Annotated in this window: 56 protein-coding genes (1 of these 56 running past the window's edge); 18 read left to right on the top strand and 38 right to left on the bottom strand. The window is 47.6% G+C overall.

Features of this window, described 5'->3' with window-relative positions:
* From AC27IB_RS19290 to rpmH, 23 genes are all read right to left on the bottom strand, one after another.
* Positions 1-179 carry the 5' portion of a GFA family protein gene (locus AC27IB_RS19290; RefSeq protein WP_487122965.1) on the bottom strand. 241 nt of this gene lie to the left of the window's left edge, so 179 of the gene's 420 nt are visible here — the first part of the coding sequence; its start codon is at positions 177-179; the stop codon falls past the left edge of the window.
* 212 nt (positions 180-391) lie between these two features.
* Positions 392-805 (bottom strand): F0F1 ATP synthase subunit epsilon, encoded by a 414-nt coding sequence (locus AC27IB_RS19285; protein WP_105935421.1) that lies wholly within the window; start codon positions 803-805, stop codon positions 392-394.
* Between the two features lie 74 nt (positions 806-879).
* A complete protein-coding gene (gene atpD / locus AC27IB_RS19280) occupies positions 880-2,262 on the bottom strand; it encodes a F0F1 ATP synthase subunit beta (RefSeq protein WP_296052719.1) in 1,383 nt (460 codons plus the stop codon).
* 33 nt (positions 2,263-2,295) lie between these two features.
* A complete protein-coding gene (gene atpG, locus AC27IB_RS19275) occupies positions 2,296-3,156 on the bottom strand; it encodes a F0F1 ATP synthase subunit gamma (protein WP_123324211.1) in 861 nt (286 codons plus the stop codon).
* A 56-nt stretch (positions 3,157-3,212) separates the two neighbouring features.
* Positions 3,213-4,754 carry a F0F1 ATP synthase subunit alpha gene (atpA, locus tag AC27IB_RS19270; RefSeq protein ID WP_296052723.1) on the bottom strand — a complete coding sequence of 514 codons (1,542 nt, stop codon included), beginning with the start codon at positions 4,752-4,754 and terminating at the stop codon, positions 3,213-3,215.
* A 13-nt stretch (positions 4,755-4,767) separates the two neighbouring features.
* Complete coding sequence (atpH, locus tag AC27IB_RS19265; RefSeq protein WP_296052724.1) at positions 4,768-5,301, bottom strand: F0F1 ATP synthase subunit delta; 534 nt, start codon at positions 5,299-5,301, stop codon at positions 4,768-4,770.
* 15 nt (positions 5,302-5,316) lie between these two features.
* The gene (atpF, locus tag AC27IB_RS19260) at positions 5,317-5,787 is read right to left on the bottom strand and encodes a F0F1 ATP synthase subunit B (RefSeq protein WP_296052727.1); all 471 of its coding nucleotides are present in this window, start codon (positions 5,785-5,787) and stop codon (positions 5,317-5,319) included.
* A 48-nt stretch (positions 5,788-5,835) separates the two neighbouring features.
* Positions 5,836-6,057 (bottom strand): F0F1 ATP synthase subunit C, encoded by a 222-nt coding sequence (gene atpE / locus AC27IB_RS19255; RefSeq protein WP_070177268.1) that lies wholly within the window; start codon positions 6,055-6,057, stop codon positions 5,836-5,838.
* Positions 6,058-6,167: 110 nt separating this feature from the next.
* Positions 6,168-7,001 carry a F0F1 ATP synthase subunit A gene (gene atpB, locus AC27IB_RS19250; protein WP_296052733.1) on the bottom strand — a complete coding sequence of 278 codons (834 nt, stop codon included), beginning with the start codon at positions 6,999-7,001 and terminating at the stop codon, positions 6,168-6,170.
* Between the two features lie 111 nt (positions 7,002-7,112).
* Positions 7,113-7,457, bottom strand: coding sequence for an ATP synthase subunit I (locus tag AC27IB_RS19245; protein WP_296050221.1), 345 nt, complete (start codon positions 7,455-7,457; stop codon positions 7,113-7,115).
* A gap of 193 nt (positions 7,458-7,650) precedes the next feature.
* The gene (locus AC27IB_RS19240; protein WP_296050224.1) at positions 7,651-8,526 is read right to left on the bottom strand and encodes a ParB/RepB/Spo0J family partition protein; all 876 of its coding nucleotides are present in this window, start codon (positions 8,524-8,526) and stop codon (positions 7,651-7,653) included.
* Positions 8,527-8,556: 30 nt separating this feature from the next.
* Complete coding sequence (locus tag AC27IB_RS19235; RefSeq protein ID WP_296050227.1) at positions 8,557-9,351, bottom strand: ParA family protein; 795 nt, start codon at positions 9,349-9,351, stop codon at positions 8,557-8,559.
* 12 nt (positions 9,352-9,363) lie between these two features.
* Positions 9,364-10,002, bottom strand: coding sequence for a 16S rRNA (guanine(527)-N(7))-methyltransferase RsmG (gene rsmG, locus AC27IB_RS19230; RefSeq protein WP_296050230.1), 639 nt, complete (start codon positions 10,000-10,002; stop codon positions 9,364-9,366).
* Positions 10,003-11,904: a tRNA uridine-5-carboxymethylaminomethyl(34) synthesis enzyme MnmG gene (gene mnmG, locus AC27IB_RS19225; protein ID WP_487122959.1), complete on the bottom strand. Its 1,902-nt coding sequence runs from the start codon at positions 11,902-11,904 to the stop codon at positions 10,003-10,005.
* Between the two features lie 696 nt (positions 11,905-12,600).
* The gene (locus AC27IB_RS19220) at positions 12,601-13,422 is read right to left on the bottom strand and encodes an ATP-binding protein (RefSeq protein ID WP_487122957.1); all 822 of its coding nucleotides are present in this window, start codon (positions 13,420-13,422) and stop codon (positions 12,601-12,603) included.
* A 2-nt stretch (positions 13,423-13,424) separates the two neighbouring features.
* The gene (locus AC27IB_RS19215; protein WP_296050241.1) at positions 13,425-14,084 is read right to left on the bottom strand and encodes a DnaT-like ssDNA-binding domain-containing protein; all 660 of its coding nucleotides are present in this window, start codon (positions 14,082-14,084) and stop codon (positions 13,425-13,427) included.
* The gene (gene mioC, locus AC27IB_RS19210) at positions 14,085-14,525 is read right to left on the bottom strand and encodes an FMN-binding protein MioC (protein WP_296050243.1); all 441 of its coding nucleotides are present in this window, start codon (positions 14,523-14,525) and stop codon (positions 14,085-14,087) included. It lies immediately after the preceding gene.
* Between the two features lie 104 nt (positions 14,526-14,629).
* Entirely contained in the window at positions 14,630-16,012 is a 1,383-nt protein-coding gene (gene mnmE / locus AC27IB_RS19205; RefSeq protein WP_487122955.1) for a tRNA uridine-5-carboxymethylaminomethyl(34) synthesis GTPase MnmE, read from the bottom strand.
* 16 nt (positions 16,013-16,028) lie between these two features.
* Positions 16,029-16,511, bottom strand: a complete 483-nt coding sequence (locus AC27IB_RS19200; RefSeq protein WP_296050247.1) for a YajQ family cyclic di-GMP-binding protein — start codon at positions 16,509-16,511, stop codon at positions 16,029-16,031.
* 70 nt (positions 16,512-16,581) lie between these two features.
* Positions 16,582-18,246, bottom strand: coding sequence for a membrane protein insertase YidC (gene yidC, locus AC27IB_RS19195; RefSeq protein ID WP_296050249.1), 1,665 nt, complete (start codon positions 18,244-18,246; stop codon positions 16,582-16,584).
* An 11-nt stretch (positions 18,247-18,257) separates the two neighbouring features.
* Entirely contained in the window at positions 18,258-18,530 is a 273-nt protein-coding gene (gene yidD, locus AC27IB_RS19190; RefSeq protein WP_170308518.1) for a membrane protein insertion efficiency factor YidD, read from the bottom strand.
* The gene (rnpA, locus tag AC27IB_RS19185; protein WP_487122952.1) at positions 18,494-18,853 is read right to left on the bottom strand and encodes a ribonuclease P protein component; all 360 of its coding nucleotides are present in this window, start codon (positions 18,851-18,853) and stop codon (positions 18,494-18,496) included. Before rnpA ends, yidD begins: the two co-directional genes overlap by 37 nt.
* Positions 18,854-18,868: 15 nt before the next feature.
* Entirely contained in the window at positions 18,869-19,003 is a 135-nt protein-coding gene (gene rpmH, locus AC27IB_RS19180; protein ID WP_014290886.1) for a 50S ribosomal protein L34, read from the bottom strand.
* A 570-nt stretch (positions 19,004-19,573) separates the two neighbouring features.
* On the opposite strand from rpmH, the gene dnaA reads away from it, so the two are divergent.
* The 5 genes from dnaA to AC27IB_RS19155 all read left to right on the top strand — a co-directional run bounded on the left by dnaA (position 19,574) and on the right by AC27IB_RS19155 (position 28,703).
* Complete coding sequence (dnaA, locus tag AC27IB_RS19175; protein ID WP_487122950.1) at positions 19,574-21,091, top strand: chromosomal replication initiator protein DnaA; 1,518 nt, start codon at positions 19,574-19,576, stop codon at positions 21,089-21,091.
* Positions 21,092-21,122: 31 nt separating this feature from the next.
* A complete protein-coding gene (gene dnaN / locus AC27IB_RS19170) occupies positions 21,123-22,226 on the top strand; it encodes a DNA polymerase III subunit beta (RefSeq protein WP_487122948.1) in 1,104 nt (367 codons plus the stop codon).
* A gap of 117 nt (positions 22,227-22,343) precedes the next feature.
* The gene (gene recF / locus AC27IB_RS19165) at positions 22,344-23,435 is read left to right on the top strand and encodes a DNA replication/repair protein RecF (protein ID WP_487122946.1); all 1,092 of its coding nucleotides are present in this window, start codon (positions 22,344-22,346) and stop codon (positions 23,433-23,435) included.
* Positions 23,436-23,441: 6 nt separating this feature from the next.
* Positions 23,442-25,862, top strand: a complete 2,421-nt coding sequence (gyrB, locus tag AC27IB_RS19160) for a DNA topoisomerase (ATP-hydrolyzing) subunit B (protein WP_487122944.1) — start codon at positions 23,442-23,444, stop codon at positions 25,860-25,862.
* A 162-nt stretch (positions 25,863-26,024) separates the two neighbouring features.
* On the top strand, positions 26,025-28,703 hold the full coding sequence (locus tag AC27IB_RS19155; protein WP_487122942.1) for a M14 family metallopeptidase: 2,679 nt from the start codon (positions 26,025-26,027) through the stop codon (positions 28,701-28,703).
* 84 nt (positions 28,704-28,787) lie between these two features.
* On the opposite strand, the gene AC27IB_RS19150 is transcribed toward AC27IB_RS19155, so the two are convergent.
* The 3 genes from AC27IB_RS19150 to glyQ all read right to left on the bottom strand — a co-directional run bounded on the left by AC27IB_RS19150 (position 28,788) and on the right by glyQ (position 32,267).
* Positions 28,788-29,225, bottom strand: a complete 438-nt coding sequence (locus tag AC27IB_RS19150) for an early set domain-containing protein (RefSeq protein ID WP_487122940.1) — start codon at positions 29,223-29,225, stop codon at positions 28,788-28,790.
* Between the two features lie 63 nt (positions 29,226-29,288).
* On the bottom strand, positions 29,289-31,358 hold the full coding sequence (gene glyS / locus AC27IB_RS19145; RefSeq protein ID WP_487122938.1) for a glycine--tRNA ligase subunit beta: 2,070 nt from the start codon (positions 31,356-31,358) through the stop codon (positions 29,289-29,291).
* A 3-nt stretch (positions 31,359-31,361) separates the two neighbouring features.
* Entirely contained in the window at positions 31,362-32,267 is a 906-nt protein-coding gene (gene glyQ, locus AC27IB_RS19140; protein ID WP_487122936.1) for a glycine--tRNA ligase subunit alpha, read from the bottom strand.
* A gap of 184 nt (positions 32,268-32,451) precedes the next feature.
* On the opposite strand from glyQ, the gene AC27IB_RS19135 reads away from it, so the two are divergent.
* Positions 32,452-33,033, top strand: coding sequence for a DNA-3-methyladenine glycosylase I (locus tag AC27IB_RS19135; RefSeq protein WP_296051923.1), 582 nt, complete (start codon positions 32,452-32,454; stop codon positions 33,031-33,033).
* On the opposite strand, the gene AC27IB_RS19130 is transcribed toward AC27IB_RS19135, so the two are convergent.
* The 4 genes from AC27IB_RS19130 to AC27IB_RS19115 form a co-directional block, all read right to left on the bottom strand.
* A complete protein-coding gene (locus AC27IB_RS19130) occupies positions 33,003-33,482 on the bottom strand; it encodes a DUF2489 domain-containing protein (protein WP_296051925.1) in 480 nt (159 codons plus the stop codon). The two genes, AC27IB_RS19135 and AC27IB_RS19130, sit on opposite strands and share 31 nt — an antisense overlap.
* A gap of 2 nt (positions 33,483-33,484) precedes the next feature.
* Entirely contained in the window at positions 33,485-33,973 is a 489-nt protein-coding gene (gene yihI, locus AC27IB_RS19125) for a Der GTPase-activating protein YihI (RefSeq protein ID WP_487122933.1), read from the bottom strand.
* A gap of 62 nt (positions 33,974-34,035) precedes the next feature.
* On the bottom strand, positions 34,036-34,578 hold the full coding sequence (locus AC27IB_RS19120; RefSeq protein WP_487122931.1) for a class I SAM-dependent methyltransferase: 543 nt from the start codon (positions 34,576-34,578) through the stop codon (positions 34,036-34,038).
* A gap of 429 nt (positions 34,579-35,007) precedes the next feature.
* Positions 35,008-35,631 carry a c-type cytochrome gene (locus tag AC27IB_RS19115; protein WP_487122929.1) on the bottom strand — a complete coding sequence of 208 codons (624 nt, stop codon included), beginning with the start codon at positions 35,629-35,631 and terminating at the stop codon, positions 35,008-35,010.
* A 171-nt stretch (positions 35,632-35,802) separates the two neighbouring features.
* Here AC27IB_RS19115 and yihA point away from each other — a divergent pair, with 171 nt between their 5' ends.
* Positions 35,803-36,435, top strand: coding sequence for a ribosome biogenesis GTP-binding protein YihA/YsxC (gene yihA, locus AC27IB_RS19110; RefSeq protein WP_487122927.1), 633 nt, complete (start codon positions 35,803-35,805; stop codon positions 36,433-36,435).
* Positions 36,436-36,886: 451 nt separating this feature from the next.
* On the opposite strand, the gene polA is transcribed toward yihA, so the two are convergent.
* Positions 36,887-39,655, bottom strand: coding sequence for a DNA polymerase I (gene polA, locus AC27IB_RS19105; RefSeq protein WP_487122925.1), 2,769 nt, complete (start codon positions 39,653-39,655; stop codon positions 36,887-36,889).
* 394 nt (positions 39,656-40,049) lie between these two features.
* Here polA and elbB point away from each other — a divergent pair, with 394 nt between their 5' ends.
* Together elbB and AC27IB_RS19095 are read left to right on the top strand one after the other, a co-directional pair.
* Positions 40,050-40,703, top strand: coding sequence for an isoprenoid biosynthesis glyoxalase ElbB (gene elbB, locus AC27IB_RS19100; RefSeq protein WP_296051940.1), 654 nt, complete (start codon positions 40,050-40,052; stop codon positions 40,701-40,703).
* Positions 40,704-40,795: 92 nt separating this feature from the next.
* Positions 40,796-42,247 carry a TrkH family potassium uptake protein gene (locus tag AC27IB_RS19095; protein ID WP_296051943.1) on the top strand — a complete coding sequence of 484 codons (1,452 nt, stop codon included), beginning with the start codon at positions 40,796-40,798 and terminating at the stop codon, positions 42,245-42,247.
* Here the strand turns inward: AC27IB_RS19095 and AC27IB_RS19090 are convergent.
* The 5 genes from AC27IB_RS19090 to def all read right to left on the bottom strand — a co-directional run bounded on the left by AC27IB_RS19090 (position 42,244) and on the right by def (position 48,029).
* A complete protein-coding gene (locus AC27IB_RS19090) occupies positions 42,244-43,599 on the bottom strand; it encodes a CsgG/HfaB family protein (RefSeq protein WP_487122922.1) in 1,356 nt (451 codons plus the stop codon). The two genes, AC27IB_RS19095 and AC27IB_RS19090, sit on opposite strands and share 4 nt — an antisense overlap.
* A gap of 230 nt (positions 43,600-43,829) precedes the next feature.
* Positions 43,830-45,209 (bottom strand): Trk system potassium transporter TrkA, encoded by a 1,380-nt coding sequence (gene trkA / locus AC27IB_RS19085; protein WP_487122920.1) that lies wholly within the window; start codon positions 45,207-45,209, stop codon positions 43,830-43,832.
* A gap of 31 nt (positions 45,210-45,240) precedes the next feature.
* Positions 45,241-46,545 carry a 16S rRNA (cytosine(967)-C(5))-methyltransferase RsmB gene (gene rsmB, locus AC27IB_RS19080; RefSeq protein WP_487122918.1) on the bottom strand — a complete coding sequence of 435 codons (1,305 nt, stop codon included), beginning with the start codon at positions 46,543-46,545 and terminating at the stop codon, positions 45,241-45,243.
* Positions 46,542-47,507, bottom strand: a complete 966-nt coding sequence (gene fmt, locus AC27IB_RS19075; protein WP_487122916.1) for a methionyl-tRNA formyltransferase — start codon at positions 47,505-47,507, stop codon at positions 46,542-46,544. The genes rsmB and fmt overlap by 4 nt, the downstream gene beginning before the upstream one ends.
* 12 nt (positions 47,508-47,519) lie before the next feature.
* On the bottom strand, positions 47,520-48,029 hold the full coding sequence (gene def, locus AC27IB_RS19070; protein WP_487122914.1) for a peptide deformylase: 510 nt from the start codon (positions 48,027-48,029) through the stop codon (positions 47,520-47,522).
* A 202-nt stretch (positions 48,030-48,231) separates the two neighbouring features.
* Between def and AC27IB_RS19065 the strand changes: the two genes are divergently transcribed.
* The 7 genes from AC27IB_RS19065 to AC27IB_RS19035 all read left to right on the top strand — a co-directional run bounded on the left by AC27IB_RS19065 (position 48,232) and on the right by AC27IB_RS19035 (position 54,122).
* Complete coding sequence (locus AC27IB_RS19065) at positions 48,232-49,308, top strand: LysM peptidoglycan-binding domain-containing protein (RefSeq protein WP_296052154.1); 1,077 nt, start codon at positions 48,232-48,234, stop codon at positions 49,306-49,308.
* A 44-nt stretch (positions 49,309-49,352) separates the two neighbouring features.
* Positions 49,353-50,444, top strand: coding sequence for a DNA-processing protein DprA (gene dprA / locus AC27IB_RS19060; protein ID WP_487122912.1), 1,092 nt, complete (start codon positions 49,353-49,355; stop codon positions 50,442-50,444).
* A gap of 276 nt (positions 50,445-50,720) precedes the next feature.
* Positions 50,721-51,197, top strand: a complete 477-nt coding sequence (locus AC27IB_RS19055; protein WP_105935458.1) for a DUF494 family protein — start codon at positions 50,721-50,723, stop codon at positions 51,195-51,197.
* 26 nt (positions 51,198-51,223) lie between these two features.
* Entirely contained in the window at positions 51,224-51,787 is a 564-nt protein-coding gene (locus AC27IB_RS19050; RefSeq protein ID WP_296052160.1) for a DNA topoisomerase family protein, read from the top strand.
* A gap of 10 nt (positions 51,788-51,797) precedes the next feature.
* Positions 51,798-52,361, top strand: a complete 564-nt coding sequence (gene tsaC, locus AC27IB_RS19045) for an L-threonylcarbamoyladenylate synthase type 1 TsaC (protein WP_487122909.1) — start codon at positions 51,798-51,800, stop codon at positions 52,359-52,361.
* Positions 52,362-52,363: 2 nt separating this feature from the next.
* A complete protein-coding gene (gene hemF, locus AC27IB_RS19040) occupies positions 52,364-53,287 on the top strand; it encodes an oxygen-dependent coproporphyrinogen oxidase (RefSeq protein ID WP_296052165.1) in 924 nt (307 codons plus the stop codon).
* Between the two features lie 151 nt (positions 53,288-53,438).
* Positions 53,439-54,122, top strand: a complete 684-nt coding sequence (locus AC27IB_RS19035; RefSeq protein ID WP_296052168.1) for an OmpW/AlkL family protein — start codon at positions 53,439-53,441, stop codon at positions 54,120-54,122.
* Positions 54,123-54,201: 79 nt separating this feature from the next.
* Here AC27IB_RS19035 and AC27IB_RS19030 read toward each other — a convergent pair whose 3' ends face one another.
* The gene (locus tag AC27IB_RS19030; RefSeq protein WP_296052171.1) at positions 54,202-54,648 is read right to left on the bottom strand and encodes a group II truncated hemoglobin; all 447 of its coding nucleotides are present in this window, start codon (positions 54,646-54,648) and stop codon (positions 54,202-54,204) included.
* On the opposite strand from AC27IB_RS19030, the gene aroE reads away from it, so the two are divergent.
* A complete protein-coding gene (aroE, locus tag AC27IB_RS19025; RefSeq protein ID WP_487122906.1) occupies positions 54,647-55,462 on the top strand; it encodes a shikimate dehydrogenase in 816 nt (271 codons plus the stop codon). The genes AC27IB_RS19030 and aroE overlap by 2 nt on opposite strands.
* A gap of 6 nt (positions 55,463-55,468) precedes the next feature.
* Here the strand turns inward: aroE and AC27IB_RS19020 are convergent, their stop codons facing one another.
* Positions 55,469-56,008, bottom strand: a complete 540-nt coding sequence (locus AC27IB_RS19020) for a gamma carbonic anhydrase family protein (protein ID WP_296052176.1) — start codon at positions 56,006-56,008, stop codon at positions 55,469-55,471.
* 184 nt (positions 56,009-56,192) lie between these two features.
* Between AC27IB_RS19020 and AC27IB_RS19015 the strand changes: the two genes are divergently transcribed.
* Positions 56,193-57,236: a UDP-N-acetylglucosamine 2-epimerase gene (locus tag AC27IB_RS19015; RefSeq protein ID WP_487122904.1), complete on the top strand. Its 1,044-nt coding sequence runs from the start codon at positions 56,193-56,195 to the stop codon at positions 57,234-57,236.
* Positions 57,237-57,671 lie beyond the last annotated feature (435 nt).

Genomic DNA, 57,671 nt, shown 5'->3' with positions numbered 1-57,671 from the left:
TGGCCAACATTGTTGCCAGTCAGGGTAACCTGATCAGACTCAATGGCCAAAAACGGGCCTCCCGACCACTTTCGACAAGTATTACAATGACAGGCGGCTATTTCCAGTGACTTAGGTACAACCGTTATGCGGGTGTCGCCACACAGGCAACGGGAGGTTAAAGGCGTGGGGTTACTCATCAAATCATCTCCTTGCTGAATGAGTTTAAAACTCGTGCATTATTCAACATCATGGAGAACACCAGGATGACAACGTTTGAATAATTTTAAATTAGCCTTACCGTAAACTGTATATCCATACAGTTATCATTTCAAGGCAGCAGGTGGGTTTTATTTCGGGCATAAAAAAACCCAGGGCAGTGCCTGGGTTTTCACATAATGCTTATAACGATTTACTTGCGCAGTTTCTGTATTAAACGTAACTGGGCAATTGCTTCGGCTAGCTCTAATGCAGCTTCGGCGTAATCAAAATCAGCACCCGGATTGGCGATGTGCTCTTCGGCACGTCGTTTAGCTTCTTCAGCAGCTTGTTCATCCAAGTCTTCTGCTCTTACAGCCGTATCGGCCAGAACAGTTACACTGCCAGGTTGTACTTCAAGTACCCCACCAGCAACATAAATAACTTCTTCTTCACCGTGCTGTTTAACCAAACGCACCATGCCAGGCTTAATTGCAGTGATCAGAGGCGCGTGGCCAGGGTAGATACCCAGTTCACCTTCGCTTCCTGTCACCTGCATTGTTTCAACGAGACCAGAAAAGATAGACTTCTCTGCGCTTACTACATCCAGATGAACTGTCATTGCCATAATAACCTCCTGATAGGTACGTAAAGCCTTTAGTCAGCCGCTAAGCGTTGAGCTAGCGGCCACTGTTACAAGGCTTATTTCTTGGCTTTTTCCAGCGCTTCGTCGATAGAACCAACCATGTAGAAGGCTTGTTCCGGCAGGTGGTCAAACTCACCTTCCAGGATGCCTTTAAAGCCACTGATGGTGTCTTTCAAAGAAACGTATTTACCTGGAGAACCAGTGAATACTTCTGCTACGAAGAAAGGCTGAGACAGGAAACGCTGAATTTTACGAGCGCGTGTTACAACCTGTTTATCTTCGTCAGACAGTTCGTCCATACCCAGAATCGCGATGATATCTTTCAGCTCTTTATAGCGCTGTAGTACCGTTTGAACGCCACGAGCAGTCTCGTAGTGTTCCTGACCGATTACCAGTGGATCCAGCTGACGTGAAGTTGAATCCAGAGGGTCTACCGCAGGGTAGATACCTAGAGACGCGATATCACGAGACAGTACTACCGTTGCATCTAAGTGAGCAAAGGTGGTAGCTGGTGACGGGTCAGTCAAGTCATCGGCTGGTACGTATACCGCCTGGATTGACGTGATTGAACCAGTTTTGGTAGAGGCGATACGCTCCTGCAGAACACCCATTTCTTCAGCCAGTGTAGGCTGATAACCTACTGCTGAAGGCATACGGCCTAACAGTGCTGATACCTCGGTACCGGCCAGAGTATAACGGTAGATGTTATCTACGAAGAACAGAACGTCACGACCTTCGTCACGGAATTTTTCTGCCATCGTCAGACCCGTCAGAGCAACACGTAAACGGTTACCCGGTGGTTCATTCATCTGACCATATACCAGTGATACTTTATCCAGAACGTTTGAATCGTTCATTTCGTGATAGAAGTCGTTACCCTCACGAGTACGCTCACCAACACCTGCGAATACTGAGTAGCCGCTGTGCTCGATAGCGATGTTACGGATAAGTTCCATCATGTTTACGGTTTTACCTACACCCGCACCACCGAACAGACCAACTTTACCACCCTTAGCGAATGGGCAAACCAGGTCGATTACCTTGATACCGGTTTCAAGCAGTTCTACCGCGCTTGATTGTTCTTCGTAGCTAGGCGCTGCACGGTGAATAGACATACGCTCTTCTTCACCAATCGGGCCCGCTTCGTCAATAGGGTTACCCAGAACGTCCATGATGCGACCCAGTGTTTTAACACCTACTGGTACATTGATTGGTGCACCAGAGTTTTCAACCACTAAACCACGACGCAGACCGTCAGTAGAACCCAGAGCGATACCACGAACGACACCGCCACCTAATTGTTGTTGCACTTCCAGGGTTAACCCAGACAAGTCACCTTCGGTAACTTTAAGCGCGTCATATACCTTTGGAACCGCATCCTGTGGAAACTCAATGTCCACAACGGCGCCAATGACTTGGACGACCTTACCTTGACTCATAATTTGTCCTCATTAACTTTTATAAACCTTTGCCTACACCGCTGCGGCACCGCCAACAATCTCACTGATTTCTTGTGTGATTGCGGCCTGACGCGCTTTGTTGTATACCAATTGAAGATCATCGATCAGGTTGCCTGCGTTATCGGTTGCGGCTTTCATTGCAACCATTCGGGCAGCTTGCTCCGACGCGGCATTTTCAACTACGCCCTGATATACCTGAGATTCAATGTAACGAACCATTAATGCTTCCAAAATAGGTTTTGGATCCGGCTCGTAAATGTAATCCCAGCGATGTTTTAACGTTTCGTCTTCTGACTTTGGCAAAGGCAGTAACTGATTACTCACAGGCTGTTGTGTCATCGTGTTCACGAAGTCGTTGTAAACCAGGAATACTTTATCCAGCTTACCTTCGTCGAATGCTTTAAGCATTACGCGAACAACCCCTACAATATCGCTTACCGACGGCGCATCCCCTAAACCAGATTCTGCAGCAAGCACGTTGCCACCGAAACGGTTGAAGAATGCACAGGCTTTGGAACCAAGCGCAGCAAAATCGACTTCTACGTCTTTGGCACGCCACTCTTTAACCTGTTGCGATACCAGTTTGAACTCGTTGGTGTTCAAGCCACCACACAAGCCACGATCCGTAGAAATAACGATATAACCAACACGCTTGACTTCACGCTCTTCCAGATAAGGATGGCGATATTCAAGGTTACCGTTAGCAATGTGACCAATCACTTTAAGCATGCTTTGTGCGTATGGACGTCCATGAGACATGCGTTCCTGCGCCTTTTTCATTTTAGACGCAGCAACCATTTCCATCGCACTGGTAATCTTCTGAGTATTTTTGATACTCCCAATCTTACCTTTTATCTCTTTACCGCTGGCCATGACTATCTCTCCGATTACTCAACGTAGTGCTGGTGGTTTGCACCACCAGCCATTGATTACCAAGTTTGTGTCGCTTTAAATTTCGTTAAAGCGTCATTCAACTGAGACTCAATGTCATCGTTGTAGTTACCTGTTTCATTGATAGTCTTCATCAGATCAGCGTATTCGCTGTTCATGAATGAATGTAAGGCCGCTTCGAAATCGAGGATCTTGTTCAGTTCCACGTCTTTCAGATAACCTTTTTCTACCGCAAACAGGGAAACACCAGTATCCGCTACTGAAAGTGGCGTGTACTGTTTCTGTTTCATTAGTTCGGTAACGCGCTCACCGTGCTCAAGCTGGGCACGAGTCGCTTCGTCAAGGTCAGATGCAAACTGCGAGAACGCCGCCAGTTCACGATACTGAGCCAGGGCTAAACGGATACCACCGCCCAGCTTCTTAACGATTTTAGTCTGCGCCGCACCACCAACACGAGATACCGAGATACCAGCGTTAACCGCCGGACGGATACCTGCGTTGAACAGGTCAGTTTCTAAGAAGATCTGACCGTCAGTAATCGAGATTACGTTAGTAGGTACGAATGCAGATACGTCACCCGCTTGCGTTTCGATAATTGGCAGAGCCGTTAATGAGCCAGTTTTGCCCTTAACTTCGCCGTTAGTGAAACGCTCAACATACTGCTCGTTAACACGTGCAGCACGCTCAAGTAAGCGTGAGTGAAGATAGAATACGTCACCTGGGTATGCTTCACGACCAGGAGGACGCTTCAGCAGCAGTGAGATTTGACGATAAGCAACAGCTTGCTTAGACAAATCATCATATACGATAAGGGCGTCTTCACCGCGGTCACGGAAGTATTCACCCATGGTACAACCAGAGTATGGTGCCAGGTATTGCAGGGCAGCAGACTCAGAAGCAGAAGCGGCAACAACAATGGTGTGAGCCAGTGCGCCGTGCTCTTCCAGCTTACGTACTACGTTTGCAATAGTAGAGGCTTTTTGACCAACCGCTACGTATACACATTTAACGCCAGTACCTTTCTGGTTGATGATGGCATCGATTGCCATCGCAGTTTTACCAGTCTGACGGTCACCGATGATAAGCTCACGCTGACCACGACCAACTGGAATCATTGCATCAACAGATTTATAACCAGTTTGTACTGGCTGATCAACTGACTGACGCTCGATTACACCCGGTGCGATTTTTTCAACTGGCTCGAAAGTATCAGTTTCGATAGCACCTTTACCATCAATCGCCTCACCCAGGGTGTTTACCACACGACCTAACAGTGAACGACCAACCGGTACTTCAAGGATACGACCAGTAGACTGGACTTTTTGTCCTTCTTGCAGGTCCGCGTAAGGACCCATAACAACTGCACCAACTGAATCTCGTTCAAGGTTTAGTGCAATCGCGTAACGACCACCAGGAAGCTCAATCATTTCACCCTGCATTACATCGGCCAGGCCGTGAATGCGGATGATACCGTCGGTTACTGCGACGATAGTACCTTCATTGCGTGCTTCACTGGTTACATCGAACTGAGCAATTCTTTTCTTGATCAGTTCGGCAATTTCAGTGGAATTAAGTTGCATGCTCTTATCCCCGTTATGCTTGCAACGCGTCTGCGAGACGGTTCAATTTAGATTTCACGGAACCATCGATGACTGTATCACCAGCTTTAATTACTAAGCCGGCTACCAGGGCAGGATCCACGTTACAAATAAGCTTCACTTTACGTGCCAAACGTTTTTCCAACGATGCGCTGAGTTCAGATTGTTGCGCTTCGGTTAGCGCAGCAGCAGAAGTCACAGAGACTTCAACTTCTTTTTCGTAATCTGCTTTGAGTAAATCAAATAAAGCAGAAATCTCAGGCAACGCGGTTAAACGTTTATTCTCAGCCAGTACTTTTACTAAGTTCTGACCATGTGTATCGAGCGAGTCGCCACAGACATTAATGTACAAGTCTGCCAGTTTGTCCGCCGCCATTGCACCAGTTGATAACTCGTGAATTGTTTCGTTTTTCGAAACTTCAGCGGCAAATCCTAACATTTCCTGCCATTTAGTAATGGCGCTATGCTCAACAGCAAAATCGAAAGCCGCTTTTGCATAGGGACGAGCTACGGTTGTCAATTCAGACATGGCTCATCTCCTATCTCAAAGTTCGGCGACAAGTTTTTCAACAATGTCGCTTTGCGCGCTGGCGTCGATTTCACGTTCAAGGATCTGCTGTGCGCCGGCAATAGCTAATGCTGCTACCTGCTTACGCAGTTCCTCTTTGGCACGATTGCGTTCAGCTTCAATTTCGGCATAACCTTGCGTGATGATTTTTTCACGTTCAGCATGGCCACGTTGCGTTTCTTCATCAACAAGTTGATTTCCACGCTTCTTAGCCTGCTCGATAATTTCAGCTGCTTGTGCTTTCGCTTCTTTAAGTTGCTCAGAGACTTTCGCCTGAGCAAGCTCGAGGTCTTTCTCAGCGCGTTCAGAAGCCGCTAGGCCATCGGCTATCTTCTTCTGACGCTCTTCAATCGCAGCCATTAATGGTGGCCATACATACGTTTTGCAGAACCACACAAAAACGATGAATGCGATTAATTGACCAATTAGAGTGGCGTTAATATTCACAACCGCTCCTCCTCATAATGTTCGCTAATAGACTTGAGTTAATAAAAATTAAGCACCAACAGCGAACAAGAGGTATAAAGCGATACCAACACCGATCATGGCGATCGCATCGATAAGGCCCGCTACAACAAACATCTTAACTTGCAGTTGAGGTGCCAGCTCTGGTTGGCGTGCAGCAGATTCAAGGAATTTACCACCCAGCAGACCAAAACCAATAGCAGTCCCAAGGGCACCCATACCGATCAGTAGTGCAACAGCGATGTATAACATGTACGTCTCCGATTATATTTAAAGTTAAAGTTAAAAGTTAAAGTTAAAACACGTTTCAATTTGGTTGCCGTGAACTTCCAGGTTACTCACGACAACCGCTTGTTCAGTTATTAGTGATCTTCGCTTGCCAGACTCAGGTAAACGATGGTCAACATCATGAAAATGAAGGCTTGCAGAGGCAGTACCAGAATGTGGAACACGGCCCAGGCAAAGTGCAACGGCAGCTGGAAGTAGCCAATGGTTGCGATCAGGATGAAGATAAGCTCACTGGCGTACAGGTTACCGAACAAACGTAGCGCAAGTGACAGAGGTCGCGCCAGCAGGGTAACGGTTTCCAGAATAAAGTTAACTGGAATAAACGCCGGATGATTAAACGGTTGCATGGTCAGTTCCTTAATGAAACCGCCTACACCTTTTATCTTAATGGAGTAGAAAATGATGAGTACAAACACACCCAGGGCTAACGCAAAGGTCAGGTTAAGGTCTGTTGTTGGTACTGCCTTGTTATAAACGTGATGGGCATCCACACCAAAGAAGGTTTCACCAATCAGGCCTGAAATCATTGGAATCACGTCTACCGGTACCAAATCCATCAGGTTCATCAGCAATACCCACACAAAGATGGTCAGGGCTAATGGTGCTATCAGGTCACTCTTACCGTGGAAAGTACTCTTTACGTTGTCATCAACGAATTCGATAACCATTTCCACAAATGCCTGCCATTTGGTTGGTACGCCGGTAGTTGCTTTCTTAGCCGCAGAGCGGAACAAAAACAAAAACAGTAAACCTAAACCAATAGACCAGCCTAATGTATCAATATGCCATGTCCAGAATCCGGCGTCGGCACACTGCGCGTTAAACGCGATGCCATTGTCGGTGCTGCACATAGAGGCATTGGTCAAGTGGTGCTTGATGTATTCTGAGGTAGTGTATTCAGATGCCATTGTTCAACCTAAAAAATTAAAGTTTAAAATGCTTTACGTGTTTCGTCTCTACGACCTTCGCCTTACTTTTATTACGACTAAGGACGATACGTTTATTTTTATTTGTTAGTACTATCGTTGACGAAACAAGGCCAGCCAGTAGCTGACCGTTGCTATTGCAAACCCGGCAAATACCGGCAGCGGTTCTAACTTTAAACCTGCAAAGGCAATAGCAAACAAAATTACTGTTGCAGCCAGTTTTAATTTCGAACCCTGGCTGAAACTTTTCGTGACCAGTCTTAACTGACTCGCCCCGGCATATCTGAACGCAAACAATGCGAAAATCTGATTGGGTAAGATACTGATGATAGTCCCCGCGGCAAAAGCTAAGGCTTTATCAACGGAACTCAACAACCCTGTTATGAGAATGAAAATCAGCGCACAAATACTCTGAAAAAGCGCCGCTTGATTGGCCACTGATTTTCCTTTGTCGGCCAAGTTTTTTGTCACATGTATTCTCTGGTTGTGAAACCCAACAAAAAGCGACAGAAGTATACTGTTTTAGCGGTAGAATTCAACCGTTATGGATTTTTTGTATGTTATTGTGAAAATTTTCTGAGTCTATAACAGAAGGTCAGACAAGTTAGCCGCCAAAATCACCTCAAAAAGGCTATTTTATCCGTGACAGAATGCCATCAAGCTGGTCAAGATCATTGAAGTTAATCACCAGTTTGCCTTTTCCTTTGGCATTGTGGTCAATCGACACCCTGGCACCCAGGTTATCCGACAACTTATTCACCAGACTCTTCACATCGGGATCAATTTCTTTTGGCGGTTTAGGTTCGGCAGGTTCCAGAATTTTGCGCACCAGTTTTTCGGTATCCCGAACCGTCAGAGCTTTACCAGACACAATTTGTGCCGCATCAGACTGAGATTCACCGGCCAGGGCTAATAGTGCCCGGGCATGGCCCATTTCAATATCACCATGTTCAACCAGTAACTTTACGTCGTCGTTCAGATTATTCAATCTGAGCAAATTGGTGATGGTGGTACGGGATTTACCTACGGCTTCAGCCACTTCCTGATGAGTCAGTTCAAATTCATTCATCAGGCGATCCAGTGCCTGGGCTTCTTCCATAGCGTTTAAATCTTCACGCTGAATGTTTTCTATCAGCGCAATGGCAACCGCGGCTTCGTCCGGGACATCCTTGATAAGACAAGGGACCACATCCAACTGGGCCAGTTGCGCAGCGCGCCAGCGTCGCTCACCCGCGATTATTTCATATTTGTCAGTACTTACTGATCGCACAACAATAGGCTGAATAACCCCTTGAGAGCGAATAGAAGAAGCCAGTTCTTCCAGCGCCTCCGGTGACATGTCTTTACGGGGTTGATACTTGCCAGGCTGCAAAAATTCGATGGGGATTTTTTTAAGTTCACTGGTTTGTGAAGTTACGGCTTCGCCATCTTCATTGCGTGAGGCTGACTGACTGGTTGCCAGCAATGCATCCAGTCCGCGTCCTAATCCTCTTCTTTTTGCTGACATAATATCCTCAATGCCTGAATGTTTTTTTTATTAACTAGCCTTGGCAGGCATTTCTGACGTTTTGTCCCGGCGTCGTAATATTTCTCCGGCCAGTGCCAGATAAGCTTTCGCGCCGGTCGATGATTTATCGTAATACATTGCCGGTGCACCAAAACTTGGCGCTTCGGCAAGACGCACGTTACGTGGGATTACGGTACGGTATACCTGTTCGCCAAAATGCCGTTTGAGTTGTTCAGACACATCATTGGCCAGGCGATTACGCGGATCATACATGGTCCGCAGCACACCTTCTATTTTTAATTCCGGATTCACTACCGAAGCCAGTTTCTGAATAGTGTCCATCAGGGCTGTTAATCCTTCCAGAGCATAATATTCACACTGCATAGGAACCAGAATCGAATCAGCTGCCGCCAGCGCATTAACCGTTAGCAGGTTAAGGGAAGGAGGGCAGTCGATAAAAATAAAATCGTAGTAGTCCCGGACCGACTGCAGCGCATTGCGCAAACGCACTTCACGGGCAAACTGCTCCATCAGTTTAATTTCGGCGGCAGTTACGTCACCGTTAGCTGCAATTAAATCGTACTTGCCTGAAGTATTTTTGACGATGACTTCGTCAACGGGCTTATCTTCAATCAACAACTCGTAACTGGTTGCATCGACTTCGTACTTATCTACGCCGCTACCCATAGTGGCGTTGCCCTGAGGATCCAGGTCAATCAGTAACACTTTGCGCTTAGTGGCAGCCATTGACGCGGCAACATTTACCGCCGTCGTGGTTTTACCCACACCGCCCTTTTGATTTGCGATTGCAATTACTTTAGCCACGTTTGATCCCAACTATGATTTTTGAACCGTCAGCAGATGACGCTCGCCTTCCAGCCCCGGTACCAGTAACTCTACAGATGATTCCAGAGTAAATGATTCAGGTATTGCTGCGATTTCGTCGGTCGGATACTGGCCTTTTAAGGCCAGAAACTTACCCTGAGTATCTACCAGATGCTCACACCAGTGCAACATATCTTTCAGCGAGGCGAAAGCTCTGCTGAGTACTGCATCATAGTACTGCGCGGGCACGTGTTCCTCAACCCGGCTTTGAATCGGGTTAATATTGGTGAGTTTCATTTCAAACGCACATTGCTTCATAAACCGAACCCGTTTACCCAGGCTATCGAGTAACGTGAAGTGTTTATCGGGGCACACAATCGCTAATGGAATACCGGGTAAGCCCGGGCCTGTGCCCACATCGATGTAGCGCTTATCAGTTAAAAATGGTGCAACGGCCAGTGAATCCAGAATGTGTTTCACCATCATCTGTTCAGGATCCCGAACCGATGTCAGGTTGAATGCTTTATTCCACTTATGGATCCGCTCAAGGTAATCCAGCAACAAATTTTGCTGTTCATCCGACAGTACCAAAGACATGGTTTGGATACCGTCGGACAGGATGGTGCTTAATTTTTGTCGGTCAAAACTCATTTAGGCAGACTGCTTCTCGTGTTTACGTAACATGCCGTGTTTTTTTAAATAAACCAGTAACAGCGAGATCGCTGCCGGCGTGATCCCGGAAATTCGGGCCGCTTTGCCAATGGTTTCAGGGCGGGCATCGGTTAATTTGGCCACTACCTCGTTGGAAAGCCCGGATATTTTACTGTAATCAAAGTCAGCCGGTAACAAAGTATTTTCATGGCGTTGGGTTTTCGCTATTTCATCCAGCTGACGGGCAATGTAACCGGCATATTTAATTTGGATCTCAACTTGCTCAGCAGCAATCGGATCGTCCAGACCCGGTCCCAGTGACGCAATGCTCATCAGTGAAGCATAGGTCATTTCCGGACGACGAATCAGTTCTTCCAGCGAATGCTCGCGACTCACCGGGTTTTTAAGCAAAGTATTGAGTTGTGGCACAGCCGCATGTTCCGGATGGATCCACTGGCCACGCAAACGCTGTTGTTCCAGCTCTACCGCTTCCACCTTGGCATTAAACGCCTGCCAGCGGGCATCATCCACCAGCCCGATTTCTCGACCTGCCGCAGTAAGACGCATGTCAGCGTTATCTTCGCGCAGCAATAACCGGTATTCCGCGCGGCTGGTAAACATTCGGTAAGGCTCTTTGGTGCCCATGGTTGCCAGATCGTCAATCAGTACGCCCATGTAAGCCTGATCGCGACGCAGGATCAGTGGATCTTTTTGTTGTACCTGCAAGGCGGCATTCGCACCAGCAATCAGGCCCTGGGCACCGGCTTCTTCATAGCCGGTAGTACCGTTAATCTGACCGGCAAAGAATAGTCCGTCGATGTACTTGGTTTCCAGGGTTTGCTTAAGATCGCGAGGATCGAAGAAATCATACTCAATGGCATAACCCGGGCGAATAATGTGTGCCTTTTCAAAGCCTTTGATGGAATGGATCAGCGCCTGCTGAATATCAAAGGGCAGGCTGGTCGAGATCCCGTTAGGATACACCTCAACGCTGTTTAGCCCTTCAGGTTCGACAAAGATCTGATGAGAATTCTTATCGGCAAAACGGGTGATCTTGTCTTCGATGCTGGGGCAATAACGCGGGCCAACGCCTTCAATAACGCCGGTAAACATCGGCGAGCGATCCAAACCACCACGGATAATTTCGTGAGTTTGCTCGTTGGTATGAGTGATATAGCACGGGATTTGCTGCGGGTGCATTTCGCGATTACCCATAAACGAGAAGACCGGTGCCGGTGTATCACCCGGTTGTGCCTGCATAACGTCGAAGTTAAGGCTGCGGATATCCAGTCTCGCCGGTGTACCGGTTTTCAGTCGATCGACCCGGAACGGTAGTGCACGCAAACGTTCTGCCAGGGCAATCGACGGTGGATCGCCTGCACGCCCGCCACGATAGTTTTCCAAACCAATGTGAATTGTGCCACCAAGAAAGGTCCCCACGGTTAATACCACGGTTTTGGCTCTGAATTTGAGGCCCATTTGGGTAACTACGCCACATACGCGATCGTTTTCGACGATTAGATCGTCACAGCTTTGCTGGAACAACGTAAGGTTTGGCTGGTTTTCAACAATGTTACGGATCGCCTGACGATACAAGCTGCGGTCAGCCTGAGCACGGGTTGCACGTACGGCCGGGCCTTTGCTTGAGTTAAGTGTTCTGAACTGGATCCCGCCCTGATCGATAGCCAGTGCCATCGCACCGCCTAAGGCATCGATTTCTTTAACGAGGTGACCTTTGCCAATACCTCCGATCGCCGGGTTACAGGACATCTGGCCAATCGTTTCGACATTATGGGTAAGCAATAGGGTACGCACGCCCATGCGTGCAGCAGCAAGTGCAGCTTCGGTACCGGCATGTCCGCCGCCTACTACAATGACATCGTAATCCTGCTGATAAAACATAGTTACCTCACTAAAACGAATTCGTTTAGCCAGTGGAGAAAAAAGGGCGCGTATTTTAGCTGAGATCTTAGCTAATGGAAATGGTTAAATTTTCTACATTTTGCCTGTTTCGCAGAAAAGTGGATCGCGTTATTAATATATAGGATCTAGATAGATCTTTTATTTTTATATTTATTAGGGATCGCCGGATCTGTGAGTAAGTGTCTTTTCCTTATTTAAAACATAATATTACGCGATCAATAAGATCTGGAAGACCCCGATCACAACCTATCTGAGATCCTGTGTATAAGGCATGCTTTTATCCACATGCAGTGGTGGACCAGATCTTATCAAAATTCAGATCAAAGCTTTTACACAGCTACTTCTCAGAGGTTATGCACAGCAGTGATCTAGCTCTGATCTAACTGGGGATAAGTTGTTTAATAGATCCAGGATCCGATCAGGGATTAACCCGGTTTATCTGGCTTATAGCGGGGTTTTACTGTGGAAAAGAGTTATTCAGATCTTCACCCCAATGGATCCGCGGATCGGTAATTCGATCCGATCGTGTTTATTCACATTGTGAAAAAGTCGCGTTAAAAAGGCCGTCTTTTTTTGCGCATCGACTAGTTTTAGCCTGACGGTTGACGAATTTTAGCTACAAAAAAACGCCGTATAAGGCGTTATACAGCGTTTTAGAGTGGGTTGAAGGGCGGTTTAGCGAACCTGGTTTGGCTGGTAACGAGGCGGTGTTGTGACCTGATCTTCTTCATCCAGCATCAAGCCCTTACGTCGGCTGGGTCCTGAAAAACGCACTTTATAGGTGTCATATTCTTTGATCGATTCAAAGCAGTAGCGGCCCAGTGCCTGTTCCAGATCGCCAAGGTTGTGGTTGGTGATCAGAATACAGTTTTTCTTGTTTACCAGACGTTGCCGTAACAGATTACCCAGCCAGCTTTGCGCGTTTTTCTTTAATGCGGTCTCGTTAACGCAAACTTCGTCGAGGATCAGCATATCAACGTCGAGCAGTTCCTGATTTGCGGCACGGAATTTTTGCCCTGCATTGTCCTGAGAACCAAAGTCGTAAGCTGAATGGCGCATTTCCAGCAGCGTAGAGAGCTGGCGGTACAATACGGTGACTTCATACTGATCGATAAGCTGATGGGCAATAGCGCCGGCAATGTGTGATTTACCGCGGCCATAGTCGCCGTAGAAAATCATCATATGAGAACCGGCTTCACGCCAGGCTTTATCTTCATGGGCGGCAATAAAAGACTGAGCGATGCTTACGGCTTCAACTACATCATCACTATCTTCAATTAAATTGGCAAACGTCCAGCGCGGGTTCAGGTCAGAGCGGCCATGGAGCATCTCTATTCGGTGTTTTTTGGTTTGCTGCTGGAGTTGAGCGATTTCCTGATTGGCTTGCGCCTCATAATGCTTACGCAGGGTTTTGTAATCGATATATTCAGATTCATTTGGCGCTGCTTTACCCAGCGTTCTGGCCAGTGAGTTGAGTTTATCTTTAAATGAATCCATGATTAGTTTTTACCTGATTTATTGGCGTATTTAGCAACAAGCTGTCTGGCATTATCATCTGCTTCGATGCCAGGTTCAACTTTAACCACCTGGTTACCTACCTTTTTAGTGGCCTGATAGCCCTTTGCGGTGCGTCGGTTCTTTAATGCATAGGTAAATTTCTGGGTCCACTGGTAGTTACTGAACACCGCTTCGGGACGGCCCAGCCAATAGGCAACAAATTCACCAATATCCTGTTCTTCAAAGGTTTTATCAATGAGGCCTATGAGTGCAGCAATATCATCAAAGACCTGCTTTTCGGGCTGCCAGTCGCGATGCATGGCATAGTGTTGCTGATGAAACGGCTGATAATCCTGGGTATTGCTGATAAGTGGCAGTAGAACACGCTGGCCGTTCAAAGAGGTGTCCAGACTCAGGTCGGGGGGAACAGAAACGAGGCCGGCATGAGTCAGTTCTTCCAGCAAAATATTAATATCCCGACCACGGGTCATCGGCTCGCGATGCGGATCACCGTTAATTAGTGCCAGTAGTTCTTTATACTGTAACGGCTTGGTTAGCAACGTATCCTGGTTGGCCTGAGGGCGCAGTGCCAAACAATAGACAACCCTTGCCGCGTTGCTTAGCGGGCCGGTGAGGGCGTTCAGTTCTGCCTGGGTAAACATTTAGTCCAGCGTGTCGAGAATCGGTTCGAGCCATTCAACGGCCCGGTCTTCAGGAATGGGGTGATGCAATACATCAATGTGCAGTGGATCGGCCATTAATGTTGCGCCGCCTTTGTCCATCAGCGTTGCCATCGCCATCGCACCGTAACAAAACGTGTCGTAGCTGCTGTCGCCTAAACCCACCACAAAATATTCAATGTCATTGAGATCTTCGTCTTCGAGCTGTGCTGCAAAGGCGCGGATATTGTCGGGCAATTCACCTGCACCATGAGTGGATGTACAGATAAACCAGGTGGAATCTTCGTCGATATCATCGATATCAGGCTGAGTGAGTATAGTTACCTTATAGCCGCGTGTGCGAAGGGCTTCGGCGATGGCATCAGCGACATATTCGCTGGCCCCTAATACCGAACCTACTAATAACGTAAAGTGACGATCCATATTACTCCGGATTAACCATGTGGCAGTTATGCTTAAAGTGGCGGCATTATACCAACAATAACCGTCAGCGAATATGTTTAGTCCGGGCGCTGGCAGATGGCAGACTATTTTCCGATACAGAACGAAGAAAAAATGCGGCCGAGCAGATCGTCTGAGGTAAATTCGCCGGTGATTTCGGTGAGTGCCTGATGAGCCAATCGTAACTCTTCTGCGAGTAATTCGCCTGCCAGGCTGTCATTAAGCTGCTGCTCACCAATTTGCAAATGGTCCATGGCTTTATCAATGGCATCCATATGACGGCGTCGGGCAATAAACTGACCTTCGGTGGTGGTATCCAGGCCAATACTGGCGGCCAGGTGCGCTTTTAATACCTCTACGCCGTCGCCTGTGCTGGCTGACAGCGCGATTGTAGTAAATGTACCGTGTTCTGATTCAATCAGATGCTGGCGGATTTCGTCGCCGGTTTTATCGGCCTTATTGCGAATAACCGTGACCGGCATGCCGGCGGGCAATTGCTGCATAAATTCAGGCCAGATCAGGTAAGGGTCGATGCTGTCTGACTCCGTACTGTCGACCACAAATAACACCCGGTCGGCCTGATTAATTGCTTCCCAGGCGCGGGCGATACCAATTTGCTCTACTTTATCGGGGCTGTCGCGCAGGCCGGCAGTATCGATAATATGCAGTGGCATACCATTAATATGGATATGCTCTTTAAGCACATCCCGGGTGGTGCCGGCAATATCGGTAACGATGGCACTTTCGCGGCCGGCCAGGGCATTGAGCAGGCTCGACTTACCAGCGTTTGGTTTGCCGGCTATCACTACCTGCATCCCTTCGCGTAACAAGGTCCCTTGTTTTGCCTGACCACGGACTTTGCCAACCTGGTTAAGAATGGCGGTCAGATCGTTGCTGACTTTGCCGTCAGACAAAAAGTCGATCTCTTCATCAGGAAAGTCGATAGCCGCTTCAACATACATGCGTAAATGAATGATGGCTTCACTGAGAGTGTTGATTTGCTCTGAAAACTTACCCTGTAATGAACGCAGAGCGCTTTTAGCTGCTTGCTGTGAGCTGGCATCAATTAAGTCGGCAATCGCCTCAGCCTGAGCTAAATCGAGCTTATCATTTAAGAATGCCTGTTCGCTGAACTCACCGGGGCGAGCCAGCCTGACTTTCGGTACTGATAGAATGGCTTCCAGCAGCATATCAATGATTACTGGTCCGCCATGCCCCTGAAACTCCACTACATCTTCGCCGGTAAAGGAGTGAGGGTTTTTAAAGTAAATAGCAATGCCCTGATCGATGACTTCACCGGCGGCATTATAAAAATCCGTGTAGGTTGCCTGACGGGGAGTTAGTGGGGTGCGTAGTAAGGTTTCAGCCACGTTCATCGCTAACGGGCCTGATACCCGGACGATGCCAACGCCACCCCGGCCTGGCGGGGTAGCTTGCGCAACAATGGTGTCGGTGTGACTGATGTTCATAATCGGGGCCTGTTTGCTAGTCTCTAAAATTATTAAACTGGAATGGCTGACCCAGCTCGGCCTTCTTCACCAGCGCCATTACTTCCTGCAGGTCGTCACGTTTTTTGCCTGTTACGCGCAGTTGCTCGCCCTGGATTGCCGTTTGTACTTTGATTTTGGCATCTTTAACCAATTTCACAATTTTCTTGGCAACCGCTTGCTCAATCCCTTCTTTAAAGGCTATGACCTGACGATAGTTTTTACCGGTTACCGTATGGGGTTTGCAATCAATGGCTGAAGTATCCAGGTTACGCTTGGCGCAAGCGTTCCGAAACATCGATTCCATCTGCTGAAGCTGGAATTCAGCCTGGGCGGCCATGAGTACAGTTTTTTCTTTGTATTCGAAACTGGCTTCAACCCCACGAAAGTCGAAGCGGGTCGATAATTCCCGGTTAGCATTTTCCGTAGCGTTACGGACTTCTTCCATATTTATTTCAGAAACAATATCAAATGAAGGCATGTTGATTGCTCTCCTGTTAACAAAAGCCCGCATGAATGCGGGCTTTAAGTAGTTTATTGGGATTAATTATTTACTTAATGCCGCGTTTTTCCATGGAGGCGTAAATGATTTTCGCCTGGACCAGGGTAATCACGTTACTGATAAACCAGTAGAGTACCAGACCGGCCGGGAACCAGATAAAGAAGACGCTCATCGCTACCGGCATCCACTGCATGATTTTTTGCTGCATAGGATCGGTCATGGTAGTGGGTTGAAGCTTCTGCAACATCCACATGCTTGCTCCGGTCAGTACCGGTAATACGAAGTAAGGGTCCATCACCGATAAATCGGTAATCCACAGAATAAAGTCGGCATGGCGTAATTCCACGCTTTCCAGCAGTACCCAGTACAGCGCCAGGAAGATAGGCATTTGCAGTAACAGTGGGAAGCAGCCGCCCATCGGGTTAACTTTTTCTTTTTTGTACAGCTCCATCATGGCTTGTGACATCTTTTGACGGTCGTCGCCGTAACGGTCTTTCAGTTGCTGCATCTTAGGCGCCAGATTACGCATCTTGGCCATGGACTCATACTGTTTCTTGGTGAGCCAGTACATACCACCTTTAACGATGATGGTGATAAGAATAATCGCCACACCCCAGTTACCTACCAGGCTATGGAGGAATTTAAGCAGGGTAAATAATGGCTGCGAAATCCACCATAAAATGCCGTAATCTACGGTCAGGTCTAAGCCTTTTGCCAGTGTAGCCAGTTTATCCTGATCTTTGGGGCCAAGATAAAGTGTGCTGCTTAACTCAATGGCTTGTCCGGTTTCTACTGATGTCGGTTCGCCAGTGTAGCCAACAATCGCGTATTGATTAGCTACCATGCGGCTGTAAAGCGAATTGGTTTCGGTTTGAGACGGTACCCAGGCCGAAATAAAGTAGTGCTCCAGCATACTTACCCAACCACCGGTGGTGGTTATGCGCAGTGGGTCATCTTCAATGTCGCCAAAGGTGTATTTATTGTAGCGATCATCTGCTGTGCCGTATGCCGCACCACGATAGGTCGGCATAAACATGTTGCCACCTTCCTGCTCGGCAGTGGTTTGCTTAAGCTGCGCATATTGCTGGAACTGAGCAGTCTGGCCTGAGTTGTTGGTAATCGCATAGCTTACATCTACGTCGTTGTGACCACGGGTAAATGTGAAGGTCTTGGTAATGCTGATACCGTCATTGCTTGACCAGGTGATAGGTACGCTGAGTGTGTCACCGCTTAGTTCATATGCATCTGCCTGTGACTCATATAAAGGCCGGCCTGCTGAACTGCCGTCCGGACCATTGGCCCCCACTAAACCGCTCTGTGCAACGTACAGGCCATTGCCAGCGCGCAGTAAGCTGTAGGGTTCGTCTGATCCCTGGGTGACCGGGAATTTGACTAAATCGGCATGAATTACATCACCACCCACTAAACTAATAGTCAGATTCAGTGTGTCGGTGACAACTGAAATCGTTTGCTTAGTATTGTTGCTGGCGGTTGCCTGGGGCAAAGTTTCACTCACTGCAACAGGGACGTCTTCGTCAGTGCCATTATTGGCTGGTACTGATGAAGCAGAGGGTACACCTGCCGGTACACTATCTGCCGCTTCCTGAGTGACTGGTTGAACTGGCTGCGGTCCGTAGGCTTCATGCCACTTTTGCCAGAGTAAAAAGCTGATAAATGCGATGGCAATAATCAGAATACTTCGTTGCGATTCCATACTGGTCTCTTTTAATTTGAGTGTTTATTGTCTTGTTTGTTTTCGGGTACCGGATCGTATCCGCCAGAGTGCAAAGGGTGGCATTTTAATATGCGTTTGATAGATAACCAACCGCCAATTAGCAATCCGTGCGATTTAAATGCATTTAATGCATAAACTGAGCAACTTGGGTGAAACCGACAGCGCTGTCCAAGTACCGGTGAAATGAATAACCGGTAAAAGTAAATGAGTCCCAGCGGCAATGCTATTAGCCCGTAGTGCAGCGCTTTTCGAGCTTTTTCCATAACTTTTCCAACGTGACAAAGACTTCTTCATTCGACAATTTATCGGCGCCGGTTTTTCCGACCACAATAATATCGATTCCGGGTAGTTGTTGCGTGCGGTGACGAAAACTCTCGCGAATTAAACGTTTAATGCGGTTGCGCTGATTGGCTTTGCGGATACGTTTTTTGGCTAACGTAATACCAATACGGGGATGAGCTAATTGATTATGTCTGGCTAGAACCGTAAAACACGGTGATACTGCGGGGATTGCTTTATCGAAAACATAGGTAAAGTGGGAGGGAGTAAGAAGCCTTAACTCCCGGGAAAACTGGTTTTCGCCCACTTTTGGTAGATACCATTAAGCAGAAAGGCGAGCACGACCCTTTGCACGGCGGGCGGCTAGTACTTTACGACCGTTTTTAGTCGCCATACGAGCACGGAAACCGTGAGAGCGTTTACGCTTTAGGTTACTCGGTTGAAACGTTCTTTTCATGACCAAAGTCTCACTTTTACGTGGTTAAACAAACTAATTGTAACTGACCAAATAATAGACGCGCTACAAAAGGACGCTGAATTCTAGAGATCTCTTTGGTCATTGTCAATGGTAAAGCCGGGTAAAGCGCTTAATAATCCGAAAAATATCGCCTCATCACGAATAAAAATGGAAGTGACTGTGAATAATTATTTTGAAGAATATTTTTTATCCACAGTTTTAGCTGCGATCCACCAAATAGCTGTCTTGTCAAGACAATGATCGGCTACTGATCGCCTATACAGGATCCGCGATCATAATTTTCAGATCTGCCTTTGTTTATAGGCTTTTTCTTTATTAAACATTGGATTAACGGTTTTGGGTGGGTATTTTTGTGCGATCCGGATTTACTTTGGATCGAATAAGTAAGATAATCCACAGGCTAGTTAATCGATCAGCGTGACATCACCCGTTTTCTCACTATTCACCTGTTTTTTTGTCGATACAACCCGCAACCAGAATAAACTACATAAAATAACGATAAGAACAATAAAAATAAGGCCTAGAGCCAGAACGGAGCATAATAATAATATGTCTTTATGGAATCAGTGCCTGGAGCGATTGCGTCAGGAACTCCCTACACAGCAGTTTGTTATGTGGATAAGACCACTAACATCAGAACAAAATCAGGATGCTGTAACGCTGTATGCTCCGAATCGGTTTATTTTGGACTGGGTTCGCGAAAAATATCGCGACAAGATCAATCAGCTTTTTGTTGAATTCAGCGGCGGCCATCAAGCGCCACAGCTGCGTTTCGAGGTGGTTCAGCGTCGCCCGGCTTCGGCTTCAGCAGCATCTGTATCTCATTCAGGTAGTAGCGATCCCGGTCGTGGATCGCAGAGGGGATCGGGATCTTCGTTTGCCGCTTCGGGTATGCAAAGTCCGCCATCACACACAGCCACTACTTATAACAGCCAGCCTGCGCAAAGACCGCCGGTGCAACCTTCCGTGAGTGCCAGGGTGAATACGCCTGCCTCTGTTGGTCAAACTGTAAATAAGGTAATCCCTATTCCGGAAGGGGTTAGTCACAAAAGTAATATCAACCCGACTTACCAGTTTGATAACTTCGTTGAAGGTAAATCAAACCAACTTGCGCGAGCCGCAGCCAGCCAGGTCGCTAACAATCCTGGCGGTTCTTATAATCCTCTGTTTATTTACGGTGGAACCGGTCTGGGTAAAACCCACTTATTGCACGCCGTGGGCAACGGTATTCTGAATACTAAACAGGATGCCAAGATCATTTACATGCATTCTGAGCGATTTGTTCAGGATATGGTTAAGGCGCTGCAGAACAACGCCATTGAAGATTTTAAGCGGTTCTATCGTTCTGTGGATGCATTGTTAATCGATGACATTCAGTTTTTCGCTAATAAAGAACGTTCACAAGAAGAATTTTTCCATACCTTCAATGCGTTGTTAGAAGGTAATCAGCAAATCATTCTTACCTCCGACCGTTACCCTAAAGAAATCGACGGCGTAGAAGACAGACTTAAGTCACGATTCGGCTGGGGTTTGACGATTGCCATTGAGCCGCCTGAGTTAGAAACCCGGGTCGCTATTTTGATGCGCAAAGCGGCAGAGAATAATATTCAGTTACCAAACGAAGTTGCTTTCTTTATTGCTAAACGTTTACGCTCGAATGTTCGTGAACTGGAAGGCGCGCTAAACCGTGTCATTGCCAATGCAAACTTCACCGGCAGACCTATCACAATCGATTTTGTCCGTGAGGCATTAAGAGATTTACTAGCGTTGCAGGAAAAGTTGGTAACGGTTGATAATATTCAAAAAACGGTCGCGGATTATTATAAAATCAAGGTATCTGATATTCTGTCTAAACGTCGCAGCCGCAGTGTTGCCCGACCAAGACAAGTTGCTATGGCCTTATCGAAGGAATTAACCAATCACAGTTTGCCGGAATTGGGTAATCTGTTTGGCGGCAGAGACCACACCACGGTGTTGCATGCCTGCCGTAAAATAGAGCAGCTAAAAGAAGAAAGTCATGATATAAAAGAAGACTATAAGAACTTAATAAGAACACTGTCTTCTTAATAGTAACCAACACAGGTGAGAAAAGAATTCGATGAACTTTACCATCAGCCGGGAAAACTTTTTACAACCATTACAACTTGTATCCGGGGCCGTAGAGAGACGACACACCCTGCCGATTTTATCTAACGTTTTAATAAAGGTTAGTGAAGGCGCACTTTGGTTAACAGGCACAGATTTAGAGGTTGAGCTAATTTCCAGTACGCAACTGGAAGGGGACTTTGCCGAAGGCGAAATTACGGTACCTGCGAAAAAGTTGTTTGATATCTGTCGCGGCTTGTCTGATGGTACTGAAATCAATTTTTCTCTCGACGGAAATAAAGCCGTCATCCGTGCCGGTCGTGGTCGTTATACACTGTCTACTTTATCTGCCAGTGACTACCCGAATCTGGAAGACTGGGAAGGCGAGGTTGAGTTTGAAGTCTCTGGCGCCAACCTTAAACGTTTGATCGACAGTGTTCATTTTTCAATGGCACAGCAGGATGTTCGTTATTACCTGAATGGTATGTCCCTTGAGACTGAGGAGAATCTGGTTAGAACGGTCGCTACAGATGGCCACCGTTTGGCGCTATGTCGTCTCGACTACACTGCTGCTACCTTACCAGCGCGCCAGGTTATTATTCCGCGCAAAGGTGTGCTGGAGATTTCTCGTTTAATTGAAGATGACGATAAGTTATTAAAGATTCAGATTGGCGCTAACCATATTCGGATGTTCTCCACGGAATTTATCTTTACCAGCAAATTGGTTGATGGCCGCTTTCCTGATTACCGTCGTGTGTTACCTAAAGATGGCGACAAGATAATCCAGGCCAGTAAAGATGTGTTGAAAGATGCATTCTCCCGTGCAGCCATTCTTTCTAATGAGAAATTTCGCGGTGTACGGTTAAATATTTCATCGGGTGAGTTAAAGATCACTGCTAACAACCCTGAGCAAGAAGAAGCGGAAGAAATTGTTGATATCGATTATCAGGGAGACTCTTTAGAGATCGGTTTTAACGTTGCATACTTAATTGATGTGCTTAACTCTATTAATTCGAACAATGTTAAAATTAACCTGATGGATGCTAATTCCAGTGCGTTAATTGAAGATGCGGATGATGGGGCTGCATTGTATGTCATTATGCCAATGCGCTTGTAGGCGTTCTTGAATCATTAGTGTCGTAACGTTCATTTCAACTGCCGAATATTGTTATTCGGCATTGTTGTATTTAAACCCCGGTATTTCTCACCCCAATCAGACCTTAAGTATCGTTTTATGATTTTGGATAAAGTACAGCTTACTAAGTTTAGAAACTTCGAGTCTGTACAGTTTTTCCCCTCAGCGTCGTTGAGTATTATTACCGGTAAAAACGGGAGCGGTAAATCTTCGCTGCTGGAAGCTCTGCATTATTTAGGCTACGGGCGGTCTTTCCGAACCTCTAAACATCAGTCAGTCATTAAACATGACAATGACGCATTTACCATTTTTGCCAGTTGTAAGAATGATGATGGCAAGCAGTTCAAAATTGGTTTGTCGCGAGGAAATGGTGAGCACTTCAAATGCAGTGTGAATGGAGAACATTTTAAACGTCTCAGCGATTTAGTGAGTTTGTTACCTATTCAGTTGTTTACCCCACAAAGTACCGATTTAGTGATTGGATCTCCGTCTGAACGACGACGCTTTTGCGATTGGGGATTGTTCCACGTGGAACAATCCTATTCAGATCTGATTAAAAACTACAGTAAAGTACTTAAGCATCGCAATGCGCTGTTAAAGGACTATAATGGTCAATCCACCCAAAATGATATGGGATACTGGGATCAGCAGTTAATCGTGCTAGGGGAGCGTATAGATGCACTACGCGGCGAATACGTCAACCGATTAATTCCTATATTTGAAAGCACATGTATGCAATTTCTACCTGAGTTTTCCGTTGAAATTTCGTATTATAGGGGTTGGGAAAAAGACAGCGATTTGTCGCAGGCTTTACATAAAAAGCTGCCTTACGATAGAAAAGTGGGATATACCTCAGCTGGGCCACATAAAGCGGATTTACGCTTTAAGGTAAATAAAACCCAGGCTCAGGAGGTACTCTCCCGAGGTCAATTAAGAATGGCAGTAGCTGCGTTACAGTTAGCTCAAACAAAACTATTTACGCTAGAAACGAATCGGCACAGCATTTTTTTGCTGGATGATATTGGGGCCGAACTGGATGCAGAAAAAAGAGAACGATTCATCGATGGGTTATTAGCAACACAGACCCAGGTTTTTGTTACTGCCATAGAACAAGAACAACTTGAATTTGTAAATAAATATAAAGACAAAAAATTGTTTCACGTGGAACATTGCACCGTGAACGAGGAGTAAAACTGAATGTCAGAACAGAATAATTATGATTCTTCCAGTATTAAAGTTCTGAAAGGATTGGACGCAGTACGGAAGCGTCCAGGCATGTACATCGGTGACACCGATGATGGGACTGGCTTACACCACATGGTGTTTGAGGTCGTCGATAACTCTATCGATGAAGCGCTTGCTGGTCACTGTTCCGAAATAAATGTGCAGATTCACACTGACGGTTCTGTTTCAGTATCCGATAATGGTCGGGGCATTCCTACAGAGATACACGAAGAAGAGGGGGTCTCAGCCGCTGAAGTAATTATGACCGTACTGCATGCTGGCGGTAAATTCGATGACAACTCTTATAAAGTGTCTGGTGGTCTTCACGGCGTGGGCGTGTCTGTGGTTAATGCCTTATCACGTAAATTAAAACTTACCATCCGTCGAGCCGGCAAAACCTATGAGCAAGAGTATCAACATGGTGTGCCACAACAACCATTAGGGCCGATTGGTGATTCCGATAAAACCGGCACCGCATTACGCTTTTGGCCGAGCACCGATACCTTTACCGACGTAGAATTTCACTATGAGATTCTGGCAAAACGCTTACGTGAACTGTCATTTCTTAACTCCGGCGTTTCTATTAAATTAAAAGATGAGCGTGACGGTAAGGAAGATCACTTCCATTACGAAGGGGGCATTCAGGCGTTCGTTGAATACCTCAACCGTAATAAAACACCTATCCACCAAAAGGTGTTCCATTTCTCAAGCGAACGAGAAGATGGTATTTCTGTTGAAGTCTCGATGCAGTGGAATGATGGTTTTCAGGAAAACATATACTGCTTTACCAACAATATTCCTCAGCGTGACGGCGGTACTCACTTGGCGGGATTCCGTGGGGCGCTAACACGTACCCTGAATAACTACATGGAAAAGGAAGGCTTAAATAAGAAAGCCAAAACCGCAACCAGCGGTGATGATGCCCGTGAAGGATTAACGGCTGTTGTATCTGTGAAGGTTCCTGATCCTAAGTTCTCTTCACAAACAAAAGATAAGCTCGTCTCTTCTGAAGTACGTCCTGCGGTTGAGTCTGCAATGAACGAAAAACTGGCCGAATACTTACTGGAGAATCCAACAGAAAGTAAGACTATTGCCGGTAAAATTATTGATGCCGCCAGAGCACGTGAAGCCGCGCGTAAAGCTCGTGAAATGACTCGCCGTAAAGGCGCATTGGACCTGGCCGGTCTTCCAGGTAAATTAGCTGACTGTCAGGAAAAAGATCCGGCGCTCAGCGAACTTTACATAGTGGAGGGTGACTCTGCAGGCGGTTCAGCCAAGCAGGGTCGTAACCGTAAGAATCAGGCCATCCTGCCATTGAAAGGTAAGATCCTTAACGTAGAGAAGGCGCGTTTCGATAAAATGCTGTCTTCTCAGGAAGTCGCCACCCTGATTACCGCATTGGGTTGCGGTATTGGTCGCGATGAATACGATCCGGAAAAATTGCGCTACCACAGCATTATCATCATGACCGATGCGGACGTGGATGGCTCGCATATCCGTACCTTGTTGCTAACTTTCTTCTACCGTCAAATGCCAGAAATCATCGAACGTGGCTATGTATACATTGCTCAGCCACCGCTTTATAAAGTGAAAAAAGGCAAGCAGGAACAGTATCTGAAAGACGACGATTCGCTAACTAAACACCTCACTTCAATCGCAATTGATGGGGCGGAGCTATACACCAGCGAAGAAGCGTTGCCTATAAAAGGGGTGGCACTGGAGAATCTGGTTCAGCAATACCAGGGCGTTGAAAAAATGATTGCGCGTATGTATCGCGTAATGCCTACCAGCTTATGGTACAAACTGATTTATACCAAAACCTTGTCTACCGATGATCTCACGGACAAGGAAAAACTGGCCGTGTTTGCTTCTGAGTTTACCAGTGCATTGGAAACTCAGGAAGCAGACGGTGCGTTATACAAGTACGAGATTAAACATGATGCAGAGCGTAGCGAATATTACATTGCTATCATCATGCGTATGCACGGTATTGACTATGAGTATAACCTGGGTAGAGACTTCATCGAGTCGGCTGAATACCAGCGCATTAAAGGGTTGAATGAAGCCATTAATGAAATGATGGAAGATGGGGCTTATATCAAGCGTAACGAGCGCAAAGAGCCTGTAGAGCACTTTGTTGATGCGCTGGAATGGTTGATGGGCGAAGCGAAACGAGGTCAGTATATCCAGCGCTATAAAGGGTTGGGTGAGATGAACCCGGAACAGCTTTGGGAAACTACCATGGATCCTGAAAGCCGCCGTATGCTGCAAGTCACCATCGAAGATGCCATTGCTTGTGATCAGCTCTTTACTACCCTGATGGGTGATCAGGTTGAACCACGCCGTGCCTTCATCGAAGCGAATGCATTGAACGTAGAAAACCTCGACGTTTAGTTTTTCACTCAGATATTAAGGAAAAACCCGGCTACCTAAGCCGGGTTTTTTTATGTGTTTTCGATAACAAGCAGCTATTCATGACTGATGATCATGACAGCTGAGAGAAACAAGGCTAAATTGGACGTTTATCAATCCAGCCCGACTGTGGAATTTATAATAATGAAAAAACGACTCATTCTCGCGGCAGTAATTACTGCGTCGTTAGGATTAACTGCACCCGCCCTGGCACAGGAAAAGCCATTTGAAATGTGGCCTGCCACTCAATACAAAACAAGCATTCCTACCAGCCAGGACGTTCTTGGCTATATGCTGGGCGAGCGAATTACCAGCCACGCAGATACTTTAAAATACTATTATGCGCTTCAAGCCGCCGCGCCGAATAACATCCGGGTTGTAGAGTTTGGTGAAACATGGGAAGGGCGTAAACTGATCTACGCTGTAATAGGCTCTGAACAAAACCTCAATAACCTTGAGCAATTTGCTGACAACATGAACCGCCTGGCCGACCCAAGAAAAACATCAGCCAGTGAAGCTAAAAAACTGATCGCCAGTTTACCTTCTTCTGTCTGGCTGGAGCACGGCGTTCATGGCAATGAGATTTCCAGTACTGATGCATCAATGGTAACGGCATACCATTTACTCGCGGCTAAAAATTCTGCGATGGTGAATAACATCCTCGATAACACGCTGGTTTTTATCGACCCCATGCAAAACCCGGATGGGCGTATGCGGTTCATCAATCACTACTATGAGACCGTAGGGATGGAACACAGTACAGACCGCTTAAGTGTGGAGCACAATGAACCCTGGCCCCGGGGGCGCTCCAATCATTACCTCTTTGATATGAACCGTGACTGGTTGGCAATCACTCAGCCTGAAACCAAAGCGCGCATTCGCGTAATAAACAAATACAAACCTACAGTGGTTATCGATCTGCATGAAATGGGCGGTGACTCGAGCTACTTCTTTGTGCCTGCAGCACAACCTATCAATCCGCACATGCAAAAGGAACAATTAGATAATAACGTTACCATAGGCAGGAACAACGCTAAGTACTTCGACGAGTTTGGCTTCAGCTATTACACTCGCGAAGTATTCGATGCTTTCTACCCTGGTTATGGTGACAGCTGGCCGACCTTTTATGGTGCTTCAGCGGCTACCTATGAAGTTGCCTCCGCCCGTGGCGAGCAGTTCGAAAAACTCGATGGCAGTATTTTAAACTACCGCGATACGGTACAGCGCCACTTTGTTGCTTCTATGGCCACCGCTGAAACAACAGCTGAGAATCGCGAAAAGATTCTTAGCGACTTTTATCTTTATCAGCAGAAAGCCATTGAAGCAGGTAAAGACGATGAAGAAAGAACCTTTATCTTACCAAACGTCACAGACAGGGCTGCTACGCATCGTTTAGCGACCTTAATGGCTAAACATGGTGTGGAGGTGAAACGCGCCTCTGAGAGCTTTAAGGCGTGCGGAGAGCGCTATAAGCCTGGCGCATTCGTTATTGATACCGCCCAGCCACGAGGCCTTTTTGTTAAAACTACCTTTACCGATCAGGTGGATATGGACAAAGCCTTTGTTGCTGAACAGGAGCGTCGCCGGGCAAATAAGCTGCGAGACCAAATTTATGATGTTACTGGCTGGTCACTACCTCTGATGTTTAATGTGGATACTCAGAGCTGCGACGATGCTATCAGGGTAAAAGGTGAGATGATCAGCGCCGATATGCCATTACAAGCGGAACTGGAAAACGCTAATGCTAAGGTAGCCTACCTCGTACCCTGGGGCGATATGTCAGCAGGCCGGTTCTTAACTGCGGCGCTGCGTGCCGGCATAAGCGTAAAAAGTGCTGACCAGGCTTTCAAAATGGAGTCGGGGAGTTATCCGGCCGGTACATTAATTGTGGAAGTGGCAAACAATATAGAAAATCTGGCGGCCCACATCAGCGATATAGCTACCCAGACAGGTGCCACCGTTGTAGGTGTTGATACCAGTTGGGTAATCGAAGGCCCCAGCTTTGGTAGCGAAAATACCGCTGGCCTGAGCGCACCTAAAATCGCCATGGCCTGGGATGAACCCACCAGCTCTTTAAGTGCCGGCAGCCTGCGATTTGTTATTGAAAGGCAGTTTAATTATCCGGTTACTGCAATACGGGCAGGTAATTTGAGTTGGGCTAACCTCAGTGATTATCAGGTTATTATTTTGCCCTCAGGTAATTATGCAAGACACCTGGGTAAAGGTGGTGCTGAGAACCTTAAAGACTGGGTCAGCAAGGGCGGTGTGCTTATAACCATTGCCAATGCCACACAGTGGGCGGCCAGTGAAAGTGCTGGGCTGTTAGAGGTTAAGCGAGAATATGCCTTGCAGGATGAAGAGATCAAAGACCAGGCAGACACCGACGTAGTGGATGCTACTACCCTTGAAAATCGCGCTGACTTCCTCAAGGCGATTGAGAGTGAGCAAGAGTTACCTGACTACGTTGCCGGTATACTCACCAGGGTAGAAGTCGATCAGGAACACTGGTTAACCGCAGGTGTTAGCCCCGAGGTGGTTGCCATGGTCACTGGCAATGATATTTACAGTCCGATTAAGCTCGCGTCGGGTAAAAATGTTGCCTGGTTTAAAGGGCCGGATGCGGTAGTGGCCAGCGGCTATATCTGGGATGAGTTTAAAACACAGAGTGCTTATAAGCCGTTCTTAATCCACCAGCCAATGGGCAGAGGAATGGTGATAGCGTATACCCAGGAGCCTACCGTCAGAGCATACATGGATGGGCTGAATGTGATGTTGATGAACACGATTTTCCGCGCATCGGCTCATGCATACCCGTTGCGATAAGCAACTAAAGTCATAAGCCAATAACAAAAACGGCGACTTCAATACCCCATTGAGTCGCCGTTTTTATTGCTTGATGGAGAGGCATTACAGCGCTGTGATACTCAACATCAGACTGGTATTGGGGCTGCCTTTTACCGTAAAACGGTACATTGCCGTGCGTGGCGGGGTGAAACGCATATTGGCCGCTGCGGCACCACAGGTGAGTGACATCGACTGTTTCAGGGCGATGCTTAAGCCCTTATAACTGGCTCCACAGGTTTGTCCTGTAGTCCAACTCGCGTTAGAGAACTTAAAGTCATAAGGCTGCTCATCAGCAATAAGCTCAACATCGACATACCAGCCTTTAGCACTTTGCTTTAGCTGATAAGAGGGTTTGGCTTCCCACCAGTTAAACACGCCCCGTAAATACCATTCAGAAAAGACAATCTCAGGCTGCTTCTCCTGATAGATTGGATACTGACCCGTTTGCGTACAGGCTGTCATCAGCATTACTAAAGGGAGAGCGAACCAACGTTTTTGCATGACTGACTCCGAGTGATAGAGAAAAAAAAGGGCACGCTAGGTGCCCTGGATCGGTTTCTGCTTTTACTTCGCCAACAATGAAATATCAGCGGTAGTAATGAACAGGCTACGCAGTAGCAGCAACAATGCAAGGCGATTGGTTTTCACCGCAGGATCCTCGGCCATTACCATCACATTATCAAAAAACGCATCGATGCTTGGACGCAAGGTGGCCAGTTTAGCCAGTACTTCAGTGTATTCACGGTTTGCCGCATGGCTGTGAATACTATCCTGAATGGCTTTGATGTCGTTATACAAGGTCACTTCTTCTGCTTCCGACAGCAGTGCCTCATCGACTTTTTGATCGCCTTCAACGTTATTCTTCGCCAGAATATTAGCTACGCGTTTATTGGCCGCTGCCAGTGCCTCAGCCGCTTCATTTTGCTTAAAGCCGGCAACTGCATTGATGCGGGCCAGATAATCAGTAGGCTGAGTAGGGCGACGGGCTGAGACAGCCTGAATCACGTCGGTTTCCACATCCTGGTCGTGCAGTAATGCGGTAAAGCGACCCAGCACAAAATCGACAACCTGATCAGTCACGTCTTTGTTGGTGAGCTTATCGGCATAAATTGCGGCTGCTTTGCCAACTACATCCTGCAAATCAATCAGCAACGACTTTTCTGTGATGATACGCAATACACCAATGGCGGCGCGGCGTAATGCAAACGGATCTTTATCGCCTTTAGGTAACTGGCCAATACCAAAGATACCTACCAGCGTATCGAACTTATCGGCCAGTGCCACCGCAGCGCTTTCCGGCGCTTCAGGTAACACGTCGCCGGCAAAGCGCGGCAAGTATTGCTCGTATAACGCATTGGCTACCGGTGCTGGCTCACCATCGTGCAGCGCATAGTATTTACCCATAACGCCCTGTACATCCGGAAACTCCATAACCATGTCAGTCATCAGATCGGTTTTGGATAACAGCCCTGCACGTTGCGCGTGGGCGTTATCAGCACCAATGATATCGGCAATGTAACCTGATAAGGCCGCAATGCGATCGGATTTTTCCTTTAAAGTCCCTAACTGCTTCTGAAACAGCACAGACTCAAGAGAAGCTAAACGAGACTCGAGAGACTGCTTTTTGTCGGTATTAAAGAAAAACTCGGCATCAGCCAGACGAGGGCGGATTACCTTTTCGTTACCATGAATAATCTGAACCGGATCGTGACTCTCGATATTGGTAACAAACAGGAACTTGTTTGATAAAGAGCCGTCTTTATTCAGCAACGGCACGTATTTCTGATCGCCTTTCATGGTGTAAATAAGCGCTTCTTTTGGCACTTCCAGAAAGGCTTCATCAAAACCGGCCTGCAGGACTACCGGCCATTCAACCAACGCAGCAATTTCATTTAGCAGGCTGTCATCGTAATCAGCTACCAAGCCCTGCTCATCGGCCTTGGCGTTCAGTGACTCGGCGATGCTGGTTGCGCGGCTGGCAAAATCAGCCACCACATAGTGTGCTTTTAATGCACTTTGGTAGTTATCGGCGTGGTCAAGTTCAAAGGTTTTCTCACCGTGGAAACGGTGCCCCTGAATGGTTCTGGCACTGCTTAAACCTAAGGCCGCGATATCGATCAGTTCATCACCGTAAAGCGCACACAGGGTATGTACGGGGCGAATAAACTGCGTGGTGTAATTACCCCACTTCATTGGCTTAGGAATAGGCAGCTTAGCGATAGCCTGATTCACAATATCTTCAAGCAGTTCGTTAATCTTCTGGCCTTTGACTTCGGCTTTGTACATCAGCCATTCACCCTTATCGGTGACCAGTCTGTCGGCTTCTTCTACATTGATGCCATTACCACGAGCCCAACCCATCGCTGCCTTGGTAGGGTTACCGTCGGCATCAAAAGCCGCTGCAACGGCAGGACCTCGTTTTTCAACAACTTTATCCTGTTGCGACTCGGTAAGACTGGTGACATAGACCGCTAAGCGGCGCGGTGCCGCAAACCATTGCACATCGCTGTAACCCAGCTCGGCTGCACTTAACGCATCTTTGATGTTGTCGGCAAAACTTGAGCCCAGTTGGATAAGGGCTTTAGGGGGAAGTTCTTCACTACCCAGTTCAATTAATAAATTTTCGGTACGCACCTTTTACAGCTCCTTCTTACACAGCGGGAAACCAAGCTCTTCACGGGCATTGTAATAAGCTTGTGCCACAGCTTTGGCAAGGGTTCTAACGCGTAAGATGTAACGTTGTCTCTCCGTAACAGAAATCGCGTGGCGAGCATCCAGCAGGTTAAATGCGTGGGATGCTTTCATTACCTGCTCATAGGCAGGTAATGGCAGATTCTTTTCAATCAGCAACTGACAAGCGGTTTCGCACTCATCAAAGGTTCTGAACATGACATCGACGTTGGCATATTCAAAGTTATAGGTGGATTGCTCCACTTCGTTCTGGTGGAACACATCGCCGTAGGTGACTTTACCCATTGGGCCATCGGTCCAGACCAGATCATAGATGCTATCTACGCCCTGGATGTACATGGCCAGGCGTTCCAGACCATAGGTGATTTCGCCGGTGACTGGTTTACATTCAAGGCCGCCAACCTGTTGGAAATACGTAAACTGAGTGACTTCCATACCGTTCAGCCAGATTTCCCAGCCAAGGCCCCAGGCACCCAGAGTAGGGGATTCCCAGTTATCTTCCACAAAACGAATATCGTGTACCAGCGGGTCGAAGCCCAGCTCTTTTAATGAGCCTAAGTACAGCTCCTGAAAATTATCCGGAGAGGGTTTCAGCATGACCTGAAACTGATAGTAATGCTGCAGACGGTTAGGGTTTTCACCATACCGGCCATCAGTTGGGCGTCGGCTGGGTTGCACGTAAGCACTGCTAATAGGCTCCGGACCCAAAGAACGCAGGAACGTCATGGGGTGAAAGGTACCTGCTCCAACTTCCATATCCAGCGGTTGAATAATCACACAACCTTGTCTGGCCCAGTAATCCTGTAAGGCAAGGATCAAGCCCTGAAATGTTTTAATATCGTACTTGTGCATACATTAACGACTATAACTGACTGATGACTTAAAGAGGTGGGTTAGTATACATTTTGTATGGCCATGAATGTAGGCCTAGGGTGGCTTAATTACCCGGTAGTTGACTAAAAAGTCCGGTTTATTTCTACAAAACACGGGTTATTAAAAGAGTAGGATAAGCGTTGTTGCTTCACAGGAGATAAAAATGAGTGAAAGTGTTATTCGGTGCGGCTGGGTTTCTGACGATCCCCTCTACCAACAATACCATGATGAAGTATGGGGACGGCCAGAATTTGATTCTCAACAATTGTTCGCAAAATTGTGTCTCGATGGTCAGCAAGCCGGGCTGAGTTGGATCACGATCCTGAAAAAGCAGGCTGGATTTGAAGCGGCTTTCCACCAGTTTGATCCGGTAAAAATTGCAACGATGACAGAGGAAGACGTTGAGCGGTTAATGCAAAACCGTGAAATTATTCGCAGCCGAGCGAAAATTAACGCCATCATCACTAACGCCAGAGCCTATCTGGAACTCACCAAAAGCATCGAATTCAGCGACTTTATCTGGCAATTTACCAACCATAAAACGGTAGTGAATAGTTGGCCGGATTACCGCCAGGCGCCCACCAGTACCGCCGAGTCAAAAGCGATGGCTAAAGCCCTTAAAAAGGCTGGGTTTAAGTTTGTCGGGGAAACCATTTGCTATGCGTTTATGCAGGCTGTAGGGATGGTCAATGACCACACTACAGACTGCCACTGTTACGCAAGTGTGCGGGAACTGGCTAACTGAGGATACCGTTCCTCGCAGTAGGCAATGACGGCGGGGAGCTCTTTTAAAACAGGCGTTTCATGCTGTTCTTCGATGGCCTCCCGGGCCTTATCTTCATTAAAGCGCTGTTGCTTGGACAGTGCCTTTCTGTCTTCCAGAATGGCAAAGCCACTGACGGCAGAAAAGAGCGTGTGCAGTGCCGGGTATTGTTGTGAGTAATCCCGGGCTTCTTCCGGCAGGGCTCTCAGCAGGCGGCAAATACGTATGGTGCCTTCCGATACGTTACACTGTTGTTGTTGCATGGCTCTGGCAATGGTGTGAATGCTTTCAAACATCACCACCAGACGTTTTTCTCTGGCTGCCTTTTGGCGCGCGTTCTGCTGCTGTAGCTGAAACACCAGTTTGCCCGCATAAACGCCAAGTGCGGCGATGATCAGCAAACCAATACTAACCAGAATAATCCAAAGCATAGTTATTTCTCGTAGTCGTCCAGTTTCAATGCGTCCAGGGCATCAAAGTTGTCGATTTCTTCTTCCTCATCTTCGCCTTCGTTAATACCCATCAGGTCGCACAATACTTTATGTCGGGCCATTTGGGTGTCGACATAGTGTTGTTGCTCTTTGGTGATCGTTTTTCCGCCATCCAGTTTATCCAGCAAACCCGCCAGGCGGTCATCGGCTTCTATGGCAGCCAGCTCTTCAGCTGGGGTGGCATACTTGCGTTTTTCAATTTTGGCCGCTACCGATTTCACCAATTGCACTGGCTTCTTGCTACCCAAACGAGGGTCCTTGTTGGCATTACCTGAAGCCTTTTCGGTCTTCTTCTGCTCAACATTATGACGGCTGCCAGGGGCTTTGCCCTTATGCTTTTTAGGCCGTTCAGAAGACTTGGTATTGACGTGATCCGGATTCTTTCGAACGCCAATCAAACCTACTTTTCTTGATTTTTTCTTTTGTGCCATAGTAATTAGTCGAGCTCCCGCGCTCTGGTGCAATGTTTAATGATTACCATTATAACGTGTTATTACGCGAGCTTCTGCATCAATACAATGTCGCGGTCGGGAAAGATCACATTTAACTGATACTCACGGGCCAGCCAGGTGAAGGTTTCCACAGAAAAGAAACTGACATGAGTGGGATCGTTTTTATAATGCCAACTGGCAAATTTTTCAGCGTTTAACACCCGTTTAGTCATAATCGCCAGCCATCCCTGAGGTGCGAGCAATTGCATCCAGCGTTGCCATTCGGTTGCCGGTGTGTGGAAGTGTTCAATAGACTCCGTTGCGGTAATCAATTCGTAGTGCGAGTGAGGTATTTCCTTAGGGCCGAAAAACGGATCGAAGCAATCGACGTCGAAGCCCTGACTCGCGAATAAATGGGCAAGTGCCGGGCAGGGGCCTGAGCCGTAATCCAACACTCTGGTCTCCGCACTCAGGTGTGGTGTCACACAGGTAACCAAACGATTAAGGTACCGAAGGTAACCTTCGTCTTCGAGACTATTCTGATGCAGTTGGTATTCTGCCAGTTCCTGCTCCTGAGAAGGCAGAGACTGAGGATCGACAAACACTAACCAACACCGATTGCAGCGTAAGTAAGTTCGTTTTTTATCCTGATGAAACTGAACGTATTGTTTGGACTGGCAAAGTGGGCAATTAAACATGATTTACTGCAATAAAAAAGGTGATGGTATCACACCATCACCTTGTTAATTGAGTGTCAGATGACACCTCTCCCGTTAGTGCACTTCTCTGTGCGGCTGGCTTTCCTGCAGTGCTCCCCTTATTGTTCTTTTTCACAGAGCATTTTTTGTTCTGGGTCTTCCTGACACTTTATAAATTCATCCGTGGACTGACTTTTTATTTTTGTTGTTAATGTCGGGCTGTTTCACAACAGGTTTCACGACGCAAACAAGCTTACACTAACTGCAATAAATTACAACACCGCGTGTTACATTTTATTAACAATGACGTGTAAGCTTTGGTCAGTCTGGTAAATTTTAGTGTAGACCAGCGATGTAATTGGCCAGAATTTCGATGTCTTCGTCGGTCAGTTTAGACGCAACGTCACGCATCATGCCATTCATATCATTATGACGCTCGCCGGCACGGAATGCTTTCAGCTGGGCGGTTGTATAAGCCGCATGCTGACCACTGATGTCCGGGAAACCGGCTAATTGCATGCCGTTACCACTTGGACCATGACATGCGATACAAGCCGTTACGCCACGGTCAGCATCACCACCACGATACAGGGCAGCACCGGGCTCAACAAAGTTTTCCGGGGTTGAACCAGGCTTGGCTTCCTGGCTAGAGAAGTAAGCGGCAAGATCGGCTATGTCCTGGTCGCTCAGAGGAGCAGCCATACCGTTCATCACGGCATTGTTACGACCTTCTTCACCGCCGGTAGAAGAAGCTAAACGAAACTCGGTTAATTGCTTAGTCAGGTAATTTTCATGCTGACCGGCAATTTTGGGGTTGATGTCGATCATACTGTTGCCATCAGGTCCGTGACAGGCAGCACAGACAGCTGATTTTGCTTTACCAGCCTCAGGGTCTCCTTCGGCAGTAACAGAACTGGTAAACCCAAGGGTTAAACAAACCAACAAACACAGTTTTTTCATAATTTTTCTCTTACAAGGATCCAACGGCTGATGTGATATACGTGATATCATGCGTATTTTACACATTTAACGCGTCAGAAAAACCTATTCCATGCTAAAACTATGGAATAACATCGGTTTAATATTGAACTACGACTAATGTAGCAGATGTTCTGACATTATGAGTGCCCCATGAGTTATTACAGCAAAGCAAAATTTTTTACCAGCGCGCCGGACATTAAACACCTTAAAGATGACACTGGTATTGAGGTCGCCTTCGCCGGTCGATCCAATGCCGGAAAGTCCAGCGCCCTAAATGCACTGACCCGGCAAAAGAACCTTGCCAGAACCAGTAAGACACCAGGCCGTACCCAACTCATCAATGTATTTGATTTGGAAGACGATAAACGGCTGGTCGATTTACCCGGTTACGGTTATGCGAAAGTACCCATAGCGATGAAACAAAAATGGCAGCGTTCTCTCGGTGAGTACTTACAAAAGCGTAAAAGCCTGAAGGGACTGGTTGTTCTGATGGATATTCGCCATCCCTATAAAGATATCGATCAGGACCTCATTTATTGGGCGGTCGATGCGGGTATTCCGGTGCTGGCTCTGCTGACCAAGGCCGACAAATTAAAATCAGGTAAGCGTAAAGCACAATTGCTAATGGCCAAAGAGGCTGCACTGGCATTTTGTGGTGATGTAACCGTGCAAACTTTTTCGGCGCTGAACAAACACGGTCTACCGGAGCTTGAGGCGGTGCTTAATCAGTGGTTTGGTTTGCTTAAAAGCAAAGAGAGTAACGAGCAGATTGACGCCAATTAATGAGCGCCAAAAAAATAACCCCATTCAATGAATGGGGCTAAGGACTGAGAGAAAACACATAAAAAAACCGATTATAAGAGTACGTAATCCGGCCGAAAGTTCAGAAATAATTCATTTATTTTAAAATAATTTTTATTCTTTATATTTTTCAATTGTTTAAATGCGAATAAAAATGTGGTTCAGGTGTATGGAGAGGGGGATCTTAGTGTTCCGGACAGCTTGAACAGCCCTTCTGAAAGTTTCTTGCAGACATAAAAAAAGCTCCGGTAAACACCGGAGCTCAAATCAAAGGTTTGAAAAATGATTTCTCACCTCTGTACCCTACAGTGGTAAGACTACCTAAGCTAATCGAAAACGGCAAGTCAAAAGTGTAATTTTATTACTTATGTAACCGGTGACTTGGCGCTTAATTCGACGATTGTTACGTTTTTTCTGAAAGCTAGTTACTTTTTTAGTGTGCTTCTTCCCAGTTTTCACCATTTCCGGCTTCAACTTTCAGTGGTACCGACAAGTTTGCGGCCTGTTCCATCAGGTCAACTATCGTTGCTACATGGCTATCCAGGGACGCTTGTTTAATTTCAAATACCAGTTCATCGTGGACCTGCATGATCATGACTACGTCGTCATTGTTGTTGCTACGGATCCAGTCGTCGACCTGAATCATTGCCATCTTAATGACGTCGGCTGCTGTTCCCTGCATTGGCGCGTTAATAGCTGCCCGTTCGGCACCTTTACGGCGTGCACCGTTGCTGGATTTGATCTCCGGTAAATACAAGCGACGGCCGAACACGGTTTCCACATAGCCATGCTCTTTAGCAAACTCGCGAGTACGGTCCATGTAGTCCAGTACGCCAGGGTAACGCTTGAAGTACAGATCCATATATTCCTGAGCTTCCTGACGGCTAACGTGTAACTGTTTAGCCAGACCAAACGCTGACATTCCGTAAATCAAACCAAAGTTAATCGCTTTGGCGCTGCGGCGCTGGTTATCGGTAACATCATCCTCAGCAACATTAAATACCTCTGCTGCGGTAGCACGGTGAATATCCTTGCCATGGGCAAATGCATCCAGCAACCCTTTATCACCGGATAAATGCGCCATGATCCGCAATTCAATTTGTGAGTAGTCAGCCGCGACAATCTTATAACCCTCACGGGCAATAAAGGCTTTACGGACGCGCCGGCCTTCCTCGTTTCGAATCGGGATATTCTGTAAGTTGGGATCGGTTGAGGACAGGCGACCGGTGGCCGTTACTGCCTGATGATACGAGGTGTGCACACGGCCAGTGCGATGATTAATCATCTTCGGGAGTTTATCCGTGTAGGTATTTTTCAGCTTGGTCAGCCCGCGGTATTCCATAATCAATGCCGGCAGGGGGTAGTCCAGAGCCAGTTCCTGTAACACTTCTTCGGACGTAGACGGTGCGCCTTTTGGTGTCTTCTTAACAACCGGCAGTTCCATTTTTTCAAACAGAATATGTTGCAGTTGTTTGGTTGAACCCAGGTTAAAGGCTTCGCCGGCCATTTCATGAACTTCTTTCTCTAGTTCCATAATCCGCGTGGCCAGTTGCTGGCTCTGCTGATTCAATTGCTGGCTGTCTATGAGTACACCCTGTTGCTCCACGCGCGCCAGAATGGAGGCCAGAGGCACTTCAATGTCCAGCAGGATCTTTTTCAGCGTGTCTTCGGCTGCTACTTTTGGCCACAACACGTTATGTAAGCGCAGGGTAATGTCAGCATCTTCCGCCGCATAGAAGGCCGCCTGTTCCAGGTCAATCTGATTGAACGTAAGCTGCTTGGCACCTTTACCGGCAATTTCTTCATAATGTACTGTGCGGTGGTTGAGATAGTTTTGGGCCAGGGTATCCATATCATGGCGACTACCGGTACTGTTTAACACGTATGACTCAAGCATGGTGTCGAAGCCAATACCATCGAGCACAATGTTATAGTTAGCGAGCACATTTTTATCGTATTTGAGGTGCTGACCTACCTTTATTTGTGCCGGATCTTCCAGCCAGGGTTTCAGTTGTTCAAGCACCCAGTCTCTTGAGAGTTGTTCAGGCGCATCCGGATAATCATGAGCAACCGGTAGATAGGCCGCTACGCCAGGCTCCATACAAAACGACATTCCTACCAGTTCCGCTTCCATGTAATCCAGACTGGTGGTCTCGGTATCAAACGCTACGATGTCTGCCTGCTTAATTTTTTCGAACCACTGATTAAAGGTCGCTTCATCAAGAATGGTGGTGTAGTCCACCTCAATGTCGCTCTGTTCTTCACTGCTCTCACTGTCCTCAGTGGCAGATTCTGGCGAGGATGTGGCAGGGGTCGCCTGGCTGCTGGTCACTTCGGTGTACCAGCGCTTAAATTCATACTCACTGAATAAATCGGCCAGCTTATCGTTATCGGCCTCGGTGGGTGTCAGTGTTGTTGGAGAATAGTCGAGGTTAAGCGCTACATCGATGGTTGCCAGTTGGTAAGATAAGCGGGCCTGTTCCTCAAACTCTGCCATTTTCTTGCCCAGCGTTTTGGCGCCGCGAAAATCCAGTTCGGCTATTTTATCGAGGTTCTGATAAATCGCTTCAATTCCACCAATGCCGTTTAGCAGGCCCTGTGCACTTTTGTCTCCCACACCGGGAACGCCCGGAATGTTATCTACTTTGTCACCTTTAAGGGCGAGGAAGTCGATGATCAGTTCTGGCGGGATACCAAATTTATCGTGTACGCCCTGGACGTCCATCAACTGATTGTTCATGGTATTGATCAGCGTGACATGCTCATTCACCAACTGGGCCATATCTTTATCGCCCGTGCTGATTAGGGTATCGATACCTTGCTCACCGGCCTGGCGGGCAAGCGTACCAATCACATCGTCTGCTTCTACGCCGTCTTCAATAATAAGTGGCAGGCCCATAGCCCTGATAATTTCGTGTAAGGGCGCAATTTGCGACCGCAGCTCGTCAGGCATGGGCGGCCGGTTTGCCTTATATTCCGGATAAATATCATCCCGAAACGTTTTTCCCTTGGCATCGAATACCACACCAATGTGAGTTGGATTGTACTGTTTGATCAAACTTTTGAGCATGTTGATCACGCCGTAGATCGCGCCGGTATCCTGACCTTTGGTATTGGTCAGCGGTGGTAATCCATGAAAAGCTCTGAACAGGTATGACGACCCATCTACGAGGATAAACGGGGGCTTTGAAGGGGATGACATGATTAAAATCTTCTCTTGCTATGGTCTGTGGCGAAGCATGCCATACACCTATGGTAATGGCTACTGTTGCGATCCCTACAGTTGTGGATAACTTTGTGATCTAATGTGATCAACGTTAAAAGGGCGCGATCCGATCGCTACGATATTGGCAGCAGATCTTTATGAAAAGTAAGGGAAAAATAAAAGTTTTGCAGACTCTATCCTGCTTTATTATTTCCATATATTATTGTGGATAACCAAACTGTCTATTATTTAGACAGGCGCTGGTACAAAGGATAATTTAGCATATACCAGTAGAAATCCTAGTTTTGGTTGATAAAATTTTTAATGGTTAATGGCAATTCATAAAATCAAATTGCATAAGCCAGAAATGACACAGTATGGAGACAAGATCATGAAAAAAGTTGCCGTTATTCTGAGCGGGTGTGGAGTTTACGACGGCGCCGAAATTCACGAGTCTGTATTAACCTTGCAGAGCATTCTTAAACACGGTGGCAGCTACCAGTGTTTTGCGCCAGATAAGCCACAGTTGCATGTTATTAATCACCTCACCGGTGAAGTGGCCGAGGGCGAGTCACGCAATGTATTGGTAGAAGCCGCACGGATCACGCGGGGTGAGGTAAAAGCCGTTACCGAGTGTAATGCAGACGATTTTGACCTGTTAATTTTGCCGGGCGGTTTTGGTGCGGCAAAGAATCTGTGTACCTTCGCCGTAGAGGGGCCCGACTGTGAGTTTGATGGCGATGTGCTGTCTGTTTGCAAAGCGTTTGCCGACGCGGGTAAACCCGCTGCCTATGCCTGTATTGCCCCTGCGCTGGCGGCCAAGGTCTATGGTAACAGCGTTAATCTGACCATTGGTAACGATGCCGGCACCGCTGAAGCGCTGGAGCAATTTGGTATCAAGCATCAAAATTGTGAGGTCACTGAAGTGATTATAGATAGCGGCGCCAAACTGGTCACCACTCCTGCCTACATGCTTGGCCAGAACCTGCTGGAAGTAGGTGAAGGCTTGGATAAAATGGTTCAGGCAGTGTTCGCCATGCAGTAGTAAACTGAAGAGTCACTTGGTTGTCTGTAGCTTTCGCTATATAGTGAGAGCTGCATCAATTCAATAACATAAAGAATAGCCAACACACTATAATGCATTATCGCGCTATCATTCGTATTTTAGGGCTACTGGTTGCACTGTTTTCAGTCACCATGATCCCACCAGCGATCGTTTCTCTGATATACGAAGACGGTAGTGGCTTGCCTTTCTTCCTGGCTTTTATACTGTGTATTCTTACCGGATGTGCATTTTGGTATCCCAACCGTATGCACCGGCAGGACTTAAGAGCCCGCGAAGGCTTTTTAATTGTAGTGTTATTCTGGTCGGTACTGGCCAGCTTCGGTGCCATTCCGTTTATTTTGCTTGAACAACCTTCAATGACCGTTACCGATGCATTTTTTGAATCGTTTTCCGGCTTAACCACCACCGGTGCAACGGTAATTGAAGGGATTGATTTTCTCCCCCATTCTGTTCAGTTTTACCGTCAGCAACTGCAATGGCTAGGTGGGATGGGGATCATTGTACTGGCCGTGGCTATTCTGCCTATTCTTGGGGTAGGGGGCATGCAGCTGTATCGAGCCGAAACACCTGGTCCGGTAAAAGATTCGAAAATGACTCCGCGGATTGCCGATACAGCCAAGCATCTGTGGTATATCTACTTATCGCTAACCAGTGCCTGTACTCTGGCTTACTGGTTTGCTGGCATGAACTGGTTCGATGCCATCTGCCATTCCTTCTCCACCATCGCCATCGGGGGGTTCTCTACCCATGATGCCAGTCTTGGCTATTTTGATAGTCCGGTAGTGAATGCGGTCTGCGCCCTCTTTTTGATTATCGCTGCGTTTAATTTTTCACTGCATTATGCCGCTGCCAGCGGTCGGTCGCTGAAGGGTTACTGGCAGGATCCTGAGTTAAAAGCTTTCCTGTTTATTCAGGTGGCTTTGATCAGCGTGTGCTTTATGGTGCTGGTCTTTCATAACCACTTCAGCGACGCCGAGGAAGCTCTGGATCAGGCGGTTATCCAGGCCGTATCAATCAGTACTACTGCCGGATTCGCCACCACCGACTTTGCAAACTGGCCGTCATTTCTGCCCATACTGCTGATTTTTTCCAGCTTCATTGGCGGCTGCGCGGGCTCTACCGGTGGCGGGTTAAAAGTGATCCGGGTCTATCTGTTGTTTCTACAAGGCAAGCGGGAAATCGACCGGCTAATCCACCCTAAGGCCGTTTACTCCGTTAAACTGGGGGAGCGGGCGATGCCAGACAGGGTCGTAGAAGCGGTATGGGGCTTTTTCTCTGCCTATGCGATAGTGTTTGTGGTGATTATGATCGGTCTGATTGCTACCGGGCTGGATAATATTACCGCCTTCACAGCGACAGCCGCTACCCTAAACAACCTTGGCCCGGGGCTGGGTTCGGTTGCGGGTACCTTTGCCGATGTCAGCGATGGCGGTAAGTGGTTACTGGTTACCGCCATGCTGTTTGGTCGACTGGAAGTCTTTTCGTTACTGGTATTGTTCTCGCCTACGTTCTGGCGGGGTTAGATACCTTCAGGAAATAAGTTTTCCTTGGTAACAAGCTGGATATCAGAAATCATATAACGAACGTCTTCTGATAACCGTTCGTTTTTCAACGCCATTTGACGATTCCTTTCGAATATTTTGCTGTGGCTCTCGATACGTTTTCCCATAACACGCCAGGCTTCAGCTCTAGCTTCATACGGCCAGGCCTCTAACTCGATACGATAAGTATCCAGTTGACCAAGGAGCATTGTTGCAACCGAAGAAATGGACATACCGCCAAATGCATTGCTGTTATTTTCAGGGTCAAAGCTAGCAAATGCTGTTACTAACGGGCCGGTGTTTTTAAGCCATTCAAAATAATGATTAAAAGCATCTTCGTCATATTCGTCTATATCAAAGTTATAGCTTTTGCTTCTATTCACAGAAGTCGATGCTGGCGTGGGTTCCACATAAACCGCTGTTGATACCAGCGGTGGGCTGGGCTCCTGTGGAATTGGCTGGGTTTGTGGCTGAGCGTCTTGTGCACCGCTAACCGATAGAGAACCGCCGTTGCCAAGACCACCTTCGACTTCCTGAGCTTTGTAGTTCCTCAGTGCTTTAACCATATTATTAAACGAGTCGGCGAACGCGGTTGTCAGCATTTTACCTTCAGGTGTTTTCGAATAAGCGCCACCTGCACCGCCAACACCTCCACCAAACATGCCGGCAAACATGCCAAAATCATAGTTCGACGATGAACCGTACGAGGATGATAGCTGCACACCTGAGCGGTTATCGATTAGCATTAGCGTGGTAGCAGCTTCGTTTTTGTCAAAAGCACCACCCACCAGGGAACCCAGGCCGCCGAGTATAGCGCCACCAATAGCTTTTCCAGAGGCCGTTTTCTCGGCAAACATGATCTCCGGGCTTACCGTGTAATCAGCGGCAACCATTTGTCCTGCACCTATATTACTGGTATTGCGTAGCTGGCCGGATTGCATTAGCTGACGTTCTCTGTTCATCGCATTCATCGCCCGGCCACGTTCTACAATCACAAAGCAATTTGATTGCTGAATCATCAGGCGAAGTATGGGAACAGTACTTCCGACTTTAGGGTAGGTTCTTCGGTAATCCTGCCACCAGGGCAAGGTTGTGTCTTCAAATATCGAAGCGGTACCCAATGGGGCATCGCATTTTTCCAGAGCAGTATTGTTTTCCGATGCATTTGCACCGCCAGCGGCGCCGGTAACGGTGCTGTCACTGCCGCCCATCATCGGGTTGGTTGACATACACGCCGTTTGAAAAGCCAAAGCAGTGGCAATAGTTAACAGTTTCAGTGATTTAATAGGGGTTTGCTGGAACGGTTTTACAATCTTTGAATTGATAGTTTTCACGGATCCCTCTCATATAATACTAACAATTAAGGAAACCGATGGGGTATCACGTTTCAGTAAAAACGTTCTAGTGATTATATACTTAACCTCACCGGCAACGGTGTTGTATAAACGAGGAAAGCCGTTGTTATTCGCCATACTCCTTAGCGAAAATTCAACATCCTGAGTAACACCACAACATAGTAAAATTTATCAGTTTAGTCGTGTTTTGCAAGCAAACTGAACGATCTTTAGCCAAAAAAGAATGCGCTAGGCTGGAACAAACGCTCCACATCATTGATATATTTCTTATCAACCAAAAACAAGATGACGTGGTCGTTGGCTTCTATCACGGTATCGCTGTGCGCGATGATCACTTGTTCTTCGCGAACAATGGCACCTATGGTGGTGCCAGGGGGTAATTTAATACTGCCAATTTCGCGGCCTACCACCTTTGACGTATTCTTATCGCCATGTGCTATGGCTTCTATAGCTTCTGCGGCACCGCGGCGAAGTGAGTACACATTAACTATGTCTCCGCGGCGAACATGAGTAAGCAAAGCTGAGATAGTGGCTTGCTGGGGTGAGAAGGCGATATCGATTTCGCCGCCCTGGACCAGATCCACATACGCGCTGCGCTGGATGAGCACCATGGCTTTTTGCGCGCCCATGCGTTTAGCCAGCATGGCTGACATAATATTGGCTTCATCGTCGTTGGTTACCGCGATAAACGCATCAACCTGTTCTACGCCTTCTTCACTCAGCAGTGTAGAGTCGGAAGCATCGCCACTAAAGACAATGGTTTTATCAAGATGGGCGGATAAATACTGCGCTCGCTCCGGGCTGTATTCAATCAGTTTTACGTTGTGATTGTGCTCCAGGCGTTTTGCCAGGCCTGCTCCAATTAAGCCGCCACCGGCAATCATAATACGTTTGTAGCTGGACTCCAGCTTTTGCAGCTCACTCATAACGGCACGAATGTGCTTGGTGGCGGCAATAAAGAATACTTCGTCATCGGCTTCAATGACGGTGGTACCCAGTGGCCGGATAGGCTTACCGCGGCGGTAAATAGCCGCTACACGGGTTTCTACATTGGGCATATGCTCTTTCAGAGCCGACAGCGCATGGCCCACCAACAGGCCGCCGTAATAGGCTTTTACCGCTACCAGGCTGGCTTTGCCTTCGGCAAATTCCACTACCTGCAGGGCGCCGGGATAGTCAATCAGGCGCTTTATGGCCTGGGTTACCAGTTGTTCCGGGGCAATAATATGATCTACCGGAATATCCTGCTGCTTGTACAGCTGCTCCTGGTAAATGATGTACTGCTCGGAGCGGACCCGGGCAATTTTGGTAGGGGTTTTAAACAGGCTGTAAGCCACCTGACATGCCAGCATGTTACTTTCATCGCTGTTGGTTACAGCAATCAGCATGTCGGCGTCTTCGGCTCCGGCTTTACGCAGCACATCGGGGTGGGAGCCCACACCGGTTACAACCTGCAGATCGAGGCGGTCCTGCAACGCACGCAGAATAACGGGATCGGAATCGATCACCGTGATTTCGTTTTTTTCGCCTACCAGGTTTTCAGCCAGTGTGCCGCCAACCTGTCCTGCGCCAAGGATGATAATTTTCATCGTCGTTGTAAGGTGTTTTTAATCTTGGTTATTAAGACTTTAGCAGCCTCGCATAATAGAAACCATCCATTTGTTGCTCGCCGGGTAATATTTGCCGTCCGGGCTGTTCGATGGATTCTCCGGAATGGATGGGCAGTAGCTGCGCATCACTGTGTTCTTGCAGGAAGCGGCTTATCTGTGCTTTGTTTTCAACCGGCAACACAGAGCAGGTAGCATAGAGCAAAGTGCCTCCGGTTTTCAGTGTGCGCCACAGATTGGTGAGTATTTTATACTGCAGAGCTTCCAGTACCTCGATATCGGCCGATTTACGTAACCAGCGAATGTCGGGGTGGCGGCGAATAACGCCGGTAGCCGAGCAGGGGGCATCCAGTAATATACGATCAAAGGGCTTACCGTCCCACCAGCTTTCAACCTCTGCGGCATCAGCGCACACTATGTTGGCATGCAACTGCAGTCGGTTTAAGTTTTCGGTCATCCGCTCCAGGCGAGAGGCCTCGCTGTCCAGAGCAATTAGCTCTGCCAACGCCGTCGAGCGCTCCAGAATATGGGCACTTTTGCCCCCGGGAGCAGCGCAACAATCCAGAATACGTTCGCCTGGCTGAGCATCAAGCAGCGGGGCCGCCAACTGGGCTGCACCGTCCTGCACGCTAAACCAGCCTTCGGTAAAGCCTGGCAGAGTGGTAATAGGTGTGCGATCGAGCAGGATAACAGCGTCCGGATGCTGCTCTGACAGCGCGAAGCTAATACTGGCATCGGTCAGGGCATTACAATAATGGTGGTGAGTACATTGCTGCTGGTTCACCCTCAGCCAGATAGGCGCGGGCTGATTCATGCCGCTAACAATACTCTCTATTTCTTGCGGATAGGCGTTAGCCAGCCGTTTATACAGCCATTTGGGTAAACCCGATTGGATTATAGGGTTATCGCTGGCCTGAGCGGCAAGCTGTTGACGCTGGAAGTTTCTCAGTATGGCGTTAATTAATCCTTTCAGACTCTTGCCGCCAAGCACTTCCGCAGCGTTAACCGTTGCAGCAACGGCCGCATGGTCAGACACGCGACTGTAAGCCTGCTGATAAAAGCCCAGCAAAATGACATGCTCGAGGATTTTTTTACTGCCTTTGAGGGGCTGCTCGAGAAGCTCGCGTAGCCATATTTGTAGCTGAGGCAGATGGCGAAAGACGCCCATTGCCATTTCCTGTAGCCAGGCAGCATCCTGTTTGCTGTGCCTGGCTTGCGCCATGGCCAACGCCTCGCGGGAGGATTTTCCCTGTTCAAGTACCTGAAAAATTACCCACGCAGTATCGGCGCGAAGATCAACTCTTGCCGGCAGTTTCATTGTGATTGCTCTGGCGCACCAGGCAGTACGCTGCCTACTGCGAACCAATCCTGGTAGCCGTTGAGTACATCCTGAATAGCCATGGGTTTTTTACCCGGCAATTGCAATTGCTCTATGCAAAGTGCTTTATCGCTGGTGGCTACCACGATCCCGGATTTATCGGCGGCCAGAATGGTTCCGGGGGCTTTATTGGCTGTGGAGAGCTCGCTCACAGAAGCCTGCCAGACCTTAATGTTTTTACCGTTAACCTGACTCCAGCAAATCGGCCAGGGATTAAACGCCCGCACGTTGCGGTTTAGTTGCTCGGCCGGATCCTGCCAATTGAGGAAGGCCTCTTCTTTGCTGAGCTTTTTAGCGTAGGTGGCGCTGTCTTCCTTTTGCGGTTCGGCATTCAGTGAGTCAAAATCATCGAGTACGTTAACCAGGGCCTGCGGGCCAATTTCTGCCAGTTTGGAATACAGCGTGGCGCTGGTATCTGAATCGGTAATCGGCAATCTGGCAATATGCAACATGGCGCCGGTATCCAGGCCTTCGTCCATTTGCATAATGGTGACACCGGTTTGTTCGTCGCCAGCCCAAATACTGCGTTGAATGGGAGCAGCCCCTCGCCAGCGAGGCAAAATGGAGCCATGCACATTTATGCAGCCGCGCTCCGGGATATCCAGCACGGCTTTGGGCAGCAGCAAGCCATAAGCCACTACTATCATAATATCGGGTTTGAGCGCCGCCAGTTCCTGCTGAGCAGCTTCGCCTTTTAACGAGGCCGGCTGATAAACCGGGATATTATGTGCTTCGGCCACCTGTTTGGTGGCGCTGGGGGTTAACTTTTTGCCGCGACCGGCAGGGCGGTCAGGCTGGGTGTAAACCGCAATCACATTATGTTGGCTGTTGAGCAAAGCCGTTAAATGGGTCGCCGCAAAGTCCGGCGTACCGGCAAAAACAATATTCAGTGGCTTGGTCACAAGGCTGTTCTCTTAGGCTTTCGCGGCCAGACGGGCTTCTTTCTCGAGTTTCTTTCGAATACGTTGGCGCTTCAAAGGCGATAAGTAATCAACAAATAACTTACCATCCAGATGATCCAGTTCGTGCTGAATACAAATCGCCAACAGGCCATCGGCTTCCAGCTCATAGGATTCCCCCTCGCCATCGAGGGCTTTTACCGTAACTTTTTCAGCGCGGTCTACCTTGGCGTAGTTACCCGGTACCGACAAACAACCTTCTTCGCTGATGGTTGAACCTTCTTTGTTTACGATTTCCGGATTAATAAAAACGCGGGGCTCGTTCTGTTCTTCGGAGACGTCCATGACTACCAGGCGCACGTGTCTGTTAACCTGCGTTGCAGCCAGGCCAATGCCTTTTTCTTCACGCATGGTCTCAAACATGTCGGCGACGAGTTGTTTAATTTCGCTGTTGACTTCGTCGATAGGCTTAGCCACTGTACGAAGGCGCTCGTCGGGGAATTGTAATACGTCTAATATTGCCATCTGTCGATATTTACACTCTTTCTGTATTAAGAATTATACGCTAAGGCCGATGATGCTATTTATCCTGCCCTAACAGGCATTATTCTAGCTTAATGCACGTTTTCATGCAGTATTAATCTCTTCTATACTGAATTATTGGGGATTGTGATCTAATAATACAAGCATAGGGCTGGCTGCGAGACGTTACTGGCGAGGGGATATAATGTTAAGAATTGCAAAGAAATGGGCCATGTTACTGGCTGGAGTGATGCTATGGGTCAGCGCCGGCTGTGCTCTGGCTCTGGAAGTTAAATCCGATGCTCCAACCCGTTACACGGTTAAAAAGAACGATACGCTGTGGGATATCGCCGGTATCTTTCTGGATAAGCCCTGGTTATGGCCTGAATTGTGGCGCAACAATACACAAATTCTGAATCCCCATCTTATTTACCCGGGGGACGTGCTGATTCTCAGGATCGTTGACGGCGAGCCGGTTCTGGAGATGGTCAGGCAAAAGACTCAGGTCACGCTCTCCCCCAATGCTAACCGTAAGGTTAAACAGGGCGAGCCGATTAGCTTATTACCCTGGTCAGTTATCGAGCCTTACATCCAGCACCACGAAATCCTTGATTCCGGTAAGTACGAAATCCTGCCGCATTTACTGGGCGATAAAAATGCGTCGATACGGTTTGTTAATGAAGACCTCGTAATGAGTCGACGCAGCGGCCGTTCAAGAGATCAGTATCGCGTGATCCGCAAGCAATCTACAATTGAAGACCTCGATGGTAACGAGTTGGGCGTACAGATTCACCATATTGCCGATGCAAGCATGGTTGAAGACCGTGCCGAAGGAGAGTGGCTGGTGAAAATTGCCGGTTCAAACTCTGAAGCCAAGCGTGGTGACAAATTGCTGTACGGTGAGCCTAAGACGGCCGGCGATATGACCTTAAAAGCAGCCGATGAATCGCAGCGGGCGTTCATCGTGGGCAACCTGCATCAGTACCAGTTACTCGGCAAATACGATGTAGTCATTGTAGACCTGGGCGAAGACGAGATTGAGCCTGGCACCGTAATGGGTATTTATCAGCAGGGCCCAATTATCATCGATGGTGAGGAGCCCAAGTATTCCACGGAAAGTAAAGTGGTTGTAAGTGTGTTTGATGATGGCAGTACCGTACATCAGCCTGCATTAAAAGTGGGTGAACTGGTTATATTCAGCACTTTTACCAATGCCAGTTACGGCATTATAACCCGGGCCAGTGACATGGTTCGAACCGGCAACATTGTCGCCCAGCCATAATCAGTACTGACACTCCCGTCTCAGTGCTGAGTACGGGAGTGTTAATGCAAAATCAACTATCACAACTTACCAACTTCTGGCTGCGCCTGAGTGTCATTAAAAAACGGTCGCCGGCGTTCTGGCTGGCACTGCTGGAACATTTCGGTTTAACCGTTGAGCAGCTCTTTAAACTGCCCGCCGATGAACTTTTGCGGTGTGGTCTCAAATCAGAAGAAGTCACCCGGATAACCTCTGAAAGTGAGGAGGTTGAAAACGTCAATCGTTGGCTGAGTGCTGAACCGCTCAATCAAATTATTGCCATCACCGATTCAATCTTCCCGGCACGTTTAAAGCAACTGGACTCACCCCCGCTGGTGTTATTTTGCCGCGGCAGACCCGGCTTATTGCAGGCATCGCAAGTGGCCATTGTGGGAAGTCGCAAAGCAACAATTCACGGATTAAACACTGCTCGTCGAATGGCTCAGGAGCTGGGCGAAGGCGGTATTACGGTAACCAGTGGACTGGCGCTGGGAATTGATGGCGCAGCGCATCAAGGCGCTTATCCTACGCCTGGCAGCACCGTGGCGATACTCGGGGGTGGCCTCGATAATATTTACCCTCGTAGTCATCTGGCGCTAGCGTCCGCCATTGTTGAGCAGGGGGGCTGTTTAGTGTCTGAGTTTCCGCCCTGGGAGCAAGTGAAACCTTATCATTTTCCCCGGCGTAATCGTTTGATTGCGGCTTTGTCGAGTGGTGTGCTGCTTATTGAAGCACGCATAAAAAGCGGCTCGATGATCACGGCCAATCTGGCTGCTGATATGGGCATAGAGGTGTTTGCCACGCCGGGCAATATTAATAACCCACTGAGTGAAGGACCCCATTACCTTATCCAGCAAGGTGCACGACTGGTAACCCGAACAGAGGATATATTTGAAGAGTTGGGCTGGTTGCCTGTAGTTAATCAGCAGCAAAAGAGTCTTCATCCAAACGAAGGCCACAGCGATCCATTACTCAATGAATTTGCCGGCGAGCCGATAGATATAGACTATCTGGTTGAGAAAACCGGGCTTTCGGTGAATCGTTTGATGCCCAAGCTGGTGGAGCTGGAGTTACAAGGAATGGTTGTGGCGGTGCCTGGTGGTTACATTCGTGGCTAAAATACGTTCACAGGGTGTGTTCGGGCGTGTGGCTTATTTCGTATGTGTCTCAGAGGCTTGCCGCTTATTGCTCGACGTAATCGAAAAAAAGTCGACCCAAAGCTTGGCATTATCCGTATTTTTAGATAAGTTGAACTTAGATGCTGTGTTTTTTGCATCGATACCGTACGCAAAACTGGTCTTGAGACTTGAAAAAAGACCAGACCACTACAATAGAGTTTGCGAGGTTAGGTAATCACCGTTTAGTGATTGCTTCAAATTGAGGGGGAAAATGCTATGTTCGATATCCTCATGTATCTCTTCGAAAACTTCATCCATAGTGAAACCGAAATTCGCGTCGATCAGGATGAGTTAACCGAAGAATTGGTCCGCGCAGGATTTCATCACGATGAGATATACAAAGCGCTAGCCTGGTTGGAAAAACTCGCCGCGCTGCAAGAAACTGATATTAACCCCTACTTCTGTAAAGGCATCTCCAGCAGCCTGAGCCGTATTTATACGCAACAGGAACAAATGCGCCTGGATGTTGAATGTCAGGGATTCTTATTGTTCCTTGAACAGGTTGGCGTGTTGGATGCCAGCACCCGTGAAATGGTCATCGACAGAGTCATGGAGATAGATTCGCCGGAATTCTGTCTGGAAGATCTTAAGTGGGTAGTCCTGATGGTGTTGTTTAATGTGCCAGGCAAAGAAAATGCCTACGCACAGATGGAAGATCTGTTATTCGAAGAGCATGACGGTATACTTCATTAATCTTGTAGATTACGAAGTGTAGGGCTGTGTCGAAGATTGATCATTCACTGTTCGAAGCGCATGAGCACGCTTTAGAGCATCAGTACGGGCCGTGCCCGGACTGTGGTAAAGAGCTGCGCATCAGAAACAGTAAATCGGGCCCGTTTATCGGCTGTAGTGGCTATCCTGATTGTCACTACGCTAAGCCGTTACACGATAATCAAACCACTACTCTGAAGGTTATTGAAGACAGTCATTGCCCGGAATGCGGGTCGTCAATGGCCATTAAAAAAGGCCGTTACGGTATGTTTATTGGGTGCACCAATTTTCCGGCTTGCCATCACATAGAAAACGCCAAACCTCAAACCGATACCTCCGTTACCTGTCCTAAGTGCCATAAAGGGCACCTGTTAGATCGCACAAATAAATACGGTAAGCGCTTTTTTGCGTGCAATCGTTATCCTGAATGCCGTTATGTGGTAAATTTCGCGCCGGTTGAGAAAACCTGTCCCGATTGCGGATGGGCTATACTGGTCGAGAAAAAGGGCAGTTTAGTGTGCCCGCAGCCACTGTGTGGCTATAAAGAAGCAGCAAGCGAAGAAACAGAATAAGAGGTAACAAATGGGCGTTGAATCAGTTCATCAGGATGCTGATATAGCAGCGTTTGAAAGTGGCCAGCTTATGGTATACCCCACCGAAGCGGTGATGGGCATAGGCTGCGATCCCGACAACGAAGCCGCGGTTATGTCATTACTGGCATTAAAACAGCGGCCCGTGGAGAAAGGACTTATTCTGCTTGCGGCCAACTATTCTCAGCTTTTACCTTATGTCGACGACAACGCTATTCCCCAGGACAAACGTTTTAGTATTTTCTCCTGCTGGCCGGGCCCGGTTACCTGGCTGTTACCTAAGTCGGCTACGGCACCAAAATGGCTGACCGGCGAGCATGACGCTATCGCTGTGCGGGTAACCAACCACGCAGGTGCCCGGGAACTGTGTAACAAACTCGGCCGCCCGATTGTGTCTACCAGTGCTAACCTGACCGGGCAAGAGCCGGCAAGAACCACCGAAGAAGCCAGAACCTACTTTGCCAACAGCGTGCACTATGTTTCGGGTGTCGTCGGCGGCGCCACTCAGCCTTCTACCATTAAAGATGCCTTAACCGGTACCACCATTCGGAATTAATCATGAGTATTACCCCCTTAAAGGACACGCCGCAGGCCATTGAATCGGTGAAAGCGTTTTTACTGGCTTTACAGGACAGCATTTGTCACACCCTGGAACTGGCTGATGGCAAAGGTCACTTTGTTGAGGACGCCTGGAAACGTGAAGAAGGTGGCGGTGGCCGCTCCCGGGTAATTAAGAATGGGGCGGTAATAGAGCAGGGGGGCGTTAATTTTTCTCATGTGCATGGTACGCAAATGCCTGCATCGGCCACAGCTTCGCGCCCCGAACTGGCGGGCCGTAGCTTTCAGGCAATGGGTGTCTCACTGGTTATTCATCCTCACAATCCTTACATTCCGACTTCCCATGCCAATGTTCGCTTTTTCATTGCTGAGAAAGAGGGCGAAACGCCAATCTGGTGGTTTGGTGGTGGTTTTGACTTAACCCCGTTTTATCCTTTTAAAGAGGATGTTCAGCACTGGCATAACACCGCCAAGAAAATTTGTAAGCCCTTTGGCGACAACGTTTATGCAGAACACAAAGCGTGGTGCGATGATTATTTTTACCTCAAACACCGTAATGAAACCCGTGGCGTGGGCGGCCTGTTCTTTGATGACCTCAATCAATGGGATTTCGAACAGTGTTTCGCGTACATTCAAGCCGTGGGTAATGGGTATCTTGATGCCTATGTACCAATTATAGAGCGCCGCAAAAATACCACTTATGGTGAGCGCGAGCGTCAGTTCCAGCTCTATCGCCGCGGTCGATACGTGGAGTTTAATCTGGTTTACGACCGGGGGACGTTATTCGGTTTACAAACCGGTGGGCGTACGGAGTCTATCCTGATGTCTATGCCACCCCTGGCTCGCTGGGAATATGGCTTTGCCGCACCGGCGGGCTCTCCGGAAGCAAAATTGCAGGACTGGCTTACGCCTATTGAGTGGTAAAAGCGAGTCCTTGCACCGGGATTTTTTGACGTAGATCAACCTTAATTCGCAGATTTTTAAACGTATTTTCAAACTTGTTTTAGATCAAATTTTTATTTGTCAGGAGGCGTACATTAGCCTCCATCAACTTAAACGAATGAGAAAATACACAATGAAAAAATCAGCTTTAGCTACACTAGTTCTAGCCGCACTAGTTTCTGCGCCTTCAGCATTTGCCTATGAAGCCGGCGATATCATTGTTCGTGCTGGTTTAACTTCCGTTACACCAAACGACGATTCAAGCAACGTTAATGTAGATGCCCTGGGTGGCAATGTAGGTATGGGTGTTGAGGTTGACTCTAACACACAGCTGGGCCTGAACCTGGTCTATATGCTCGACTCTAACTGGGGCCTTGAAGTACTTGCCGCTACGCCTTTTACACATGACGTTACCCTTATTGATACTGCCGACAATGGCCTGGGTTTAGGCGACGGTAAACTGGCTGAGGTAACTCACTTACCACCCACTGTTAGTGCTATCTACTTCTTCGATACCAACAGTGCCTTCACTCCCTATGTTGGCGTTGGCGTAAACTACACCATTTTCTTCGACGAAGAATTTACCGGCGCTCGTGAAGATCAAACGTTTACCGATCTGGATTTAGACAACTCTTTTGGCTTAGCGGCTCAGGTTGGCTTTGATTATGAGATTGATGATAACTGGTCTATCAATGCTTCTGCCCGTTACATCAAAATCGACACCACCGCAGAATTTACCGTTGCTGACGTAAAAGGCAGCGTAGACGTGGATATTGACCCTTATGTATTCACTATCTCTGCCGGTTACAAGTTCTAACTAGTCGTTTTATCAGTTTCACCTTGTGTTTTTGCACTGCCTGTTGGCCCTTCATTGGAGGGCCTTTTTTGTGGGGGGATTAAACGGCTTCATCTTTACGATTGACCATATGATCAGCCAGTTGATCGAGAGCTCGTAACAGCTGGTCTGCCACATTCATGTCGTTAACACATTCATACATAGCTTTACGCATGCAATACATCCATTGAGCTTTTAGTGTAGGTGTTACCGTGTAAGGCAGGTGTCTGGCTCTTAGCCGCGGATGCCCCCGTTCCTGCTCATACTGGTTTGGACCGCCAAGCCACATTGTCAGATACAGAAAAAACACATGGCGGATCCGGTCCAGCGGTTGCGGGTGAATCGCTAAAAGCTCCGCCGCCATAGGGTCGTTTTCCATAATGTCATAAAAACGATTGGCCAACTGCCTGACGGTATTTTCTCCACCTATTGCTTGATAGGGGGTAGTAACACCAGTATTGTTATCCGAAGTTTTCTTTCCCATACCCAGTTTCGATAATAATCCCATGAAAAAGTTTGCCGTGTTTGGAAATCCAATTGCTCAGAGTTTATCACCAACCATTCATGAAATGTTCGCAAAATCCTGCGCCGAAGAGATCAACTACGAGAAAATAGAAGCGCCCCTGGATGACTTTGAAACGACCATTACCCACTTTTTTGCTGCGCCACAAACCGTGGGCTGTAATGTAACGGTACCTTTCAAGGAAAGGGCCTTTGGTATGGCCATGCATAAAGACGACGCGGTTAAAATGGCCAAAGCGGCGAACACCCTGATGCTGAATAGTGATGGTGAGTTATGTGCCTATAATACCGACGGCATTGGGTTGGTGGCCGACCTGACCAACAACGGACTTAACCTCAAGGGGACGACAGTTTTATTATTAGGCGCTGGTGGCGCTGCCCGGGGAGTGATTCATCCATTGGTTAATGCGGGAATTGAGCAACTGCATATCCTTAACAGAACCATAGCAAAGGCTCAGGATATTGCCGATGATGCTAATAACCCTAAGGTTGAAGCGGTGAGTCAGCAACAGCTGGCTGAGCATTATGATGTTGTGATTAACTCTACTTCTGCCAGCCTGTCTGGCAATCTGCCCGATGTACCGGACTCTCTGTTAGCTACCTGCAAGCTGGCCTATGACATGGTATACGCAAAGGACAATGGGGCCACTGTATTTATGGCTCACGCACAAAAACTTGGCGCTGGGCAGCAACTTGATGGTTTGGGTATGCTGGTGGAGCAAGCCGCCGCGGCATTTTATATCTGGACCGGCAAACAGCCGGCCACGGCTAACGTGATTGAATACCTGCGTAATTGCTAGCTGAAGTTATCCCTCTGCGAGGTATTCGTTTTTTAACTCGACATAATTAATAGCCGACTGTTTTAAGAAAGCGATTTCAGCTTCTTTTAACGGTCGTTTCTGTACCATTGGGTTTCCGACGTACAGGTAACCGCTTTCCAGGCGCTTATTGGGGGGCACTAAGGTACCGGCACCAATAAAGACATCATCCTCAACCACTGCACCGTCCATAACGATGGCACCCATGCCAACCAGAATACGGTTGCCCAGTACGCAGCCATGCAACATGCATTTGTGACCAACGGTCACATCATCACCAATGATCAGAGGGTTGCCGTCAGGGTTACCGGCGGACTTACGGGTAACGTGTAAGATAGTACCGTCCTGGATATTGCTGCGCGCACCTACCTTTATATAGTTAACATCACCTCGCGCAGCGACCATATGCCAGATACTGCTGTCATCGCCTACTTCAATCTGGCCAACCAGACGGGCTGAATCGGCAATATAGACGCCTTGATTAATATCGGGGGTTATTCCTTTAAAACTACTAATAGTTTGTTGCATATGTTTCTCTTTGAATTGGTGTGTTTTAGGGTAGGAACTCTATTATAAACATTAACTGCGTTAATATCCGACCGGCAAAGTCTGTTACGAACATTCTTAATGATCTGTGGTCAGATTGAAACGCGATATAAAGGAATACTGATACAATACCGTATCCAACCTATGTCATTGTTATGGAGAGTTCATGTCAAAGCGCTACGTACTATTTGCGGCATTACCTTATGCTTATTCAATACTGAGACCAATCCAATCTGAGATTGTAAAGCGTGGGGGTGAAGTCGCATGGTACTTAGAGGCGGGTTGTGAAGATCTATTGCATCCGGATGAAAAAAAGCTGAACACGGTTGAGGAGCTTGTAGCGTATAACCCCGATGCAACGCTAACTCCTGGCAATTACATCTATCATTTTATTCCTGGTATAAAAGTAGGGGTGTTCCATGGCTACTTTATTGGTAAGCGCGGTGAAAAGACCTATCAGGAAGATTCACACTTTCGTATCCGGGGTTGGTTCGACTTAATTTGTACACAAGGGCCGAGCAGTACCGAGCCTTATAAACTACTGGAGCAAAAGCATGGCAGCTTTAAAGCTTATGAAACCGGCTGGTGTAAAGTGGATTCCTATATAAACGGCAAACAACCACCGGCAACCAACCCTCCCACTATTTTATATGGCACAACCTTTACTAAAGGGATTAGTTCAGCAGAGGCAGTGTACACAACAATAGAAAGCTTAGCGAAAGAGCGTGACTGGAACTGGGTACTAACGTTTCACCCAAAGTTACATGGAACTGAAGTCGTTGAACGATACAAACAATTAGCAGCGTCGCTGGATAATGTTAGATATCTGCATAACGTGGATTTAGAAACTGTGAATGAGGCAAGCGTGTTGTTATGTGATAGCTCATCAATCATTCTTGAATTTATGATGCAGGATAAGCCGGTCGTCACATACCGCAATACTAACCCTGGCCCACATTTACTGGATGTGACTAGTACAAAGGAAATAGAACGGGCATTAGATGCAGCATTAACCAGGCCACCTGAATTAATGGAATCGATTAATACCTATGTCGAATACCACGAAAAATACAGGGACGGACACAACTGCGAACGGGTATTAGATGCCATTGATGATTTCATCTTAAACTTTAAAGGGAAACTAAAGCCTCATAAGCCAGGAATATGGCGTAAATTTCAGTTACGCAAGAAGCTCGGATACTGGAAATAGCGCATAAAACTAGCAAATAGCGTTATTAATGAGCGAACAAATCAATTATGACAGTTTTTTTAAAATAAGCGTTGACGTGTAGTCTTAACTCTCTATAATGCGCCCCACTTCAACGGGGAACGCACTTAAACGCCAACCCAACAATATTGCGATAAGCCTTATTGGAAGCGGCTTACAGCCAAATGCAGAGTTTGAAAAAAATCAAAAAATGCATTGACACTGGAAGCCATCAGCGTAGAATGCGCGCCTCACTTCAGCGAGGTTGAATAAACAAAGTTGAAGTGGTTTTGAGTGGCAACCTTCGAAATTAAATTTCAAAAAGTTGTTGACACTGAAAATAAAGAGCGTAATATACGCATCCCGCTTCAGGGGTTAGCAATAAAAACTGAAGCCGCGAAGGCCAAAAATATCATAACGATATCAAGAGTTTCGCAC

The sequence above is a fragment of the Alteromonas sp. 4NH20-0104 genome, assembly GCF_057547795.1.
Note: the sequence above shows the minus strand (reverse complement) of the source record. Positions and strands in the feature narration are given on the sequence as shown.

Coding starts and splice junctions, on each gene's coding strand:
- AC27IB_RS19285 (WP_105935421.1), bottom strand. CDS start 805: ATGGCAATGACAGTTCATCTGGATGTAGTAAGCGCAGAGAAGTCTATC.
- atpD (WP_296052719.1), bottom strand. CDS start 2,262: ATGAGTCAAGGTAAGGTCGTCCAAGTCATTGGCGCCGTTGTGGACATT.
- atpG (WP_123324211.1), bottom strand. CDS start 3,156: ATGGCCAGCGGTAAAGAGATAAAAGGTAAGATTGGGAGTATCAAAAAT.
- atpA (WP_296052723.1), bottom strand. CDS start 4,754: ATGCAACTTAATTCCACTGAAATTGCCGAACTGATCAAGAAAAGAATT.
- atpH (WP_296052724.1), bottom strand. CDS start 5,301: ATGTCTGAATTGACAACCGTAGCTCGTCCCTATGCAAAAGCGGCTTTC.
- atpE (WP_070177268.1), bottom strand. CDS start 6,057: ATGTTATACATCGCTGTTGCACTACTGATCGGTATGGGTGCCCTTGGG.
- atpB (WP_296052733.1), bottom strand. CDS start 7,001: ATGGCATCTGAATACACTACCTCAGAATACATCAAGCACCACTTGACC.
- AC27IB_RS19240 (WP_296050224.1), bottom strand. CDS start 8,526: ATGTCAGCAAAAAGAAGAGGATTAGGACGCGGACTGGATGCATTGCTG.
- rsmG (WP_296050230.1), bottom strand. CDS start 10,002: ATGAGTTTTGACCGACAAAAATTAAGCACCATCCTGTCCGACGGTATC.
- mnmG (WP_487122959.1), bottom strand. CDS start 11,904: ATGTTTTATCAGCAGGATTACGATGTCATTGTAGTAGGCGGCGGACAT.
- AC27IB_RS19220 (WP_487122957.1), bottom strand. CDS start 13,422: ATGGATTCATTTAAAGATAAACTCAACTCACTGGCCAGAACGCTGGGT.
- AC27IB_RS19215 (WP_296050241.1), bottom strand. CDS start 14,084: ATGTTTACCCAGGCAGAACTGAACGCCCTCACCGGCCCGCTAAGCAAC.
- mioC (WP_296050243.1), bottom strand. CDS start 14,525: ATGGATCGTCACTTTACGTTATTAGTAGGTTCGGTATTAGGGGCCAGC.
- mnmE (WP_487122955.1), bottom strand. CDS start 16,012: ATGAACATCAGTCACACCGACACCATTGTTGCGCAAGCTACCCCGCCA.
- AC27IB_RS19200 (WP_296050247.1), bottom strand. CDS start 16,511: ATGCCTTCATTTGATATTGTTTCTGAAATAAATATGGAAGAAGTCCGT.
- yidC (WP_296050249.1), bottom strand. CDS start 18,246: ATGGAATCGCAACGAAGTATTCTGATTATTGCCATCGCATTTATCAGC.
- yidD (WP_170308518.1), bottom strand. CDS start 18,530: ATGGAAAAAGCTCGAAAAGCGCTGCACTACGGGCTAATAGCATTGCCG.
- rpmH (WP_014290886.1), bottom strand. CDS start 19,003: ATGAAAAGAACGTTTCAACCGAGTAACCTAAAGCGTAAACGCTCTCAC.
- dnaA (WP_487122950.1), top strand. CDS start 19,574: ATGTCTTTATGGAATCAGTGCCTGGAGCGATTGCGTCAGGAACTCCCT.
- dnaN (WP_487122948.1), top strand. CDS start 21,123: ATGAACTTTACCATCAGCCGGGAAAACTTTTTACAACCATTACAACTT.
- recF (WP_487122946.1), top strand. CDS start 22,344: ATGATTTTGGATAAAGTACAGCTTACTAAGTTTAGAAACTTCGAGTCT.
- gyrB (WP_487122944.1), top strand. CDS start 23,442: ATGTCAGAACAGAATAATTATGATTCTTCCAGTATTAAAGTTCTGAAA.
- AC27IB_RS19155 (WP_487122942.1), top strand. CDS start 26,025: ATGAAAAAACGACTCATTCTCGCGGCAGTAATTACTGCGTCGTTAGGA.
- AC27IB_RS19150 (WP_487122940.1), bottom strand. CDS start 29,225: ATGCAAAAACGTTGGTTCGCTCTCCCTTTAGTAATGCTGATGACAGCC.
- glyQ (WP_487122936.1), bottom strand. CDS start 32,267: ATGCACAAGTACGATATTAAAACATTTCAGGGCTTGATCCTTGCCTTA.
- AC27IB_RS19135 (WP_296051923.1), top strand. CDS start 32,452: ATGAGTGAAAGTGTTATTCGGTGCGGCTGGGTTTCTGACGATCCCCTC.
- AC27IB_RS19130 (WP_296051925.1), bottom strand. CDS start 33,482: ATGCTTTGGATTATTCTGGTTAGTATTGGTTTGCTGATCATCGCCGCA.
- yihI (WP_487122933.1), bottom strand. CDS start 33,973: ATGGCACAAAAGAAAAAATCAAGAAAAGTAGGTTTGATTGGCGTTCGA.
- AC27IB_RS19115 (WP_487122929.1), bottom strand. CDS start 35,631: ATGAAAAAACTGTGTTTGTTGGTTTGTTTAACCCTTGGGTTTACCAGT.
- yihA (WP_487122927.1), top strand. CDS start 35,803: ATGAGTTATTACAGCAAAGCAAAATTTTTTACCAGCGCGCCGGACATT.
- polA (WP_487122925.1), bottom strand. CDS start 39,655: ATGTCATCCCCTTCAAAGCCCCCGTTTATCCTCGTAGATGGGTCGTCA.
- elbB (WP_296051940.1), top strand. CDS start 40,050: ATGAAAAAAGTTGCCGTTATTCTGAGCGGGTGTGGAGTTTACGACGGC.
- AC27IB_RS19095 (WP_296051943.1), top strand. CDS start 40,796: ATGCATTATCGCGCTATCATTCGTATTTTAGGGCTACTGGTTGCACTG.
- trkA (WP_487122920.1), bottom strand. CDS start 45,209: ATGAAAATTATCATCCTTGGCGCAGGACAGGTTGGCGGCACACTGGCT.
- rsmB (WP_487122918.1), bottom strand. CDS start 46,545: ATGAAACTGCCGGCAAGAGTTGATCTTCGCGCCGATACTGCGTGGGTA.
- def (WP_487122914.1), bottom strand. CDS start 48,029: ATGGCAATATTAGACGTATTACAATTCCCCGACGAGCGCCTTCGTACA.
- AC27IB_RS19065 (WP_296052154.1), top strand. CDS start 48,232: ATGTTAAGAATTGCAAAGAAATGGGCCATGTTACTGGCTGGAGTGATG.
- dprA (WP_487122912.1), top strand. CDS start 49,353: ATGCAAAATCAACTATCACAACTTACCAACTTCTGGCTGCGCCTGAGT.
- AC27IB_RS19055 (WP_105935458.1), top strand. CDS start 50,721: ATGTTCGATATCCTCATGTATCTCTTCGAAAACTTCATCCATAGTGAA.
- tsaC (WP_487122909.1), top strand. CDS start 51,798: ATGGGCGTTGAATCAGTTCATCAGGATGCTGATATAGCAGCGTTTGAA.
- hemF (WP_296052165.1), top strand. CDS start 52,364: ATGAGTATTACCCCCTTAAAGGACACGCCGCAGGCCATTGAATCGGTG.
- AC27IB_RS19035 (WP_296052168.1), top strand. CDS start 53,439: ATGAAAAAATCAGCTTTAGCTACACTAGTTCTAGCCGCACTAGTTTCT.
- aroE (WP_487122906.1), top strand. CDS start 54,647: ATGAAAAAGTTTGCCGTGTTTGGAAATCCAATTGCTCAGAGTTTATCA.
- AC27IB_RS19030 (WP_296052171.1), bottom strand. CDS start 54,648: ATGGGATTATTATCGAAACTGGGTATGGGAAAGAAAACTTCGGATAAC.
- AC27IB_RS19020 (WP_296052176.1), bottom strand. CDS start 56,008: ATGCAACAAACTATTAGTAGTTTTAAAGGAATAACCCCCGATATTAAT.
- AC27IB_RS19015 (WP_487122904.1), top strand. CDS start 56,193: ATGTCAAAGCGCTACGTACTATTTGCGGCATTACCTTATGCTTATTCA.